We start from the raw sequence: 56710 nt of genomic DNA, 5'->3' as shown, positions 1-56710 counted from the left end.
AGCTGACCGGGCTTTTTGCGCGGCCGGCGATGGTCGGCAGGATTGCCGACGCGGCGTCCGCGACGATCAGGACCGGTGAGCCGGTGTTCCTCATCGACATCGACATCGACCGCTTCAAGCAGATCAACGACGCCATCGGCTACAGCCATGGCGACGAACTGATCCGCGGCTTCACCAAGCGGTTGAAGGCCTGCATGCCCGAAGGCGCGGTGATGGGGCGCATCGGCGCCGGCGAGTTCGCTATCCTTGTCTGGGAACACCAACTCCAAAGCTCGATGGAAAGCACCGTCGAAACCATGATCGAGGAGATGCTGAAGCCGTACCAGCTCGATTCTCACCTGCAGTCGGTCGGCCTGTCGGTCGGCATCGTGGCGATGCCAAAGGATGGCGTCGATCCGGTCCTCATCCTGCGCCGCTCCAACCTGGCGCTGCAGAATGCCCGCGCCGGCGGCGTGGGCAACTGGTCGGTCTTCCATTCCGACATGGGCCAGGTCGCCGACTACCGCCACTGGATCGAATCCGAACTGCACATCGCCTTCGACCGTGGCGATTTCGACCTTCATTACCAGCCGCAGCTCGACCTGCCGACCGGCCGTGTCGTCGGCTACGAGGCGCTGATCCGCTGGAAGCACCCGGAACGCGGCATGATCCCGCCGATGGAATTCATTCCGATCGCCGAAGAGACCGGCATGATCCACCCGATCGGCAATTGGGTGCTGAACAAGGCCTGCAGCGATGCCCGTCATTTGCCCGAGGACTGCTTCGTTGCCGTCAACATCTCGCCGGTCCAGTTCATGACCAAGGATTTCGTCGGCATCGTGCGCGACACGATGGCCAGCACCGGCATCAAGCCGTCGCGCCTGGAGCTCGAACTGACCGAGACGGCGATGATGCAGGACCGTGACCGCGCCGCCATCATCCTGCAGCAGCTTGCCGACATGGGCATTTCGGTGGCCGTCGACGATTTCGGCACCGGCTATTCCAATCTGAGCTACCTGATCGACTTCGCCTTCGGCAAGCTGAAGATCGACCGCTCCTTCGTCAGCCGCATCGACACCGATTCCAATTCGGGCGCCGTCGTCTCTACCATCGTTGGCCTGTCGCGGGCGCTCGGCGTCGGCATCATCGCCGAAGGCGTCGAGACCGAGAACCAGGCGACGCTTTTGCGAGCGGCCGGCTGCGAGATGGTGCAAGGCTATCTGTTCGGCAGGCCGGCGCCGCTCAAGATCAAGCCTGGCGACATCAGACCGACCATTCCCGTCCACGAGCCGGCGCGCATCGTCAGCATGCATTGAGGTGACCGGCACCGTCCTATCGGCGCGCGGAGAAAACCTTGAACATGCCGTCGCGGGCGAGCTCGGCATGGCTGGAGAAGACGGCCTTCAGAACCGGCTCATAGGGCAGCTGGCGGTTCGCCACCATGAACAGCCGCCCGCCCGGCTTCAGCGCCTTGCCCGCCGCCTGGATCATGCCGGCGCCGATTTCCGGCTCGGCCGCCCGGCTGCGATGGAAGGGCGGGTTCATGACGATGGCATCATAGCGCCGCTCGACCGGCTCGCTCAGCAGATCGGTCCAGAAGAAGCCGGGCTCGAAGCCTGTCTGGCCGATATTGCCCTTGGCCGCCTCAAGCGCGTCGAAATCCGCTTCGTAAAGGTCGAGCCCCGTTATGCCGGATGAACGTGCCGCGACCTCGGCGGCGACATAACCCCAGCCGGCGCAGAAATCAGCAATGTTGCCGCGCAGGTCTTTGGGCAGGTTGTCGACCAGAAGTTTCGAGCCGACGTCGATCCGGTCGAAGGAGAACATGCCAGGCGCGGTGCGGAAGCGGTCCTCTACGACCAAGGCGGGATTGGCGACGCGCAGTTTTTCCGCAGGCGCCAGATCGGCCGGACGGCGAAGCCAGAAGGCGATGCCGTGATATTTCGGCAGATGCCCTTCGATGGGGACAAGCTCGTCGATGCGCTTGCGCAGGCTGGCGATGCCTTCGTCCTTGCCGCCGGCGACAATGATCAGACCGCCCGGCGTGACGCGTTCGATCGCCTCGGCAATACGCATCTCGTTTAGCCCACGATGGCGGCCGGCAAGCACGAGCGCTGCATCGAATGCATCGCCTTCCGCGCGCGGCGTTACCTTGTGACCGGCACGCTCCAGCGCTCGGAGATGCGGCCGGAAACCCTGTGCAAGATGGAGCTCTGCCTCGAAGCCTTCCGGCAAGCGGAAGCCGGGCTCCGCACCCAGGAACAACACACGCTCGCCCTTTTGCGGCAGAGGGAGCCCCTCGGCCTCGAAGGGATGGAACAGTGTCTTCAGCGGCTCAGCGGCCATTCTTCGATTCTCATGTCGTAGACGGGTATTAAACGAAAACGGGCGCGACATAAGCCGCGCCCGTTCAACTCTATTGTCAGACCACTCAGGCGGCGTTTTCTTCGCCTTCGGCCTTCTTGTCGCGGGCGATTTCCTTGCCGGTGGCCTGGTCGACGACCTTCATCGACAGGCGGACCTTGCCGCGCTCGTCGAATCCCATCAGCTTGACCCAGACCTTGTCGCCTTCCTTGACGACGTCCGAGGTCTTGGCGACCCGGTCGTTGGCAAGCTGCGAGATGTGGACGAGGCCGTCACGCGGACCGAAGAAGTTGACGAAAGCGCCGAAGTCGGCGGTCTTGACGACCGTGCCTTCGTAGATTTCGCCGACTTCCGGCTCGGCGACGATGGTATGGATCCACTTCTTGGCCGCCTCGATCTCCTTGGCGTTCGACGAAGCGATCTTGACCGTGCCGTCGTCCTCGATGTTGATCTTTGCGCCGGTCTTCTCGACGATCTCACGGATAACCTTGCCGCCGGAGCCGATCACGTCGCGGATCTTGTCGGTCGGGATGTGCATGACCTCGATGCGCGGTGCGAACTCACCGAGTTCGGGGCGGGCGCCGGTCAGAGCATGCGCCATCTCGCTGAGGATATGCTGGCGGCCGTCCTTGGCCTGGTCCAGCGCGATCTTCATGATCTCCTCGGTGATGCCCTCGATCTTGATGTCCATCTGCAGCGAGGTGATGCCGCCTTCGGTACCGGCAACCTTGAAGTCCATGTCGCCGAGGTGATCTTCGTCACCCAGGATGTCGGACAGAACCGCGAAGCGCTCGCCTTCCTTGATCAGGCCCATCGCGATACCAGCAACCGGCTTGGCCAGCGGAACGCCGGCATCCATCAGCGCCAGCGATGTGCCGCAGACGGTGGCCATCGACGACGAACCGTTGGACTCGGTGATCTCCGAGACGACGCGCAGCGTGTAGGGGAACTGGTCCGCGCTCGGCAGCATCGGACGGATAGCGCGCCAGGCGAGCTTGCCGTGGCCGATTTCGCGGCGGCCCGGCGAACCCATGCGGCCGGTCTCGCCGACGGAGTAGGGAGGGAAGTTGTAGTGAAGGAGGAACTTCTCCTTGTACATGCCGGTCAGCGAATCGACATACTGCTCGTCCTCGCCGGTACCCAGCGTGGCAACGACCAGCGCCTGGGTCTCGCCGCGGGTGAACAGCGCCGAACCGTGCGTGCGCGGCAGGACGCCGACTTCCGAGACGATCTTGCGGACAGTCTTGAGGTCACGGCCATCGATGCGCGAACCGGTGTCGAGGATGTTCCAGCGCACGACCTTGGCCTGGAGTTCCTTGAACACCGAACCGATCTGCTCGGAGGTGTACTTGGCGTCTTCGCCTTCGGCCGGGGCGAACGCTGCCTTGACCTTCGCCTTGACGGCGTCGACGGCGGCGTAACGCTTCTGCTTGTCGACGTTCTTGTAGGCATTGCTGAGCTCGTCGCCGACGATCTTCAGCATTTCGGCTTCAAGCGCGGAGTAGTCCGGCGCCGTGAAATCGCGCGGCTCCTTGGCGGCAACTTCGGCCAGCTTGATGATGGCGTCGATGACCGGCTGGAAGCCCCTGTGGCCGAACATGACGGCGCCGAGCATCAGCTCTTCGCCGAGTTCCTTGGCTTCGGACTCGACCATCAGCACGGCGTCGGTGGTGCCGGCGACGATCAGGTCCAGCCTGGATTCCTGCATCTCATCGACATGCGGGTTGAGCACGTATTCGCCGTTGATGTAGCCGACGCGGGCGCCGCCGATCGGGCCCATGAAGGGAACGCCCGACAGCGTCAAAGCGGCCGAGGTGGCGACGATCGACAGGATATCGGGATCGTTCTCGAGGTCATGCTGGACGACGGTGACGACGATCTGGGTGTCGTTCTTGTAGCCGTCGGCGAAGAGTGGGCGGATCGGGCGGTCGATCAGGCGGGAAACCAGCGTTTCCTTTTCGCTCGGACGTCCCTCGCGCTTGAAGTAGCCGCCCGGGATCTTGCCGGCGGCGTAGGTCTTTTCCTGGTAGTTGACGGTCAGCGGGAAGAAATCGAGGCCTGGCTTCGGCTCCTTCATCGAAACGACGGTGGCGAGAACCTTGGTTTCGCCGTAGGTCGCAAGCACCGCGCCGTCAGCCTGACGTGCGATCTTGCCGGTTTCCAGGATGAGCGGACGGCCGCCCCATTCGATTTCCACTTTGTGGTAGTTGAACATATCTTGTCCTTAATAAGCGGAAAGGGCCGCGCCGTTTCACGGTGCGCGGATGCCCTTTCCCTGGCTTCCTTTCTCGGGCAGCCACGGGCAAGACAACGGGAAGCTCGGTAAATTTCGGCGCTGGTTAGCGCACGAGCGTCCTGCAATCCTGCCCCATGACCGTCCATGGGCGGTTTCGAGTGGCCTCTGCACGCTCGAAACCGGGTCTGGCCAATCGATGCGACTGGCAGAATGCGCGACCGGCGGGCTCTCCTTCGAAAGCCCGCCGGTCAATTCGTCAACGGCGCAGACCGAGCTTCTCGATCAACGTCTGATAGCGCGCGTCATCCTTGCGCTTGAGATAATCAAGCAGGCTGCGGCGCTGGGAGACGAGAGCGAGCAGACCACGGCGGGAATGGTTATCCTTCTTGTGGTCCTTGAAGTGGTCGGTCAGGTTCTTGATGCGCTCGGAAAGGATGGCCACCTGGACTTCCGGAGACCCGGTATCGCCCTTGGCGGTTGCGAATTCACCCATCAATTCCTGTTTGCGCTCGGCAGTAATCGACATCGTGTTTTCCTTATCTGTTTGAGGAAACGGGTCGCCCTCAGCCGGGATGTCGTCCAGCAGGGGCCGGTGCAAGCAAAGCGACATGGCGCGATGCTGCGGCGCATATAGGGCAATTCCCCGGAAAACACCAGCCCATTCATAAAGCCGGCTTGTCGCAGCCTTTGCTCGGGAATCCAGGATTCCCCTGACACCGGAAGCTTACAGCCACTTCTTGCTTTTGAAGAAGACGATCAGCCCGACAGCAACGGCCAGCATGAACAGCAGCGAAGCCGGGTAGCCATAGTAGGCTTTCAGTTCCGGCATGTTCCACGGCGAGCTCTCGGGATCGAAATTCATCCCCCAGATACCGACCAGGAAGGTTAGCGGCATGAAGATCACCGAGACGATGGTGAGATAAGAGATGACGTCGTTGGTGCGCGCCTGGCTCAGCGACAAATGCATTTCGATCAAGCCGGTCAGCATATCACGCTGGTTCTCGACCAGCTCGATCAGCCGCAATGCGTGGTCGAGCGTGTCGTTGAAGAAGATTTTCGTCTCCGGCTTCACATAGGGCACGTCGTTGCGGATCAGCGTCGCCAGCGCGTCGCGCATCGGCCACAGCACGCCCTTGAGCACATTGGCGTCGCGCCGCAATTCGTGCAGCTGGCGCATCTGATGCTTGTGAGGCGTGTTGAGCATCTCGTCCTCGATGCCATCGACCTCCTCGCTCGCGGCCTCAATCGGCGGGAAATAGCTGTCGACGATGGAGTCGATGAGCGCATAGGCCAGATAGTCGGCGCCGCGCATCCGCAAGCGGTTGGGCAACGCTGCCGCGATGCGCTTGCGTACGGGGTCGAACGGATCGCCTTCGCGCTCCTGGAAGGTGACGACGAATTTCTTGCCGAAGAACACCGCGATCTGCTCATAGCGATGCACCTTGACGTCGTCGATCATGCGCATGACGACGAAGGCGTGGTCCTCGAAGAAGTCGACCTTCGGCCGCTGGCCGGTGTTGACGACATCCTCCAGAGCCAGCGGATGCAGGTTGAATATCCGGCCGATCTCCTCGATCAGCTGGATGTTGGCGAGACCGGTGCAGTCCAGCCAGACGACCGGCCAGTTGTCGCAATGGGTGTTGAGATCGTCGATGCTGGCATCGTTGATGGTCATGAATTTTTCAGGCGAAATCAGCGTCAGCCGCAGCTCGGACCGTCGCGCCGCCGGATCGGCGATCAGCGTGCCAGGCGAGGCGCCAACCGGCGGCCGGCGCGTTGTCACCGGCGCCCGCTTCTTCACCGCCTCAGCCTTTGCCATGTGCCCCTCGGATGTGACGTCGACGTAAGACTAGACGAGAGTGGTCAGCCGGCAAAGACCCGCTTCGGCTTGAACATGCCTTGCTCGATGGCGCCGATGGCGACAAGCTTGCCGCGCGCGGTGGCGCAGGCTTCCTCGGCTTCCACGGGCGCGTCGCGGCCGCGGATGATGACGGGATTGCCAAGGCGGATTTTCGTCGCCGCTTCGTCGCTGATGGCAATCTGCGGCAGGCAGTCGAGCGCGGCGGCCGTGTCGACGAGCAGCGCATCGATTGCGCCAAAGTCGATCGGCGCGTCGGCAACATCGGCGTCGCCCTCTTTGTCAGCTTCGCGCTGTTCGCCGAAACGGGCGGCTTCCAGTTCGGCGACGGTGACGAAATCCTCCTGGGTGAACGGCTCGACCTCGACCCTGCGCAATTCGGCGATGTGGCCGAAGCAGCCGAGGTCGCGGCCCATGTCGCGGGCCAGCGAGCGCACATAGGTGCCTTTGCCGCATTCGACCTCGAACAAAGTGTGGTCGGCAGCGTGCTCGACGATGTCCAGACGGCCGATCTCGATCTCGCGCGCGGGGATGTCGACTGTCTCGCCCCCACGGGCGAGATCGTAGGCGCGTTCGCCTGATATCTTGATGGCCGAGAATTGCGGCGGTGTCTGCATGATGACGCCGGTGTAGTTCGGCAGCAGCGCCCTGACATCTTCTTCCGCCGGACGGCGGTCGGAACTTTGCGTCACCGGGCCTTCGAGATCGTCGGTCGAACGCTCCTCGCCCCAAGCGACGGTGAGCCGGTAGATTTTGGCGCCGTCCTGCACATAAGGCACGGTCTTGGTTGCCTCGCCCAGCGCGATCGGCAGCATGCCAGAGGCCAGCGGGTCGAGTGTGCCGGCATGGCCGGCCTTTTCGGCCTGGAAAAGCCATTTGATCTTGGAGACGGCTTCGGTCGAACCCATGCCAACCGGCTTGTCCAGCACCACCCAGCCGGAGATCGGCCGGCCCTTCTTCTTGCCGCGGCGCCCCACTATTTCTCGTCCTTGTCGTTGTCTTCGCCATCGGCACCCAAGTCTCGCGCGACTTCGGGCGATTTCAGCAAATCGTTGATCCTGGCGAAATTGTCGAAGGACGTATCGAGCTTGAAGCGGAACTCCGGCATGAACTTCATCTGGCGGAGCGCGCCGGAGACGCGGCCACGGACGAACTTCGCATGCTTGTTGAGCGCGTCGATGACCGCACCCGTGTCCTTGGCGCCAAGCGGCGAAACGAAGGCCGTTGCGACCCTCAGATCAGTGGACATGCGCACTTCCGAGACCGAAACCACGGTGTTCTCGATCAGCGGGTCGATAATCTCGCCGCGCTGCAAGGTTTCCGACAGCGCATGGCGCACCTGTTCGGCGACGCGAAGCATGCGCTGGGATGGGCTGGAGGCGGTTGGACGGGGCATTTTTCTCAATCCGGAAAGCGTGAGGCGCGGGATGGGACCGTGCCGCCATGTCTCATATTTGTTCTATGCATGTCGTTTATCCCGCACTTTTGGGCGACAGGCATTAAAGTTAGGGCGGCGGTCTTTCGACCACCGCCCGGTCGTATCGACAGTATACGAACTCAGAGCGTCCGGGTCACCATCTCGACGCGGAAGCACTCGATGATGTCGCCGACGCGCATGTCCTCGTAGTTCTGCAAAGCCATGCCGCACTCCTGGCCGCCCGGAACTTCCGCGACTTCATCCTTGAAGCGCTTGAGGGTCTTCAGCGTACCTTCGTGGATGACGACGTTGTCGCGGATCAGGCGCACGCCCGCTCCACGTTCGACCTTGCCTTCGGTGACACGGCAGCCGGCGATCTTGCCGACCTTGGTGATGTCAAAGATCTCGAGGATCTCGGCATTACCGATGAAGGTCTCGCGGCGTTCCGGCGACAGCAGGCCGGAAAGTGCTGCCTTCACATCGTCGACGAGGTTGTAGATGATCGAGTAGTAGCGGATTTCGATGCCCGCGGCCGCCGCGGCCGCACGTGCCTGCACGTTGGCACGGACGTTGAAGCCGATGATCGCGGCCCCCGAGGTCTCCGCCAGCGACACGTCGCTTTCGGTGATGGCGCCGGCGCCGGCATGAACGATGCGCGCACGCACCTCGTCGGTGCCAAGCTTGTCGAGAGCGGCGTTGATCGCCTCGATCGAACCCTGCACGTCGCCCTTGATGACCAGCGGGAATTCCTTCAACCCGCTCGTCTGCAACTGCGACATCATCTGTTCGAGCGAGCCGCGCTGGCCAGCATGGCGAGCCACTGCCTTCTCGCGCGCCAGACGCTGGCGATATTCGGTGATCTCGCGGGCGCGGGCCTCGTTGTTGACGACAGCGAAGCGGTCGCCGGCTTGCGGCGTGCCTTGCAGGCCGAGCACCTCGACCGGCATTGCCGGCGGCGCCTCCTTGATCTGCTCGCCACGGTCATTGACCAGCGCGCGCACCCGGCCCCACTCATTGCCGGCGACGAGGATGTCGCCCGGCATCAAAGTGCCGGTCTGCACCAGTACAGTGGCGACGGGGCCACGGCCCTTGTCGAGCTGGGCTTCGATGACCACGCCCTCGGCGGTACGGTCCGGATTGGCCTTGAGGTCGAGGATTTCGGCCTGCAGCAGGATCGCTTCCAACAGCTTGTCGAGGTTGGTGCCCTTGGTCGCCGACACTTCGACGTCCAGCACTTCACCGCCCATCGATTCGACGAACACCTCATGGCGCAGCAGTTCCGACCGCACCTTCTGCGGATCGGCATCATGCTTGTCGATCTTGTTGATCGCCACGATGATCGGAACGCCGGCCGCCTTGGCATGGCTGATCGATTCGATGGTCTGCGGCATGACGCTGTCGTCGGCCGCCACCACCAGGATGGCGATGTCGGTCGCCTGAGCGCCGCGCGCGCGCATCGCCGTGAAGGCGGCGTGACCGGGCGTGTCGATGAAGGTGATCTTCTGACCGTTCTTCTCGACCTGGTAGGCGCCGATATGCTGGGTGATGCCGCCGGCTTCGCCGGAGACGACATTGGCATTGCGGATGGCGTCGAGCAGCGAGGTCTTGCCGTGGTCGACATGGCCCATGATGGTCACGACAGGCGGCCGCGACACCAGGTCCTCGGCATTGTCGGCAATGTTGAACAGGCCTTCCTCGATGTCGGACTCGGCGACGCGGCGGACCGTGTGGCCGAATTCGGTGGCGACCAGCTCGGCCGTGTCGGCGTCGATGATGTCGCCCGGCTTCAGGATCTGGCCCTGCTTCATGAAGTACTTGACCACATCGACAGCGCGCTCGGACATGCGCTGCGCCAGTTCCTGGATGGTGATGGTTTCAGGCAGGATCACTTCGCGCATAACCTTCTCGCGCGGCTCATTATGCATCGCGCGCTTGAATTTTTCCTGGCGGCGACGCATCGACGACAGCGAGCGGGCGCGCGCGTCCTCGTCGGAAAGAGCCGTGTTGAGGGTCAGCTTGCCGCGACGACGGTCTTCCTCGGCCTTGGTCGGCTTGGCCGGGCGCGCCACTTCGGGCGTAACCGGACGGCGTACCGGGGCACCGGCGGCGGTGCGCTTCGGCTTGACCTCTTCCTCGTCGTCCGACGCCACAAGCTCGGCAGCCTGCGGTGCGCGGCGGCGCGCTTCTTCCTCGGCGCGGCGGCGGGACTCGGCCTCGGTCTGCAGGCGGGCTTCTTCCTCGGCCTGACGGCGCGCGGATTCCTCGCGCTCGCGCTTGCGGCGTTCCTCATCCTCGTTGCGGCGCTTGGCCTCTTCGATGGCGCGTTGGCGGTCCTCGACGTCGCGAACCTTGGAGCCTTCGAGCGCCCTGCGGCGCGCTTCCATTTCATTGCGCGACAGTTCGTTCAGCACCATGCCGCCGCGTTCGGCCGGGGGCGGCGGAGGCGGCGCCTTGGGCGCTTCCTGCACGACGGGGGCTGCCACTACCGCGGGCTTGGGCGTAAATACGGGTGCAGCCACCGGCTCCGGCTTGTCGCCGGGCATGGAGAATTTGCGCTTCTTGATCTCGACCTGGACCTGCTTGGTGCGGCCATGCGAGAAATTCTGTCGCACGACGCTCTGCTCGGTACCGGGGCGCTTCAGCGTCAAGGTCTTCTTCGGTGTAACACTCAACGTCTTGTCGTCGCCCGATTTCGTATCGCTCATTCCATATCCTCTGCAGCATCATCTTCGTCAGCAACGGCCGCAAGCATTGCCAGATCGTCGGGGGTTCCGCCCCGATATCGGTCGAGCGCAACCATGCGCCTCTCAACCGCCTTGCCCGCGTCTCCCGCGAGAACGGCAGCATGTATCACATTTGTACCCCCCAATGCCAAGCTCAACTCGGCCTCGGAGAAAAGTTTGTAGGCAAGGACTGCAGGCCCGCCGAGGTGGACAGTTGCCCGCCGCGCCTGACTGATCTTGCGCACGCCATCGTCGGATGCCTCGGTCGCGTGGAGCACGAAAAGCGCCAACCCCGAGCGCACCGCGCTCTCGACCTTGGTTGCGCCGAGTGCGATCGAGCCAGCCTTGCGGGCAAGGCCAAGCATACCCAAAGCGGATCGTGCAAGCAGTCCGTCGACCATGCCGCCGAGATCGGGCGGCACGACGACCTGCGCCTTGAAGGCGCGGGCAAACAGGTTCTTCGCCGCCGCCTTGTCGATATGTAGGCGGTCGGCGCTCACCCAACAACCACGGCCGGGCAGATTTCTCTTCAGGTCAGGAACGACGGCCGAATCCGGGCCGACGACGAAACGGATCAGCTCATCCGGCTCGGCTTGCTTGCGCGTGACGATGCAGGTGCGATCGTTCATCTCGTCCTGGGGCGGGTTGTGTGCGATGCGGTTTCACCTCACGCACCAACGGCTTCGTCAGCCGGGACCTGTTCGGCTGCAAGCTCGTCTTCGGTGATCCAGCCGGCCTTGAGGCGGGCTGCCAGAACCATCTGCTCGGCGTCGGCGCGCGACACGCCGTGATTGGCGAGCACACCCGGGAATACCTTGGTCTCGCCGTCCTTGCGTTCCTTCCAGCCGGTCAGGTCGTCGGCGGCATAGCCGGCGAAATCCTCGATCGTCTTCACGCCATCCTCGCCGAGCGTCACCATCATGGCGGTGGTGACGCCAGGGATTTCGCGCAGTTCGTCGGTGACGCCCAGCGCCTTGCGCTTGTCGTCATGCTCGGCTTCGATCTTCTCCAGATATTCGCGGGCGCGGGTCTGGATCTCCGAAGCGGTGTCTTCGTCGAAACCGTCGATCGAGGCGATCTCGCCCGAATCGACATAGGCAACTTCCTCGACGCTGGTGAAGCCTTCGGAGGCCAACACCTGGCCGACCATCTCGTCGACATCAAGGGCTTCCATGAACAGCGACGAGCGTTCGACGAATTCCTTCTGGCGGCGCTCAGACTCCTCGGCCTCGGTCAGGATGTCGATGTCCCAGCCGGTGAGCTGGGAGGCAAGACGCACGTTCTGGCCGCGACGGCCGATGGCCAGCGACAGCTGGTCGTCGGGAACCACCACTTCGATGCGCTCGGCATCCTCGTCGAGCACCACCTTGGCGACTTCCGCCGGCTGCAGCGCGTTGACGATGAAGGAGGCGGCCGAAGGCGACCACGGAATGATGTCGATCTTTTCGCCCTGCAATTCGCCGACCACGGCCTGGACGCGGCTGCCGCGCATACCGACGCAGGCGCCGACCGGATCGATCGACGAGTCACGCGAAATGACGGCGATCTTGGCGCGCGAGCCTGGGTCGCGGGCGACCGACTTGATCTCGATGATGCCGTCATAGATTTCCGGCACTTCCATGGTGAAGAGCTTGGCCATGAACTGCGGATGGGTGCGCGACAGGAATATCTGCGGGCCGCGCTGTTCGCGGCGCACGTCGTAGACATAGGCGCGGACGCGGTCGCCGTACTTGTAGTTTTCACGCGGGATCAGCTCGTCGCGGCGGATAATCGCCTCGCCACGGCCGAGATCGACGATGACGTTGCCATATTCGACGCGCTTGACGGTGCCGTTGACGATCTCGCCGATGCGGTCCTTGTATTCGTCATACTGGCGGTCGCGCTCGGCCTCGCGCACTTTCTGCACGATGACCTGCTTGGCTGACTGGGCGGCGATGCGGCCGAAATCCATTGGCGGCAGCTGTTCGGCGATGAAGTCGCCAAGCTGGGCGTCCGGATTGCGCTCGCGGGCCGAGGAAATGGCGATCTGGGTGGCGTAGTCGTCGACCTTCTCGACCACTTCCATCAGCCGCTGCAGCTTCATCTCGCCGGTGTTGGCGTTGATGTCGGCGCGGATGTTGGTTTCCTGGCCGTAGCGCGAGCGCGCGGCCTTCTGGATCGCATCAGCCATGGCGGCAATGACGATCGACTTGTCGATCGACTTTTCACGCGCCACCGCGTCGGCGATCTGCAGCAGTTCAAGTCTGTTGGCGCTTACAACCATCTTATTTCTCCCGAGCTTGTTGCCGAGCTTTTAGGCCCGGCCGCTCATCATAGTTCCTGTTCGATTTCGTCTTCCGCGCCGCCTTCAGCACCTTCGGGTGCATCATCAGCTTCGCCGCGGCGTTTCTTGGCTTCCTTGCGTTCCCGGTTGTCCTTCGAAAGGGCATCGCGAATAAGGTCGTCGGTGAGGATCAGCCGCACATCGGCGATCGCGTCATAAGGAATGCGAACCGTCGGCTCTTCGCCGTAGGAGGCCTTGTCGCGCTCGAGCAGCATGTCGTCTTCGCCGGCTTCGGCGATCTTGCCCTTGAAGCGCTTGCGGTCGGCGACCGGCACCGAGGTTTCCATCTTCACCAGATGGCCGGTCCAGGTGACGAAATCCGACTTGCGTACCAGCGGCCGGTCGATGCCCGGCGACGACACTTCGAGATGATAGGCCTTCTCGATCGGGTCATCGACGTCGAGCGCCGGCGACACAGCGCGGCTGACCTCTTCGCAATCCTCGACGGTCATGGTGCCGTCCTCGCGTTCGGCCATGATCTGCAGCGTCAGGCCGTTCTGGCCCGACAGATGCACCCGCACGAGGCGGAAGCCAATGCCTCGCAACACCGGCTGAACGATCAGCGCGATGCGCGCATCGATACCGCTTTCGCGGATGATGCGGTCGTCGGCTTCGCTTGCCGTTGCAGTCATGCGGTTCCTGTCGTTCTCTGGATCAGGATGATCGTCGTCCCGAACCATCTCTTTGCTGATGGCTGACCGGCAGGTAATAAAAAAGAGCGGGACCGGGTGGACCCACTCTTCGTCATACCGACCAAGAATTTGAGGCTGATATAGACGATCCCGGCCGGTGTTTCAAGTCTGTTGACGGGCCGGGCAGAGTGCAGCCGGGGACGGCTGGCAGGATTGCGCGCGGCGCATGCCGGCTATGCGGTAACGGCCCTGTGATCCCGGATTTCACATCCCTATCTATGTTGCACTGCACAAATCAAAGATGAGCGCGCGGTGGCGCGCGAAAGGTCAAGACAATGAGCAACCGTACCGTGTTTTCCGCCATAGGCGACGCCTTTGCCCTTTTCGGCAGCGCCGTTGCCGCCTCGCGGGCCGTCGAAGCCGGCCGCAAGCCGCGCGCCAACGATCTGCGCCGGCTCGGCATGGACCCGACCGCTTTCGGCAAGATCGGCCGTTTCTGAAGCCAGACCGGCTGTCGATGCGGGACACTTTCCCAACTATTTTCTGATGAAGGTGAGATAGGCCGGCCGTCGGCCCTCGCGAATGGCTTTTGCCTCGTAGCGTGTGCCCGGCCAGCCTTCATAGGGCCGATGCCAGTCGGCCCCATCTTGCACCTGCCAGAGGAGCCCGCCATGCGCCCGACAGTGCAACAAGGTCCAGTTCACATAGGTGTCGATGTCGGATGCGAAGCGGAATTTTCCGCCCGGCTTCAGCACGCGCGCGAACCGATCGAGGTTGAGCGGGCTGACAAAACGCCGCTTCCAGTGCTTTTTCTTCGGCCAGGGATCGGGGTAGAGCAGATCGATGCCGTCGAGCGACGCCTGCGGCAACCAATCGAGCAGGCGCGTGGCGTCGTCGTCATAAACGCGAAGATTGGCAAGCGGCTTTTCCCGCACCGCCATCATCAGCTTGGCCATGCCGTTGACGAACGGCTCGACACCGATGAAGCCGGTCGCCGGTGCCTCCGTGGCACGGTGCAGCAGATGCTCTCCGCCGCCGAAGCCGATTTCCAGCCGAACCGTTGAAACATCCGCTGAGAATAGCGCGCGCAATTCTGCCGGTGCCTGGACGGAGAGGTCGAGGCCATAGGCCCCAAGACCGCTTTCCAGCGCCGCCGCCTGTTGCGGGCGAATGGTCTTGCCGTGCCGGCGGCCGAAGAACCCTTCGGTCGCCCGGCTCCGCCTGTCCTGTGGATCCATGGCCTGGTCGCGCGCCGCGCTTAGATTGAGATGAGATTTGGGATTGAGATGAGATTTGGCTGAAATCTCATCTCAATCTAATCCTTTGTTGGAGCATGGTCTTTTCCAAAAAACCGGTACCCACTTTTTGGAATCATGCCTAAGCAGCGATCGCGTCCTTGAGCGCCTTGGCCAGATCGGTCTTTTCCCAGGAGAAGGACCCGTCTCGGCCGGCCTTGCGGCCGAAATGGCCGTAGGACGAGGTCTTTGCGTAGATCGGCTTGTTGAGGTCGAGATGCCTGCGGATGCCGGATGGCGACAAATCCATCACCGTGCGCAGCGCTTCCTCGAGCTTGGCCTCGTCGACCTTGCCGGTGCCGTGCAGGTCGACATAGACCGACAGCGGCTGGGCAACGCCGATGGCGTAGGACAGCTGGATGGTGCAGCGGTCGGCGAGCTTGGCCGCCACCACATTTTTGGCGAGATAGCGCGCCGCGTAGGCGGCGGAGCGGTCGACCTTGGTGGTGTCCTTGCCGGAGAAGGCGCCGCCGCCGTGCGGGGCAGCACCACCGTAGGTGTCGACGATGATCTTGCGGCCGGTCAGGCCGGCGTCGCCGTCCGGCCCACCGATGACGAACTTGCCGGTCGGGTTGATGTACCACATGCAATCTTCGGCGATCTTGAGGTCGCCGAGCGCCTCACGGATGTAAGGCTCAACGACCTTGCGGACCTTCTTGGAATCCCAGGTCGCGTCGAGATGCTGCGTCGATAGCACGATCTGAGTCGCTTCGGCGGCCTTGCCATCGACATAGCGAACGGTGACCTGGCTCTTGGCGTCAGGCCCGAGCTTGCCGGCTTCGCCGTTGTTTTCGTGGCGGGCAGCGGCGAGCAGTTCGAGAATCTTGTGGCTGTAATAGATCGGCGCCGGCATCAGGTCCGGGGTCTCGCGGCATGCATAGCCGAACATGATGCCCTGGTCGCCGGCACCCTCTTCGCCCTGGCGGTCCGCGGCGTTGTCGACTCCCTGGCCGATGTCGGGCGACTGGCCGTGCAGCAGAACCTCGATCTTTGCCGTCTTCCAGTGGAAGCCGGCCTGCTCGTAGCCGATTTCGCGGATCGCCTTGCGGGCGACCGACTTGAACTTGGCCGGGTTGACGACCGAATGCCCGGCGGCGTCCTTGAGGATGTTGCCGGCTTTGTCCCGCTTCAGCAGAGTATCGGGAACCCTTACTTCGCCGGCGATGACGACGCGGTTGGTGGTTGCGAGCGTCTCGCAGGCGACGCGGACTTTCCATGGGTCCATGCCGGTCTTCTTGGCCTCGCGATAGACCAGATCTACGATCTCGTCCGAGATGCGGTCACAGACTTTATCGGGATGACCCTCGGCCACGGATTCCGAGGTGAAGAAGTAGTTCTGCCGCGTCACGGGTGTCCCCTCTTGAAAAAACGATCGGCAGGGCTGCCGATTTTGGCGCGCCACGTGTTAACGGTGCCGGGCGCCGCTCGTCAAGCGGTGCCGCGGTTCTGGCATGAGTGCTGCAGCAATATATCTTGTACCACCGGCGGCTTGGCGCCGCCGGCAGTCGAGCCTCTGGGCTACTCGGGCCCGGGGATTACTGGGGCCAATGGGTCAATCGACCCACCGAATCACTCGGCATCTTCGGCAGAAAGGGACTTCACAAGGTCGATAATCCGGCGGCGCACCTTCACATCCGCGATCTTGACGAACGCGCGGTTGAGCTGAAGCCCTTCCGGACTGCCGCAGAATTCGACGGCGAAAGCCATCGAAGTGTCCTCGGCAAATCCTCTATTACCCACCGGCTCCTGCCCTGGCGCATCCTCGAAAAAGAAGGCGACAGGCACGCTGAGTATCGAGGCTATTGCCTGCAGACGGCTGGCGCCGACGCGGTTCGTTCCTTTTTCATATTTTTGGATCTGCTGAAACGTAATACCGAGATTTTCACCAAGCTTTTCCTGGCTCATTCCAAGCATATTGCGCCGAAGGCGGACGCGACTTCCGACATGGATGTCGATCGGATTCGGTTTCTTCTTGTTTTCTTCTGTCATTTTTTCCTCGCCGAATTTTTCCGGCCTTTTCTATTTTTCTCGCCCAAACGAAGCCGGAGCCAACTGCCCCAACAGAAACACCAACCGACTTCGAGAAAATTAGGCGGTAACAGTATGAGTTTCTAATGTGTCGACTGTCAATTCACCCGTAGCCGTTGCCTTACGTTCAAGCTGAGGGCGATTGCGGCAAACACCAACATGATCAGCATTCCGTTAATGCGCCGCCCCGCGGCGGAGATGAAGGCTTGGCCGGAGATCGGCACCCGCACGTCGATGGCGCCACGTGCATCGACCGCCAATGCGTCGACGATGCGTCCCCGCGTATCGACAACGGCGGAAATGCCGTTGTTGGCGGCGCGCAACAGCGGCAATCCGTTTTCCACCGCGCGAATCTGAGCCTGCCTGAAATGCTGGTACGGCCCGGGCGTGTCGCCGAACCATGCGTCGTTGGTGACGTTCACAATAAGCTGGGATGACGTTGCGTCAACAGCCACAAGATCAGGAAAGATCACCTCGTAGCAAATAAACGGCAAGGTGCTGATGCCGCCGGGCAAAGCGATCGGATGGCGCTCGTTGCCGGCGGCGAAATTCATCGGCCCGGCGACGAGCTGTCCGATGCCGAAGCGGCTGAGCAGACCGGAAAACGGCAGATACTCGCCGAACGGCACCAGATGGACCTTGTCGACGGCATCAGCGATTTCGCCCTTGTCATCGATCGCCACCACCGAATTGTAGTAGCGGCTGTCGGCATCCGCCCCCGATCCGCGCTCCTCGCGCACGACGCCGGCAATCAGCATCTGACCAGGCTGCAGCATGTCGCCGAGCGCGGTCAGCGCGTCCGGACGCTCGGTGAACAGGAACGGTACCGAGGTCTCCGGCCACAGGATAAGTTGCGGTTTGTCATGACCGGGGTCGGGCGCTGCGGCCGACAGGCCCATCATCGTGGCGAAGATGCGGTCGCGCACCGAGGCGTCCCATTTTTCGCTGAGGTCGACATCCGGTTGCACGATACGGACATCGAGAGTGCGGGTTGTCGGCTTGTCGGGGGTCGCGAGCCTGACATAGCCGAAGCCGGCATGGGCGGCGACGAGAATGGCAAGCAGGACCACACCGAGACGGACATGCCGGCGTGCTGCAAGCAAGGCCGGCATGGCGAAGACAAAGACCGCCAGCGCGTTCATGCCGACCATGCCGGTCACCGACACGCTTTGCATCAACAGCGGCACGGGCATCGCCGCATAACCGACGGCATTCCAGGGAAAGCCGGTGAACAGGAAGCCGCGCAGCCATTCCGTCAGGCCAAAAGCAAAGGCAAGGGCGGCAATGCGGCCAATGTCGTTGGTCCATAACAGCCGCGCAACGACGGTGGCGAAGCCGTAGAAAAATGCCAGCGCCAAAGGAATGCCGACGACCGCGAAGGGTAAGGCCCAGGCGAAACTGTCGGCCTCGACCAGAAGCGCCTCACCGATCCACCACAGACCGGCGAGGAAATAGCCGAAGCCGAACCACCAGCCGATGGCAAAAGCCGGCCGCAGGCGCCTGAGCCAGCCGTCGGAAGCCTCGCCGGTGGCGCCGTCGAGCAGCCAGACCAGCAGTGGAAACGAGACGAAACAGACGGCGAAGAAATCGTAAGGCGCCTGGGCGAGCACCGCCAGCGCCCCGGCAAGAAACGCCACCAGCGCGCGCCGCCAGCCCCAAAGCAGAATTATCCGGCCGGCAAGGCGCTCCATACAGACTTCCCAGGTCGCGCGAATCAAGAGCCAAGATTTATCAGATTTATTGAAACGCGAACCGGCCGATCGCTGCGCTATCGGTGCCATCCCTCGATGGTTAGCCCGCTCAGGTGCTCGGCCTCCTCGCGCGGCACGGTGCGCAAGGTCTGGGTGAAGGTCCAGACATGGCTTCGGGGTCGCGCGCCCGATACTGCCGTTCGCCGTAGAAATGGTCGGCAGGCTCCTCGACGATTTGGGCTCCAGCCGCCATTGCCCGCTCACAATGCACGTCCAGGCCGTCTTTCAGACGCACACAGACCGACTGAGTGTTCTTGCCGCCGACGCTTACCGGACTGGCAATATGATCGGCCCATTCGGAATCGACGATGATGTAGCCGTCGCCAAAACGCATTTCGGCATGGACCAGCTGTCCGTCGGCGTCGCTGACCACCATGCTCGGCTCGAAGCCGAAGGCCGTTTCGAGCCATTTCAATGCGGCTCGCGGGTCCTTGTAGAACACACCCGAGCCAAAGGTTGAGTGCTTGAAGGGATCGTCGATCGTCATCGGCCGGGCGACGTTCTGTCCTAGGCCTGCTCGGTGCGGGGGGCGGTCACGCGGCGGCGACGCTCGCCCTTCTGGTTCTGGACGATGCGCACCCGCTTGACGCGGCGCGGATCGGCGTCGAGCACGTGGAATTCGAAGCCGGGGATGGCTTGCACAACCTCACCACGCGCGGGCACGCGGCCCAGCGTGTTGAAAATCATGCCGCCGATCGTGTCGACATATTCACCATGCTCACCGGCGGTAAAGTCCTCGCCGATCATCTTGGCGACCTCGTCGATCTCGGCCTTGCCGTCGACTACGAACACGCCCTCGCCGGTCTGGGTGATCAGCGGCTCGTCCTCGTCATGCTCGTCCTCGATATCGCCGACGACCATCTCGACGATGTCTTCCAGCGAGGCGAGACCATCGGTGCCGCCATATTCGTCGATGACCAGCGCCATCTGGGTGCGCGTCGTCTGCATATGGCCCATCAGGTCGGAGGCAAGCATCGAGGGCGGCACGAAAAGCACCGGGCGGATCAGATTGAGGTCGCCGATGGTGCGGCCGAGATCGACCTGGGCGAGGTCGAGAAGCGTCGTTGCCGGCGTCTTCCTGGATGTTCTGCCCTTCTTGACCCGGGCGACCTTGGTGATGTGGGCCAGCACGTCGCGGATGTGAACCATGCCGCGCGGATCGTCGAGCGTCTCGGAATAGACCGGCATGCGGGAGTGGCCGGACTGCTCGAACAGACCGAGCAGATCGCCCAACGTCGTGGTGATCTCGACGGCCTCAATATCGGCGCGCGGCACCATGACGTCCTCGACGCGCACCTCGCGCAGGCGCAATATGTTGTTGAGCATGGCGCGTTCGCCAGGCGAGAAAGACCCCGCATCGCTGGTCGTTTCGGCAAGCGCGCCGGCGATTTCCTCGCGCAGGCTGGTGCCGTTCCGTTGTCTGAAAAGGCCCAAGACGCGGTCGAACAGGGACGGACCGGCAGGCGATGGCTCGCTGGCAATGCTACCAGAAGCGAGGCTGCCGGAACTGGGACTCGGACTCGATCCCTCTTCCGTCGTATCGGAAGGCTTTGTCGCACTGCCAGCCTCGGGGCGGGCGGCAGTTTCTGGTTTGTCGTTCATCGTCGTCCGGTCAATTGGTCTTTTGTCATTACGTGTAGGGATCGGGAATGGCAAGCCTTGCGAGCGCTGAGCGCTCGATGGCTTCCATCTCCTCGGCCTCTGCATCGGTCTCGTGATCGTAGCCCAGTAAATGCAGCAGGCCGTGGATGACGAGATGGGTGATATGGTTCTCGAAGGGCTTGTCTTCCAGGGCTGCTTCGCGCGCCACCGTCTCGGCGGCGAGCACGATGTCACCCAGCATCGGCGGCAGCTTGCCACCCTTGGGGAAGGGAAAAACCGGGAAAGACAAGACGTTGGTCGCCTTGTCCTTGCCGCGCCAGCCGGCATTGAGGGTACGGATATGGGCATCGTCGGAAAAGACGATGCTGAGTTCGGAAGGACCGGCAGCAGCGGTTTCGGCAAAGGCAGCCGACACGGCGCGATCGACCAGACGCGTCAGCGCCGCCTCATCGGGCCAGTCGCCGGCCTCGACCGACATATCGATCTCGACGGGAACCGAACTATCCCCGCCGCCAGGTCTTATGTCTTCAGGCATGAGCCCGCATCGTCACATCAGCTCTCGGCGCCGAGGCCGCGTGCCAGCTTGGCGTCGCGGTCATAGGCCCTGACGATTTCGGCCACCAGCGGGTGGCGCACAACGTCGACATCGTTGAAGCGCACGGTCACCGCGCCGGCCACGCCGTCAAGGACACGCAAGGCTTCGACGAGGCCCGACTTGGTGCTTGGAGGCAGATCGATCTGCGTCGGATCGCCGGTGACGATCATGCGCGAATTCTCGCCGAGGCGGGTCAAAAACATCTTCATCTGCATCGGCGTGGTGTTCTGCGCCTCGTCGAGGATGACGGCGGCATGCGCCAGCGTGCGGCCGCGCATGAAGGCCAGCGGCGCGATTTCGATGACCTCGGCAGCGATAGCACGTTCGACCTTGTCGGCCGGCATCATGTCGTAGAGCGCGTCATAGAGGGGCCGCAGGTACGGATCGACCTTTTCCTTCATATCGCCGGGCAGAAAACCCAGCCGCTCGCCGGCCTCGACCGCCGGCCGTGACAGGATGATGCGCTCGACCATGCCGCGTTCGAGCAGCATCGCCGCATGCGCCACCGCCAGATAGGTCTTGCCGGTGCCGGCCGGGCCAATGCCGAAGACAAGTTCCGAACGCTCCAGTGCCCGCATATAGGCGTCCTGGTTGAGCGAACGGGCATAGATCGGCTTCTTGCGGGTGGAGATCTGGGCGGCCGAAACCTTGCCCTTGCGTTCAAGCGTCGGCAGCGTCAGCTGGTCGTCGGCGGCAATCGCCATGCGCACGGCGCCATCGACGTCGGACTGGCCAATGTCGGTGCCCTTCTGGAGAATGCCGTAGAGATTGTCGAGTGCGCGGCGCGCCTGTTCGGCCGCCGAGGCCGAGCCCTTGATGGTCAACTGGTTGCCGCGCGAGCGGATGTCGACGCCGAGCTTCTGCTCAAGCCGGGCCAAATTCTCGTCGAACTGACCGTACAGGGCGCTGGCAAGCTTGTTGTTGTCGAAAGTCAGAACGATGTGCGCCATGTCAGAGGCCCCGGATGTCTGGTTCTGGGGCAGAGTCTTCACTTCAGCAGCGCTCAACCGTCTCTCCTCATCTGCCGAGGCCATCAAGCCAACTCGGCGAACAGGCTATTGTAGCCCGTCTTCGTGATTCGCACCCGGATAATGTCACCGATTTCGCCGGCCTTTTCATCAACAATAACCGGCTGCAGCCAGGGCGAGCGGCCGACCTTCTGGCCGGCCTGACGGCCGGGCTTCTCGATCAGCGTGTCGATGGTGCTGCCGACCAGGCCCAGGCCGAAATCCTGCTGCTGCTTGAGCAACAATGCCTGCAGCTGTTGCAAACGTTCATCCTTGACCGCTTCCGGCACGTGATCCGGCATATCGGCGCCCGGCGTGCCGGGACGCGGCGAATATTTGAACGAGAAGGCCGAGGCGTAGTTCACCTGGCGCACCAGACCCATCGTGGCCTCGAAATCCGCCTCGGTTTCACCGGGGAAGCCGACGATGAAGTCACCGGACAGCGCGATGTCGCCGCGTGCAGCGCGGATGCGCTCGAGCAGCGCCAGATAGTCCTTGGCCGTGTGCCTGCGGTTCATCGCCTTGAGAATGCGGTCTGACCCGGATTGCACCGGCAGGTGCAGATAAGGCATCAAAGCCGGGAGATCGCGATGGGCAGCGATCAATTCGTCGTCCATGTCGCGCGGATGGCTGGTGGTGTAGCGCAGCCGCGCCAGGCCAGGAATTTCGGCCAGCCGGAACAGCAGGCGACCAAGCCCCCATTCCATGCCATCCTCACCCTTGCCGTGCCATGCATTGACGTTCTGCCCCAGCAGCGTCACCTCGCGCACACCGGCATCGGCCAGCCGCTCGGCTTCGGCGACGATCTGCGCCACCGGCCGCGACACTTCCGAGCCCCTGGTATAGGGCACGACGCAGAAGGTGCAGAATTTGTCGCAGCCTTCCTGTACCGTGAGGAAGGCGGTGACGCCGCGCTTGATCATTTCGGCACGCTTCGGCTTCGGCAGATGCTCGAACTTGTCCTCGATGGCGTATTCGGTCTCGACGATCTTCTCGCCGCCACGCACCCGGGCCAGCACATCGGGCAGCCGGTGATAGGTCTGCGGGCCGATGACCAGATCGACAGCAGGCGAACGGCGGATGATTTCCGCGCCTTCGGCCTGCGCGACGCAACCGGCGACGCCGATCAGCATTTCGCGCCCAACTGCTGCGCGTTCAGCCTTCATGTCGCGGATGCGGCCGAGCTCAGAATAGACCTTTTCCGCCGCCTTCTCCCTGATATGGCAGGTGTTGAGCAGCACCAGGTCGGCGTCGGCGATGACATCGGTCGCGGTGTAGCCGTCGGCGGCCAGCGTATCGGTCATGCGCTGTGAGTCATAGACATTCATCTGGCAGCCATAGGTCTTGACGAAGACCTTTTTGGCCGGGGCGGACGCCGCAGCAGCGCTTTGCGAGGCGCTGTCGGTTTCGTTCCGCTCTATCGTGTTCAAATCCATCCGGCGGCTTCTAACGCCTTTCCGTGACAAAAAACAGACGATTCTCGGGCATCGGCCTGTAGGCGCTCGGCCTGCGCTAGCGGCTCGGTCGGGGATCGGCGAGCGCGGCCTGCATCATGGCGCGCACCTTGCTTTCCATCATCCTCGACGTTTCCTTGCGGTTCGAGCCCTTGGAAAAGGCGATGGGCTCGCCGAAATGCACCTCGACGTCAATGGCGCCTTCGGCCATCAGCACCTTCAGATGCGGCATCAGGTCCTGATCGCCGATCCAGGCAGCGAGCGGCCGGTGGCGACGGCCGAGAGGCACGCCGTGCACCCGCGTGTAGGCAATCGCCAGCGGCTGGATGAAGACCTGCTCGGCCGCGCCTTCCGAAATCGCCATCGAGGCGGCGCCGAACAAGGTGCTCTTGAACGGCAGGATGGTGTTGCCGTCGCCGGTAGAGCCCTCGGCAAACAGCACCATGGCGTCGCCCTTGGCCATGCGGCTGGCGATCTCGCTGGCCTGGTCGCCAGCTGTCCGCTTGCGCTCGCGTTCGATGAAGACCGTACGCTGCAGTTTCGACAGCCAGCCGATCAGCGGCCATCCCTCCATGTCCGCCCGGGCGATGAATGTCACATCGGCAAAGGAGCCCAGCACCATGATGTCGGTCCAGGAGATATGGTTCGAGGCGACCAGCAGCGGGCGCTGGCTGGACAGTGCGCCTTTGACATGGATGCGCAGGCCGAGCGTCCGGACGATGAGGCTGTGCCAGACCTTCAGAATGACCGTCTCGCGCCAGATTCCGGTCTTCATCGACAGCAGCTGCAAAGGCACAAGGACCAGCGAACCGACGACAACGAGGCTCAGCGCCAGGAAAATCCTGATTTTTCCGATCATGCAGCTTGGCCCTGCCCCAAAACTTTGGCTAGCTAAGATCGCGGCGCATGACAAGCGCGCCGGTAGGACCATGTTCGGTCGAGCGGTAATAATTGGCGCGGTGGCCGACCTGGCGGAAGCCCAGCCGCCGGTAGAGGGCAATCGCGGCGACATTGGTCTCGTCGACCTCAAGGAACAGCGCCTCGGCGCGCTGCGCATGCAGTTCGCGCAGCACGGCGTCCATCAATTGCCAGCCGAGCCCCTGGCGGCGATGCGAGCGCGCCACCGCCACGGTCAGAATCTCGCCCTCGCCGGCTGCAAGCCTGGCCAGCACGAAGCCGACCGGCGGCTTGGCGCCCTGGCCGATTTCGCGCGCGGCATAGCCGAACACGGTTTCCTGTTCGAGCAACGCGGCGAACTCGCCATCGGTCCAGGACCGGACGAAATCCTCGCGATGCAGCACCGACGCTGCCGGGCTGTCGGCGATGGTCAGCGGCTCGAGCGCATAGTCCCTGCGGCGCGGCTGGAGGAAAGGGATGCGCATCACTTTTCCTGCCTCAACAGGATGAACCCGGCCTGCGCCTTGGCATCGGCGCCGCGCAGATAGAGTGGCTTCGGCTTGTCGCCCTCGCCTTTTGCAGCGGCGAGCCGGGCGTAGACGGCAATGTCGGCGGTGGCAGCCGTCGGGCCGATATCGAAATCGCGACCGGCCGCGGCTGCGATCTGCACGGCGGCTGTGCCGGCAAGCACCGGACGATTGTCCGCCGCCATTCCCGCGGCTTGCGCAAGTGTGGTCACCGCCGGACCATAGCGCAAAATCGCTTCCGCATCGTAAAGCGCGGCATGGATTTCCTCGCGGCCGGCATCGAGAGCGGCCAGGACCGGGCGGCCGGGAAATGCCGCCCTCGCCTCGGCCGCCAGCGCCTCCAGTGTCGTTACCCCGATCGCCGGGATCTTCAGCGCCAGCGCCAGGCCGCGCGCCGCCGAGACGCCCACCCGCAGGCCGGTGAAGGAACCCGGACCGATGGAAACCGCAACGGCGCCAAGGCCGGCATAATCGGTGCCGTCCGCTTTCAGCGCTTCGTCAATGACAGCCATCAGGTGTTCGGCATGGCCTTTGCCGAGATCGAGTACCGAGCGGCCAAGTTCTCTGCCGCCCGATGCGTCATAGACGCAAGCGGCGCAGAGATTGGCGGCACAGTCGATGGCGAGCAGTTTCATGGGCGACCGGTTCGAAAAACAGTCTCCCTCTGCCCGCCACGGGGCGCCGCCGCAAGAGCCAGCGCGTAAATTGTTAAGTGGCTTCGCTTCGGTGCAGGCCGGACGGCTTACGCCGCCGGCGCGATGCGCAGCATGTGGTTGTCCCAGACATAGTCGGGCTCGGAGCGCGTCGCGCCGCTGCCTTCGATGATTTCGCCGGCACCCGTGGTTGCCATGAAGCCCGGGCCGTCGGGCGCCAGGCCGCAGACCTCGACCAGCGCCTTGGTGGCGACGATCTTGCCGCTGGCGGCGTCGATGACGGCCAGCGAATTGCCTTCCGGCGAAGACACCGCGACCGTGCCGGCAATCGGGTTGGCGGCGACCGAGCCGATGTAATTCCGGAAGCCGGATAGCACGTCCTGCGGCATGTCGAGCAGCTGCAGCCCCTTGCCGCGCGTGGCGCGGCCGACCAGCGGTGGCCGCTCGGTGCCCGGCCCGCGGTACTGGCAGCCGAACCAGATGGTGCCTGTGGGGTCGGCATCCATGTGGCGAATCGACAGCTGGTGCAGAGCCGGCGGCAGTTCGTGCTTTTCGATGAGATCGCCGGTTGTGCGATCGACCAGCACATAGGACGGCTTCATGGTGGCGATGTTGAGCTCGGCGCGGCCATAGTCGGGATGGGTCTCGATGCCGCCATTGGCGATGGCGATCGTCCGGCCGTCTCCGAGCAGCAAGAGCTCATGCGGCCCCATGCCATAGGTCGGAAACTCGCCGATGCGGCTGAACTTGGCCCGTGCGTCGTAGATCCCGACGACGCCGGCGGCATTGTCGAAATTGTTTTCGGTGGCGTAAAGCAGCGCGCCGTCGGTGGAAAACACACCGTGGCCGAAGAAATGCCGACCGGTGATGCTGGCGATGGTCAGCGGCGGCTCGCGGCCGGCATGGTCGAAGACCACGGCGAAGGTGCCGGGTTGCCGGGCGAAGACCACGGAGCGCTTCGAGACCGGATCGAAGGTGACGTCGTGGCCACGGTCGGGCAGGTCGATCGCATGCAATACTTTTCCGGCTTCCGACAACACAGCGGCGCCAAAGCTGCCGTCGCGCTTGACGAAGGCGGTGGCAAAGACGGCATCGGCGGCAAGCGTGTCCGCCCAGGCCCACGGCGCCATTGACGCGACGAAGCCGGCGCCGGCAGCTCTGAGAAAATCGCGGCGGTCCATCAGCGGCGTGCGTGTCGCAACCATTGGTCAGTCCCCGTCCAGTGACGAAAAGCCGGCGGTCAGGCCGAACTCGGCGGTTAGCCGGGTGCCGATCAAGCCCGACAGGCTGGAGGTGATCAGCGCGAAATGTTCGAGTTTTCCGCGCTCCGCGGGATCGGCAAGCGTCTTGTCGATCCGACCCTGGATGGATTTGGCAGTGGCAACGCCATTGATGAGCTGGATATGGATGGATTCCGCCATCCATCTGCTATCCTCGGGCAGCGCGTCGCCGAGCTCCGAGGCCTGGAACAGCGCATCAATGCCGGAGAGGTTGCCGGCTAATGAAAGGCCGGTGTTTTGCGAGCGCCAGTAGATCGCTTGCCTCGGCTTGTCACCCTGCGGTTTGGCGCCGAGAAAACCTTTGAGGCGCACGTCGCGGACCATTTCCAGCTCGTTGATGAAGACGCCGACCAGTTCGGTCACCGCTTCGGTGCCGTCGCGGTAAAGCGCATTGTCGGGTCCAGGATTAGCCCACAAGGCTGCAAAACCGTCCGGTTTTTTCCAGGCCGCGTCGACATCGGCCGCCATGGTCTCGATGTTCTTGGCGACTGCCGCGCCATAGGCGCAGCGATAGGGCTCGTCCTTGCCGACGAGCGTCTCGGCGCCGTCGCCGTAAAGCACGAACTCAAGCGCCCCTAATCCCTGCATCGCGACACTCTTGCCCGCCAGCTGCGCCGGATCGGTGGCGGTCGGATCCTTGCCGGCCAGCGCCGCCTGCACCTGCTTCAGGCCGATGCTCTTTCGGTCCGGCCAGTAGAGCATGCGCTCCAGCCGGTTGTTCTCCTTGATTGGCCCGAAGCCGATGATTTCAGCCGACGACCAGGCTGCGACCGTGGCCGAGAATCCGGCATGCGCGGCATCGAGGTTGCCCTGCGACGGCGCCTGGCAGAGCGCGTCCATGGCCTTCGCCAAGGTGCCGGCATGGCCATGCAGGCTGGCATAGGCGGGGCGGACAAATCCGTCGATCGCTCTTTGAATGACATCGGAGGCTTTCACCGAGGCCGATGCCGGGGACGCACCGAACAGAGCCAATGGGAGGAGTAGAACAGGCAAAACCCGCTTGAGCATCAGAATGACTCCAGGAATTTGATGAGAGCATCGCGGTCGGCCGTATTGGCGGCGGCAAAGCGATCGCGCGCCTTCTGCCCCTCGCCGCCATGCCACAGGATCGCTTCGGTAAGCGTGCGCGCACGCCCGTCATGCAGGAAGAAAGCGTTGCCGTTGACGGTCTTTGTCAGGCCGATGCCCCATAGCGGCGGGGTGCGCCATTCACTGCCCGTGGCATCGCCCACCGCCTGGCCGTCGGCAAGGCCAGGCCCCATGTCGTGCAGCAGAAAGTCGGAATAGGGCCAGATCAGTTGGAACGCCTGCGCCTTGTTCCCGCGCATGGTGACGAATTTCGGCGTATGACAGGCAATGCAGCCCATCTCGTAGAACAGCTTCTTGCCGGCGAGCACGGCGGGTGCGCCGACATCGCGCCGCGCCGGCACCGCAAGGTTCTGCGAATAGAAGGTGACGAGGTCCATCACCGGTGGTGGCGCCTCGACCGGGCCGAGCCGCTTCTGCACGCCATTGGGCATGGCCAAACAGGCCTCTTCGGCTGCGGTGCAATCGCCCCAGTGACTGGGCTCTTCCGGCGTCGAAATGCCGATGTCGCCGGCAAAGGCGTCCGCCGCCTGCTGGCGGATCGACGCGGTCTGGGCCTTCCAACCGAAGCGGCCAAGCGTCAGTTGCCCACTGCTGAGGTCACGCACCATGTTGGGCTTGCCGGAAATGCCGTCGCGGTCGCCGGGATCGGCATGGGCAAGGAGGTCGGCCGGCGCGATCTGCTCGATCAGGCCAAGGCCGATCATTGGCGGCGTCAGGCGCGGCGACAGCGTGGTGCGCGGGTCAAGCGGGCCGTAGCCAAGCCCGTCGACCGAATAGCTCGGCTTGCGCAGCGAAACGATGCTACCGTCGCCGAGCGTGACCTTTTCCTCGCGATAATCGACATACATGCGGCCTTCGCCCTTGAGGCCGGGCACCGCCAGTTCCTGCAACTGCGCGCCGTAGACCGGATCGGGGAAGTTCAGCACCTTGTGCGCGGCGATCTCGGTCTTTTCCTCGGCCGTGCTCGCATCGCGCGCTAGCCGCAGGAACATCGACGTGGTGCGGCTGTCGGCGGCCGGCGGGCGGCCGCGGCCATCCTTCAAATGGCAATTCTGGCAGGCGCGCTCGTTGAACAGGGGTCCGAGACCGTCCGAGGCCTGGGTCGAGGATGGCGACGACACCCAGTTCTTGCGGAAAAGCGCATTGCCGAGCTTGAAATTGCCCTGTTCCTCGAAGGTAATGTTTTCAGAGGGTTGCGAGAAGGCGTCGCGGTCGACCTGCTTGCGCGACGTGCCGGCGCCGCCTTGCATCGTTTCGAAGGATTCGGGCTTGGAGAAATCCTGGGTTGGCCTGGTAACTGCAAGGACGCGGGCCTGGTCCTTCGGCGTCAGGTCGGTGCGGCTCGTGGCGAGGCCGACCGGTTCCGACGATCCGGCCAGGGCCGGGGCCAAAATTGCCGCCAGGGTTACAACCGAAAGCCCGCGAAAGGCCTGATATCGCGGGTTTTTGAGGAGCAGCGGGCCGGCGGCCCGCCGCAAGCGGCGCAGAATATCTATGGGGCGCCGCATTCCTGCATGGTCCTATTCCGCCTCGTCCGCCGATGCGGCGTTGAGCTGGCCGTATTTTTCCTCGCCGATCGAGGCAAGGAGGTCGAGCTGCGTCTCGAGGAAGTCGATGTGACCTTCCTCATCCGCCAGCAATTCCTCGAACAGCTTCATCGTCACGTAGTCGCCGGCTTCGTTGCAGATCTCGCGCGAACGCTTGTAGGCGGTGCGTGCGTCATATTCGCCGGCGAGATCGGATTCGAGCACTTCCTTGACGTTCTGGCCGATGCGCAACGGCGCCACGGACTGCAAATTGGGATGCCCTTCGAGGAAGATGATACGGGCCACCAGCCGGTCGGCATGGTGCATCTCCTCGATCGATTCGGCGCGTTCCTTCTTTGCCAGCTTGGCATATCCCCAATCTTCGAGCAGGCGGAAATGCACCCAGTATTGATTGACGGCGCCAAGCTCCAGGAACAGAGCCTCGTTAAGCCGCTCGATGATCTGCGGTTCGCCTTTCATGGATTCTGCTCCCATATTGGACGCGCAGGCCTCTGACGCGATCCAGGTGTGAAACGATGTCCACGCCGCTCGCCTCCGAACGGGTGTGGTAATTTTCGGTGACCCGAATGATCGTTTCGACCACATTTGGGAAGCAGCCGCAACAGCGACCGCGCTTTTGCATCGTGTGATAGACCTTCGCCGGCACGATCAGTTGCCAGGGGTCCTGATCCAGCAGATCGACGATCGTCTGCTCAATCTCCTTTTCGGTGATGATGTTGCAATGGCAGATCAGCATGGATTGGCTCTGGCTGACGGCGCCCCTCCGCGCCGTTTGGCTGGTAGTTGGTTGGGGTGCTACTTGAACACCTTGTCCGGTGCGTCGAGGCTGTCGGACCCCTCGAAGGCTATGTTGTTCAGCTTCAGCGCGCCGACGGCGCGTTCGATCGACTTGGTCTGGTCGACCAGCGCGTCGATTGCCGCCTGCACGGTAGCATTGCCTTCGGTGTTGCCCTCGGCGATCTGCTGGTCGTAGGCCTCGCCGGCCACTTCCCGCGCCTTGATCGCCTCCATCTTGGCGACCGAGACATCGAGCTTGTCGGACAGTTCCTTGTCGATCGCCGGATCGGCCGCCTTGACCATATCGTGCACCGACGGGCCTGAAACGACGGTGCCGTCGATGCGCGTGTAGCTGGCGAGATAGGCGGCGCGGATGCCGATGGCGTCATAGAGATGCGAGTTGTAGGTATTATCCGAGAAGCAGTCGTGCTCCTCTTCGGGATCGTGCAGCAGCAGGCCGAGTTTCATGCGCTCCCCGGCCAGTTCGCCGTAGGACAGCGAGCCCATGCCGGTGAAGATCACCGAGATAGCGGTGTTCGGCTGGCCATCGACGAGGTTCTTGCGGGCGGCGCCGTCTTCCTTCCAGTTGCCGACCATCTCCTGCAGGTCGGAGACCAGAAGATCGCTGGCCGACTTCAGATACTCGGCCCGGCGATCGCAATTGCCGCCGGTGCAGTTCTTGAGGTCGTAGTCGGTGTACGGACGCTCGCCGGCGCCCGGGCCGGTGCCGTGCAAATCCTGGCCCCAGAGCAGGAATTCGATGGCGTGATAACCGGTGGCGACATTGGCCTCGATGCCGCCGGCCTCCTGCAGCGTGCCGGCGAGGAACTCCGGCGAAAGCTTCGAGGCGTCGACCTTCTTGCCGTCGATCTCGATGTCCTTGTTAGCGATGACATTGGCGGTGTAGAGCGCGTTGGCGTCGGACTCGGTGCCGTAGCTCTTGGCGACGTAGTCGATCAGGCCTTCGTCGAGCGGCCAGGAGTTCACCTTGCCTTCCCAGTCGTCGACGATCTTGTTGCCGAAGCGGTAGACCTCGGTCTGCTGGTAGGGCACGCGCGACGCCTTCCAGGCATCGCGGGCGGCATTCAGCGTGTCCGCCGACGGGTTGGCAAGCAGCGCGTCGACAGCCTTGTCGAGCGCCTGCGCCGTGGTCAGCGAATCCTCGTACTTGGCCAGCGCGATGTCGGAATAGGTCTTGATGACCGCCTTGGCATCGATCTCCGCCGCCTTGGCCGGCAGGATGAAAACCGCCGCCGTCAACATAGCCGTGGCACCGATCGCAGCCAGTCTGCCGCCATATCGCGCTGTCATCATCAGTCTCCGGTTCAAAGGGGATTCGGTAAAAGGCGCGCGTGCCAAACGGTGCCGGGACATAGGCATGCCGTAGGACACCACAGATGCCGCGCCGCTCTGCGGCTCACGGGAGAAAGACACCAAATGCCTCCAATCGAACGGGTTCAAGGCCCAAACATCAAAGGGATGCGCTGACGCGCGAGCCTCCATAAAACGATGGCGAGGCCGGAAGTCAACTGGTGAACCCTGGAAAATTCAATTGAAACAACAGTTTAGAATTATTCTAAACTAGCACTATCAACTTTAATCGTAGCCAGCAGCCAAGGTGAGAGACGCGGCGATTGACAAGCGACCGTTCCGGGTGCGACCCGGACCGGGGCTCTTGCGACGGCGGCAGACAATCGCCATCTGGCGGAACGGCTCACAATCAAAGCATGATGTCGTCCGAAAACCGCTTCACACTTTTCGGCATCATGCTCCAGATTTGAAACAGGAGTTCGGGTTGCGATGAAGAACGGGGTCGTCATTGTCGGTGCAGGTCATGCGGGCGTGCAAGCGGCCGCCAGCCTGCGCGAGGAAGGCTATGACGGGCCTGTCATACTGATCGGCGACGAAACCGATCTGCCCTATCACAAGCCGCCGCTGTCGAAGACCTTCATCAAGGACGCCGATGCCAAGCCGCAACCCTTGCGCGGCGAGGCCTTTTACACCGGCAGCGCCATCGACTTCAGGCCGAGCATCCGAATAGACAGCCTCGATACAGCAGGCTGCAAGCTGGAGGTAGCGGGCGGCGGCGTGCTGCCGTTCGACCGGCTCATCCTGGCCACCGGTTCGCGGCCGCGGCTTCTGCCGCTGCCGGGCGCCGACCTCTCGGGCGTGCTGTCGCTGCGCTCGATCGCCGATGCGCGGCTGATCCGCGCGCTCAGCGCCCAAAGCGAAGACGTGGTCATCCTCGGCGGCGGCTTCATCGGGCTGGAGATCGCGGCAACGCTGAGGGCCGCCGGCCGCAACGTCACCCTGGTCGAGGCTGTCGACCGGCTGCTTGGCCGCGCCGTGGCGCCGGTGGTGGCGAGCCATGTCCGCCAACGACTGGAGGCGATCGGCGTGCGTATCCTCACCGGCACCACGATTGCCAGGCTGGAAGGGGAAAACGGCCATGTCTGCGCCGCCATCACCTCCACCGGCGAAAGGCTGCCCGCGCGCATGGTCATCGTCGGCATCGGCGCCGTGCCGAATGTCGAACTTGCGCAGGCTGCCGGACTGACTGTCGCCAATGGCATCCGCGTCGACCAACAGATGCGCACCTCAGTGCCTGATATTCTGGCCATCGGCGACGCCGCTTCCTACCGCCACTGGTCGACCGGCGGCGACGTGCGGCTGGAATCGGTGCAGAACGCCACCGACCAGGCGCGGCTTGCCGCACGCACGATCACCGGCCATACGGACGCCTATGCGGCGGTGCCGTGGTTCTGGTCTGACATCGGCGACATGAAACTGCAGATGGTCGGGCTGACCTCGGGCGGCGACAGCCATGTCGTGCTGGGCGACCTCGCTGAGAACAAGTTCTCGATCTACCACTATGCTGGAAGCCGGCTGCTCGGCATCGAATCCGTCAACAGGCCGGGCGACCATATGCTGGGCCGCAAGATGCTCGGGGCCGGGTTTTCGCCGATGGCGCAGACGATTGCTGAGGGACCTGACGGGCTGAAGGCTGCACTGGCAGCGTTCCAGCAGGATGAGCCGGCACGGGCTGCGGGCTAGACGCACTTACCCTCCCCCTTGTGGGGAGGGTCGCTGCGAAGCAGCGGGGTTGGGGTCGGCGCGAGGCCCCCACCCGGACCTGCGGTCCGACCTCCCCACAAGGGCCCACAAGAGGGGTTTGCGCTAGGCAGCGCAGACTTCGCGGATCGAGCTTTCCAGAATGTCGAGCGCCTCGTTCATGACATTGTCCTGGATGGTGATCGGAGCCAGGAAACGGATGACGTTGCCGTAGACGCCGCAGGTCAGCAGGATCAGCCCCTTGTCGAGCGCCTTCAGCCGGATCGCATTGGCGATCTCGGCCGACGGCAGGCCCTTCTTGACGTCGTTGAATTCGACCGCGTTCATGAAGCCGAGACCCCTGATGTCGACAATCTCGGGCACATCGTCGCGGATCGACTGCAGCCGCTGTTTCAGCCGGGCACCCAGCGTATTGGCGCGGTCGCACAGCTTTTCGTCCTCGATTACGTCGAGCACGGCGTGTGCCGCGGCAACGCCGATCGGGCTGCCGCCATAGGTGCCGCCGAGCCCGCCAGGACCGGGCGCATCCATGATCTCGGCGCGGCCGGTGACCGCCGCCAGCGGGAAGCCGCCGGCCAGGCTTTTCGCCATGGTGGTAATGTCGGCCGCGACCTCATGATGATCCATGGCGAACATCTTGCCGGTGCGGGCAAAGCCGGTCTGCACCTCATCGGCGATCAGCAGCATGCCGTGCTGGTCGCAGAGCTTGCGCAGCGCCGTCAGGAATTCGCGCGGCGCGTCGTAGAAGCCGCCCTCGCCTTGGACCGGCTCGATGATGATGGCGGCAACGCGAGCCGGATCGACATCGGCCTTGAACAGTTTGTCGAGTGCGGCCAGCGAATCGGTTGTAGACACGCCGTGCAGCGGCACCGGAAACGGCGCGTGGTAGACGTCGCCCGGCATGGCGCCGAAGCCGACCTTGTAGGGCACGACCTTGCCGGTCAGCGCCATGCCCATGAAGGTGCGGCCGTGGAAGCCGCCGGCAAAGGCGATGACGGCTTGGCGGCCAGTGGCGTTGCGGGCGATCTTGATGGCGTTCTCGACGGCTTCAGCGCCCGTGGTGACGAAGATGGTCTTCTTCTCGAACTTGCCGGGCAGCATGCCGTTCAGCCGTTCGGCCAGCCTGACATAGCTCTCATAGGGCACGACCTGGTGGCAGGTATGGGTGAAGCGGTCGAGCTGTGCCTTGACCGCCTCGATCACCCTGGGATGGCGGTGGCCGGTGTTGACGACGGCGATGCCGGAGGAGAAATCGATGTATCGGCGGCCTTCTACATCCCAGATCTCCGAATTCTCGGCGCGGTCGGCATAGATCTGCGTCGTCATGCCGACGCCGCGCGAGATCGACTGGTTCTTGCGCTCGGAAATGGCTGCGTTCTTCATTTCGTCCCTCATCGGGCCGACGCCCGTTCTCGTTAGATGAATGCCAAGGCCTCTTCTGACCTTATTTCACGTTTTCCTCAAGTTGGCACCGCCGCCGGGCGATTGGGCCTGTCGTCGATGCGGGCCACTTCGACAGACCGGTCTTAACCAGCCGACCGATACACGTACGGGGCAGTCCGTGACAGCTCACCCTTCACCGGGAACGGCGAAGCGATCCCGCTCGCGGCAGTGGCGACTTCCGCTACGACCTCGAACAGCCGACGGTGTGGCGGCGCAACCGCATCCCGACGATCACCGTTCGCGCAGGCCTCGTTGGCGACGTGCTGCCGGCCACCGTCGTCAACGAATTGAAGCCGTCGGTCGACGCCTTCATCGCCAAACTGCCGACCGGCTATTCCGTTGCAACCGCCGGCTCGGTCGAGGAAAGCGCCAAAAGCCAAGGACCGATCGCAGCGGTGGTGTGGCTGATGCTGTTCGTGATGGCGACCATCCTGATGATCCAGTTGCAAAGTTTTCAGCGCCTGTTCCTGGTGGTGGCGGTGGCACCGCTCGGCTTCGTCGCCATTCTGGGCGTCCTGGCGCTGATCGGCATCCTGATCCGCAACTCGGTTATCCTGATCGTGCAGATCGAGGATCTGGTGGCCGAGGGCCAAGACCGCTGGGAAGCCGTGATCGAAGCGACCGAGCACCGCATGCGGCCGATCGCGCTGACGGCCGCGGCCGCCAGCCTGGCGCTGATCCCGATCGAGCGCGAAGTGTTCTGGGGCCCGATGGCCTACGCCATGACGGGCGGCATCATCGCCGGCACGGCGATCACGCTGCTGTTCCTGCCGGCGCTTTATGTGACGTGGTTCAGGATCAAGGAGCCTAAGCAGGGGGACGAACCATCTGTTCCGGAGAACGGCGAACTGGCGCAAGACCCCGCTTAACGCTTTGCGGATCATTCGTTATCGTTAGAGGGTTCGGGGCGCGATTTCGCTCGCTGCCATGGCGATGATTTTGAGGTCCGCCAAGCATGCCAGCCTTTTGGCAAGTCGGCCAATGCCAGGATGCTTTCATCCTGCTGCACCACCTCTTGCAGGCCAACGAGCATTATCTCGCGTTCATCCCAATCTCGAGAGTCGCTGCTATAGAATTGCCAACTGCCGCCTTCATCGTTGTAGTTCTCGTCATCGTCAGCTTCATGCACAACGTATGCGATCCAGTCGCCCCGTTTGAATATGCTCTTGTCCGATAGCACCGCGACATTGGGCGGATCTGCAAACTTCCATTCTTCCATGGAATTCCCCAAGCGATTGTTCTGCGGAAGAAACTAGTTCACGCCGTCCGAACAAACCCCTCGCTCGCCCTAAGCAAATTGCGTGTGTAATCCTTCTCCACGCGGTGCCCGATCAGCTGGCCCGCCGTCAGGTTCTCCACCGCTTCGCCATTCTGCATCACCATCAGGCGCTCGCACATATGGGTGATGATGGCGAGGTCGTGGCTGACCATCAGGAAGGTCAGCTTGCGCCGACGGCGAACCTCTTCCAGCAGGTTGAGCACTTCGGCCTGCACCGAAGCGTCGAGCGCCGAGGTTGGTTCGTCGAGCAGCAGGATCGACGGTTCGAGGATGAGCGCCCGCGCGATCGCCACGCGCTGACGCTGACCGCCGGAGAGCTGGTGCGCGTAGCGGAAACGGAAACCGTTGCCTAATCCGACCTCGTCGAGGGCGCGCTGGATGCGTTGCTCGCCATCGGCAAAGCCGTGAATGGCGAGCGGTTCCTGTAGCAGGCGGTCGACGGTCTGACGCGGGTGCAGCGAACCATAGGGGTCCTGGAAGACCATCTGCACTTCGCGATAAAAAGCCTTGTCGCGGCGCGCTCCCAGCGTCTTGCCATTGACCGTGATAGTACCGGATGCGACAGGCACCAGGCCGGCAATGGCTTTGAGCAGCGTCGACTTGCCGGAACCGCTCTCGCCGACCAGGCCGAAGGATTCGCCGGACTTCACCTCGAGGTTCGCCCCTTTCAGCGCGCGAAAACGGTCGAACACCACCTCCAGCCCTTCAATCGAAATGGCTGGCGTCATGCCGCCCACTCCGGCTTGCGGTCGAGCACCGGCAGCGGGTGGCGTTCGTAACCGATCCTGGGCATGCAGTTGAGCAGGCCGCGCGTGTAGGGATGTTGGGCGTCGCGCAGCTCCGACGCCTTGAGCTGCTCGACCACCTTGCCGGCATACATGACGATGACGCGGTCGCAGAAGGAGGCGACCAGCCGCAGGTCGTGCGAGATGAAGATCAGGCCCATGCCGCGCTCACTGACCAAGCGGTCGAGGATGCCGAGCACATCGAGCTGCACGGTGACGTCGAGCGCCGAGGTCGGCTCGTCGGCGATCATCAGTTCCGGTCCGGCGATCAGCATCATTGCGATCATGGCGCGCTGGCCCATCCCGCCGGACACCTCGTGCGGATGCAGGTCGAAGACACGCGAGGGATCGCGGATCTGCACAGCTTCCAGCATGGCCAGCGCCCGCTCGCGCGCTTCGGCCTTGGAGACCTTTTCATGCGTGCGCAGCGTCTCGACGATCTGGCGGCCGATGCTCATCACGGGGTCGAGCGAATATTTCGGATCCTGCAGGATCATGGCGATGCGTTTGCCGCGCAGCGCCCGGCGCTGGCGGGCGGGTATGTCCAAAAGATCGATGCCGTCCAAGGCGAGCTTCTTGGCCGAAACCAGAGCCTGCGGCGGCGTCAGCCCCATGATGGCGCGGCCGGTCTGCGACTTGCCGGAGCCGCTTTCGCCGACAATGCCCAGCCGCTCTCGGCCGAGCGAGAAGGTGACGCCACGCACCGCCTGGATGAGGCCGGTCCGAGTCGGGAAGGTGACGCGCAGGTCGTCGACATCGAGAAGTGCACCGCTCATTGGTCACCACTCATTGGTCGCCACTCCGGGGATCGAGCGCATCGCGCAGGCCGTCGCCAAGCAGGTTGAAGCCGAGGCTGACGATGAGGATGGCGAAGCCCGGCGCGCCGGCCACCCACCATTGGTCGAGTACGAAGCGGCGGCCGGACGCGATCATCGTGCCCCATTCCGGCAGCGGCGGCTGGGCGCCGAGGCCGAGGAAGCCGAGGCCGGCGGCGGTGAGGATGATGCCGGCCATGTCGAGCGTCACCCGGATGATCAGCGAAGAGATGCAGAGCGGCATGATGTGGCGCAGCACGATGCGGAACGGCGAGGCGCCCATCAATTGCACCGCCTTGATGTAATCGGAATTGCGCACGGTCATCGTTTCGGCGCGGGCAATTCGGGCGTAAGGCGGCCACGAGGTGATGGCGATGGCCAGCACCGCGTTTTCGATACCGGGTCCAAGGGCCGCGACAAAGGCCAGCGCCAGGATCAGCTTGGGGAAGGCAAGGAAGATGTCGGTGATGCGCATCAGAATGGCATCGGTCCAGCCGCCGGCATAGCCGGCGACGGTGCCGACCAAAAGGCCGATGGGGGCTGCGATGACGGCGACGAGAATGACGACATAGAGCGTCCAGCGTGAGCCGAAAAGAATGCGCGAATAGATATCGCGGCCGAGATCGTCGGTGCCGAACCAATGCGCCGCACTCGGCGCCAAAAGCCGGGCATTCTTGAGATCGCCGATGGTCGGCGAATAGGGCGCCAGCACATCGGCAAAGGCGGCGACCAGTAGCAGCGCGATGATGATGAGCAGGCCGAGAAACGCCAGCCGGTTGGCGGAAAAGCGCCGCCAGGCGACATAGGCGCGGCCGAGCCGTGCCTGCATGCGCGAGGCCGGCCGATCGCTGAGCAGCCAATCGCGGCGCGTTTGGATTGCTTCGGCGCTCATCCTGTCTTCGTCCTCGGATCGAGCACCTTGTAGAGAACATCGGACAGGAGATTGATGCCGATGAACACCGAACCGATGACGATGGTGCCGCCGAGCACGGCGTTCATGTCGGCGTTCTGCAGCGAATTGGTGATGTAGAGGCCGATGCCGGGCCAGGAGAACACCGTCTCGGTCAGCACCGAACCTTCGAGCAGCCCGGCATAGGACAGCGCGATCACCGTGACCATCGGCACCGCGGCGTTGCGCAGCGCATGGCCCCAGATGATTCGCGTTTCAGACAGGCCCTTGGCGCGCGCGGCGACTATGTATTCCTGCGACAGCTCATTCAGCATGAAGGAGCGCGTCATTCGGCTGATATAGGCGAGCGAGAAATAGCCCAGCAGCCCTGCGGGCAGGATGATGTGGCGGTAAGCGTCGTAGAAGACATCCCACTGGCCCTGCAGCGCGGCGTCGAGCAGGTAGAAGCCGGTGATCGGTGTGAATGTGTACTCGTAGACGATGTCGAGGCGGCCGGGAAAAGCCACCCATTGGAGCTTGGCGTAGAACAGGACAAGCCCCAAAAGCCCGATCCAGAAGATAGGCACGGAATAGCCAATCAGGCCGACAATGCGAACGATCTGGTCGATGAGACTGCCGCGTTTTACCGCTGCCAGCACGCCGAGCGGCACGCCGATCAACGAGCCTATCAGAGTGCCCAAAGTCGCCAGTTCGATCGTTGCCGGAAAGGCACGGCGGATGTCGGTCATCACAGGATTGGTGGTCAGCACAGAGGTGCCGAAATCGCCGTTCAGCGCATGCTTGAGATAGATATAGAATTGCTCGATCAACGGCAGGTCGAGCCCCATCTCGCGGCGGGTGCGCTCGACGACATTGGCCGGTGCGCGGTCGCCGAGCACCGCCAGCACCGGATCAATCGGGATGACGCGGCCGATGAAAAAGGTCACCGCGAGGAGGCCGAGATAGGTGGTGACGGCGATGACCAGGAAGCGGCCGATGGCCAATAAAATAGCGACGGCGCGGGCGCTTCCCTGCCCCGCCGTCGCCTGGTTTTCAATCGCGCTCATCAGGCGCGTCCGCCGTCGCTATTCCTTGGAGACCGGGCCGACGAAGTTGGAGTCGAAGCTCGGACCGAGCGCAAAGCCTTTCAGGTTTTTGCGCAGGCCTGCCACTTCCAATTGCTGGTGGATGATGACGAAGGGACTGGTGTCGAGGATCGTCTTTTCAAGGCTCTTGTACATATCGGCGCGCTTGCCGGCATCCTTCTCCAGCAAGGCTGCTTCGGTCTGCTTTGTCAGGTCCGGGATGTCCCAGGCATTGCGCCAGGCCAGCGTCTTGGTCTTGCCTTCATCCGAATTGTCCGGGTTTGAGGCAAAGGTCTGGGCGTTGGAGTTCGGATCGAAATAGTCCTGGCCCCACTGGCCGATATAGATGTCATGATTGCGGGCGCGGTATTTGGTCAGCGTCTGCTTGCCGTCGCCCGGGATAATTTCCAGCTTGATGCCGGCCTGGCCAAGCGTCTGCTGGATCGATTCCGCCATGCCCGTTGTCGGCTGTCCCGTGCGTACATCCATGGTTACGCTGAAGCCGTCGGCCAGGCCGGCCTTGGTCAGCAGTTCCTTGGCCTTGGCGACGTCGAACTTGAACGGATTTTCGTCCAGTTCCCCCAGCACGCCCTTGGGCAGGAAGGTCTGGTGAATCTCGCCAATGCCCTTGAGGATGGTCGTGCTCAGCGCATCGTAGTCGACCAGATATTTGAACGCCTGGCGAACCTCGGGCTTGGCGAGGTTCGGATTCTTCTGGTTGAGGCTGATATAATAGACCGTGCCCTTCGGCGCGCTGGTCGTGGTGAGATCGGCATTCTTGGCGATGGCGTCGAGATCGTTCGGCTCGAGGTTGCGGGCAACGTCGATGTCGCCTGCTTCGAGCGCCAGGCGCTGTGCCGAGCTTTCCTTCATGTTGCGGTAGATGACGCGGGCGAGCTTGGCCTTCTCGCCATTGTAATTGTCGTTGCGCTCGAGCACGACGACCTCATTGGCCCGCCATTCGCGCAGCTTGTAGGCGCCGGATCCGGCATAACCGGTCTTCAGGAAGGCGTTGCCGAAATCGTTGTCCCATTTGTAGTCGGCACTCGGCGTCACCGCGGCGACATGTTCCTTGACCAGCTTTGCGTCGACGACCGAAGCGACCGTTGCCGACAGGCAGTTTAACACGAAGCTCGGCGCATAGGCCTTGTCGACGGTGAACTGGAAGGTGGTGTCGTCGACGGCCTTGGCCTTGTCGGCAACATTGTCGCCGCTGATGCCGAACTGGTTGATGATGAATGCCGGCGGCTTGTCCAGCTTGATGGCGCGCTCGAAGGAATAGGCGACATCGGCGGCGGTCAGTGGATTGCCCGAAGCGAACTTTAGGCCGGGCTTGAGCTTGAACGTATAGACCAGGCCGTCGTCGGAGACGGTCCAGCTCTCGGCAAGGTCGCCCTTGACCTTGGAGGTGTCGCTGAGGTCGAGGCGGACCAGCAGATCATAGGTGTTGCCGGTGACTTCGGCGGTCGACAGTTCGAACGCCTCGCCCGGATCCATGGAGATGATGTCGTCGATGGCAAAACCTTCGACCAGCGTGTCGGCGGGGGTCACGGCAAAGGCCGGCGCGACGCCAATGAGCAGAGCGGACATGGCAGCACCTGCGAGCCAGACGCGCGAACGTAGAGCAAACTTTTCCATCATCATGATGATTGTTCCCTGTTTTGTTGATTGTTGACCCCGAGTTCCCGGCTCAGGGCTGCAGTAATCTTTTTCGCGGCCGGAGGACGACCGTTAGAGCCCATACCGTGTTGATTTTTTTCCAGTTGGTCAACACCCTATCCGGCAGCCCTCCAACCGGCAACGGGCATTTTTGCGAGCCGGCATACTGGACCGGAATATGCTGTGCGCGTCGAAGCATGGGCGAGCCAATTGCAGCCGCCGATGGGGAAAAATCTGCTCTTTTCGGTGTTACTTGATGGCAGCAACCAGATCGGCGTCGGGGAAGCAGGTGGCGGGGCGGCCGTTCTTTTCCTGCCAGCTGCCGATCGAGCGGCGGGTCTTGAAGCCGGGCAGGCCGTCGGCGCTGCCGACATCGTAGCCCTTGGCCTCCAGCGCCCGTTGCAGCGCGGCGATGTCGGAACGATGCAGGCCGCCGACCGCACCCCAGCTGCCGACGAAATCAGCATCGCCATGGGCGATGCGGTCAGCGCCATGGCCGATGAACAGGGCGTAGAGGTCGCTGGTGTTGTATTGCTTCAGCAGGTAGAAATTTGTCGTGGCGATGAAGGCCGGACCGCTGCGTCCGGCCGGCATCAAAAGGAACCCTTCCGCCTTCAGTTCGTTGGCCGGAAAGGCTTTGCCGCCGACGCGGCTGATTCCCATCGCCGCCCAGGCTGAGATCTTCTTGCCCTGGTCGGGACCTTCGAGCGAGCAGGAAACGCTTTCCGGAACCGTCACCTCGAAACCCCAGCCACGCCCCTTCACCCAGCCATAGTGGACGAGATAGTTGGCGATCGAGGCCAGCACGTCCGGCGTCGAATTCCAGATGTCCGGGTGCCCATCACCGTCGTAGTCGACGGCGTGCTTCAGGAACGAGGTCGGCATGAATTGCGGCTGGCCGAGCGCGCCGGCCCAGGACGATTTCATGGCGCCGACCGGCGCCAACCCATGCTCGACGATCTCGAGCGCCGCCAGTACCTCGGTGCGGAAGAAGTCCTTCCTGGTCGACATGAACGCCTTGGTGCCGAGAACCTCGAAGGCGTCGTAGGGCATTTTCGCCGCGCCGAAGCCGGTCTCGCGGCCCCAGATCGCCAACAGTATCTCGCCCGGGACACCGTAGCGCTTTTCGATCGCAGCCAGCGTCCTGGCGTTGGCCGCCTCGCGCGTGCGCCCACCTGACGTGACGGCGCGCACCGTCTTTTCGGCGAAATAGGCGCCGGGCGAACCGAACTCCGCCTGATGCTGTTTTTGCGGGGTTTTGGGTTTCTCGCCGGGCAGGACGAGGTCGGGCAATTTGAGGTTCGGCTTCACGCCATCGAAAGCGGCGTCGAAGGTGGATTTGGAGATGCCTTTGGTCTGGGCTTCCGGCCAGAGATCGGTTTGCAGCCAGGCGCGGAACTGGTCGTCGATTTTGGCGGCGGAGGCGGGGGCTACAAAAAGCAGGGCAACAAGGGATGCGAGAAGCGCAACGAGCGCCAATCCGAAAGGTCCGCTTTCTGTCGCGCCCCCCTCTGTCCTGCCGGACATCTCCCCCACAAGGGGAGAGATTGGCTGTCGCTTCGGTTTTCGCCAACCACCAGCGTTGAAAGAAGAATGCCGCCCGAGAAGCTGCTGATCTCCCCCCTTGAGGGGGAGATGTCCGGGAGGACAGAGGGGGGTGTTTGGCGCAAACCTCGAAGAATGCGAAGCTTTCATGTCGCACATCCTGCCCGCCAATTGCGTCAAAACGCCGTCCGCGAGCGCAAGGCCGCCGCCAGCGTACCCTCATCCAGATAATCAAGCTCGCCGCCAACCGGCACGCCATGGGCAAGTCGTGTCACCTTGACCTCGAAGCCCGACAACTGGTCGGTGAGATAGTGCGCCGTCGTCTGGCCCTCGACCGTGGCGTTGACGGCGAGGATCACCTCCTTCACCTCGCCGCCGGCGACGCGGTCGACCAGCGAGCGGACATTGAGCTGGTCGGGGCCGATGCCGTCGAGCGGCGACAGCGTGCCGCCGAGCACATGGTAGCGCACATTCATGGCCGCCGCCCGCTCCAGCGCCCAGAGGTCGGAGACATCCTCGACGACGATCAGCGTCGAGGCATCGCGGCGCGGATCGGTGCAGATCATGCAAGGGTCGGAGGTATCGACATTGCCGCAGGTCGTGCAGATGCGCACCTTGTCGGCGGCTTCAGCCATGGCGGCGGCGAGCGGCGACAAAAGCTGCTCCTTCTTCTTGATGAGGTGCAGTGCCGCACGCCTGGCCGAACGCGGCCCTAGCCCCGGCACCTTGGCCAGGAGCTGGATCAGGCGTTCGATCTCGGGACCGGCGATTCGCTTCGACATCGCACTGATCTAGGATTTTTCCGCGCGCTTTGAAACATGCCGCATACGCACCGAGCCCGCCATGCTGCCATGGCGGGCTCGGAAAATGTTCTGGGCGTCAGTAGGCTGAGAGCGGCCGGGTTTGATCGACGATCATTGCGCCGATAGCGTCGGTGTTCTCAGGCGTCGACTGGAAGCCCATCGACGCTTCCTGCGTCGCCGATGGAACCGAGGTGATGTAGCGGGCGTTCAGCGTGCCGCCGAAACGCGAGGCATCCGGCTCGGCCATCGGCTCCTGCATCGCCACCTCCGTCTGCTTGGCGGCGACGCGGGCGCTCTTGGCGGGCGCCGCGAAAGCCGTCACATAGGTCTGCTCGGCCGGGGCACGTGTCGCCTTGGCTGCGCGAACCGCCGCGGCCTGCTTGGCAGGATCTGGACGGACAATGGTCTTCACCACCGGCTCGGCGTAGGCAACCTGCACCGGCGCTTCGGGCACAGGCGCGCGCGGCGTCCCCGAGGCAACCATGGTCGTGGATTCATCCGGCAGCGGCTGCCAGTTGCGGCCGCGCTTCTCGTAGAAGGCGTTGCCGCCGGCAACCATGGTGTAATGCATGTTCTTGTAGGGGAACCTCAGGCCGGCGGTGTGGAAGTACATCGTGTTCTTCAGCTTGGCCTTGCGCTCGCCCTTCAGCACCGCATCGGCGGCCTCCTCGACATCGGGCATCGCTTTCGAATTCATCGCCCGCGTCATCACGCCGGGCGCGAACTGGCCCGGTTCGCCAACCACTTGGCAAATGGTGCTGCCATGATTGCCGGAGCGCAGCCGGTTCATCACCACCGTGCCGACGGCGATCATGCCGTCACGGCTCGAGCGGTTGGACTCGAAGAACATCGCCCGCTCCAGGCATTCCTTCTCCTTCGGCGTGTTGCGGTAGGCGCGCGTCGAAAGGAAGCTGGGCGTGATGGCGTCGGTCAGGCTGGCGACCGACAGGCCGTGCGAAGACGTGGTCTGGCTACAACCGGCCAGGAACATAGGGGAGAAGATGATGCCGAGCAGAAGCGGCGTCTTCCATCGCGTCGCGATCAACAAAAATGCCTCATTGTCCAGATGCCAGCCCGCCCCGAGATGGGGCAAGAATGAGACTCTTAAAGGCAAAAAGATGGCTAAAGGATTAGCTTTCGTGCAGCATAGGTAAAACTTTATAAATGCCCGGATATGTCCGCGTGAGCAAAGCCGGAGAAAGTCTTAACAACAGCCTCCGCAGCCGATTTCCCTTCGTAATCAATTAACTGCTTGGAGCCGGCTCAGAACGGCAATTTCATTCCGGGCGGGATCGGCAAGCCTGCCGTCAGCGCCTTGGTCTTCTCCTGCATAATCTGCTCGACCTTATTTTTGGCGTCATTGTGAGCGGCCAGCAGCAGGTCTTCGAGAATCTCGACCTCGTCCTCCTTGAACAGCGAGGGATCGATCTTCAGCGACTTCATCTCGAACTTGCCGGTCAGCGTGACGCTGACCAGGCCGCCGCCGGCCTGCCCGCTTGCTTCTATCGTGGCGATCTCGTCCTGCATGGCCTGAAACTTGGCCTGCATTTCCTTCGCCTTGCCCATCAGGCCGAGAAGATCTTTCATGGTCGGGTCCTTTGCGGATTCGTACTGTGGTCAGGTTTCGTCGTCGTCGGACGGCGGCTCGACCGGCACTTCGGCCTTGTCCGTGTCGACTTCCGGCGCGTCGGGAATGCGCACGTCGATGATCTTGGCGCCGGGAAAGCGCGCGAGGATGGCGGCCACCGCCGGATCACTTTTCGCATCGGAGAAAGCAGTCTCGCGCCTGGTCGATTCCATCTCGGCCAACGTCTGGCCGCCCTCTTCCTTCGACAGCGACACCAGCCAGTTGCGGCCGGTCCAGGCCCGCAGCTTCGCCGTCAAGTCGTTGAGCAGCATCTTGGGCGCATCGGCGGTCAGGCCGACGTCGATACGGCCGGGTTCGATGCGCACCAGGCGAATACAGCTCTTGACCAGCACCTTGAAGGCGATGTCACGCTGCGCGTCGGCAAGAGCGACAATATCGGCCAGCGATTTCAGCGGCGGCGATTGCGGCTCCACGACCGGCTGCGGAGGCGCGACAAAGGCGACCGGGGGCGCGCCGACCAATCGCATGGTTTGCGCACCGGCTGGCCCGGACGGCATCCGGGTCTGCGCTACCGCGCTGGCGCCGCCGCCATTGCCGGCATTTACCGGCGCACCATTCGGGCGTGAAACACTACCGGACGCCGGAGCGCCGCTCTCCAGAGATTTCAGCGCCTCGTCCAGCGTCGGCAGGTCGGCGGCATGCGCCAGCCGGATCAGCACCATCTCGCCGGCGCTGACCGGTCGGCTGGATGACTGCACCTCGGGAATGCCTTTCAAGAGCATCTGCCAGGTTCGCGACAGAACCTTGACCGACAGCGTGCTGGCGAAGTCGGCGCCGCGGCGGCGCTCATCCTCGGACAGGGAAGCGTCGTCGGCAGCCGTCGGCACGAAGCGCAGCCGGGTGACGAGGTGGTTGAATTCGGCCAGATCGGTCAGCACGGCAGTCGGATCGGCGCCGGTGTCGTACTGGTTGCGGAATTCGGCAAGGGCGGCCGCCACATCGCCCTTCATGACATGTTCGAACAGGTCGACGATGCGGGCGCGGTCGGCGAGACCCAGCATGGCGCGCACCGCTTCGGCGCTGACGGCGCCGCCGCCATGGGCGATCGCCTGGTCGAGGATGGAGAGCGAATCGCGGGCCGAGCCTTCGGCGGCGCGCGCGATCATCGCCAGCGCGTCGTCGTCGACCGATATGCCTTCCTTGCCGGCAATCGAGGAGAGGTGCGCGACCAGTGCGCCAGCATCGATGCGTCTCAGGTCGAAACGCTGGCAGCGCGACAGCACGGTGATCGGCACTTTGCGGATTTCGGTGGTGGCAAAGATGAATTTGACGTGCGGCGGCGGCTCTTCCAGCGTCTTCAACAGGCCGTTGAAGGCCTGGGTGGAGAGCATGTGCACTTCGTCGATGATGTAGACTTTGTAGCGCGCCGACACCGGGGCATAGCGCACGCGCTCGATAATGTCCCTGATGTCGTCGATGCCGGTATGCGACGCGGCGTCCATCTCGATGACGTCGACATGGCGGCCTTCCATGATCGCCTGGCAGTGCTCGCCCAGGAAGGCGAGGTCGACCGAGGGATGGTCGACCGTCGGCGTCTTGTAGTTGAGCGCCCGTGCCAGGATGCGCGCCGTCGTGGTCTTACCGACGCCGCGCACGCCGGTCAGCATCCAGGCCTGGGCGATGCGGCCTGTGGAGAAAGCGTTGGTCAAAGTGCGGACCATCGGCTCCTGGCCGATCAGTTCGGAGAAATTCGACGGACGATATTTGCGCGCCAGCACGCGATAGGCGACGGCCTTTTGCTTCTCCAGGTTTTCGGGGTCCGAATTTCCGGCTTCGCTCATTCGCCCGTAAAGCTCCAAAAGGCCGCGTCTCAGCGTAGCCGATTCCTGCTAGATCGTTTCACCGTTTTCTGAAACGGCAAACCGCTCTACCCTTTGCTTTAACGCAATTCCGGACGGGAAACCGCTCACACTTTCCCTGGAATTGCTCCAATAGTCTCGCCCGCGCTGCAATGCGTCGTCAATGTCGCGAGAGGGGCCGATGAGGTGGGAGGCTGGAACAATGACCCGTTCCGGGCTCGTTAGGGCTGCTTCCTTCCGGACCTGACCCGGTTGGCGAGTGGATCGTCCACCACCAACCTCCCGCGTTCCATATCGGCAATTCAGCGATCAAATGCAAGGGTGCATTGAGAATCGGATGCCCGTGAACTCCGCCGCTCAATGAATCGCTTGCAGCCCCCGTGCAGCCGCTCTAGCGTCATGAGTTTGGGAATAATGCGAGAAGCGCAAGGGAAACGCCAATGCTACCGGGCCTCAAGGCCGGATTCACGCTCGACTCCAGGCTGGAGGCGGATAGCGAGCAGCTGATGTGGCTCGGCCTGTGCGAGCTCAGGGTGATGAACGATAGCCGCTGGCCATGGCTGGTCCTGGTGCCGCAGCGGCCGGGGGCCGAAGAAATCCACGACATGACGCCGCTCGACCAGGCGATGTTGACCTTCGAAACCAACATGGTGGCGCAGGCGCTGAAAAAAACCACGGGCTGCACCAAGATCAACACCGGCGCGCTCGGCAACATCGTTCGGCAATTGCATGTCCACGTCATCGCCCGCTCGGAAGGCGATCCGGGCTGGCCGGGGCCGGTGTGGGGGCACGGCATGCGCGAGCCCTATGAGCGTTCAGGCATCCGCCAGTTTGCGCAACAGATCAAGGCGGCGCTATAAGAGCCGCCTGTGTCCATTCCTAGACGTTCGAGCTTCCATGACCTTTCGCCTTTTTGACGCGCCCTTGCGCGAACCGAGCCAGTTCGTCGGCTTCGCCGGAAACACGATTGATCGGCAATCCGAGAACCGCGCCGACGATTCCGTCGAAAAGGCGTTGGCCGATCCCTCGGCACGTCTTTTGCCGATGCATGGCGGACGGCTGTATCTGAAATTCCACGATGGCAGCTTCGACCCTTGGTTCGATCTGGCTGAGAGCCAGAAGCTGCAGCCATCACTCGCACAAGGCGTGCTGCTTGGCTTTGCCGAGAGCGGCCCGGTACTTGCCGTGCCGGTCGGCCTCGATCCCGAACAGCTACCGGAGACCATGAAGGCGATCGATTATCGCTCGGTCTATATGCAGGGGCTGATCGACGAGGCGGCAGCGGGCGCGCTGGCGCAAGGCGCCGCCCTGCTTGCCTGGCATGCCACCCATCGCTTCTGCAGCAAATGCGGCCATGAATCGCAAATGCGGGCCGGCGGCTACAAGCGCCATTGCCCAAATTGCGGCACCGAGCACTTTCCACGCACCGATCCGGTGGCGATTATGCTGACGGCGATGCGGGAAAAATGCCTGCTCGGCCGCGGCCGGCATTTCGGGCCCGGCATGTACTCGGCGCTTGCCGGCTTCATCGAGCCGGGCGAGACGATCGAGGCGGCGGTGCGCCGCGAAACGCTGGAGGAAGCCGGCATCCGGCTCGGCCGCGTCGTCTACCATGCCAGCCAACCCTGGCCGTTCCCCTATTCGCTGATGATCGGCTGTTTCGGCGAACCGCTCAATGACGACATCCAGGCCGATCTCAACGAGTTGGAAGATTGCCGCTGGTTTTTTCGCGACGAGGTGCGTTCCATGCTGGAGAGGACGCACAAGGACAATCTGGTCACGCCGCCGAAAGGCGCGATCGCGCATCATCTGATCCGCGCCTGGGTCGACAGCGAATAAGACTTGTTATTTTACGCAATTCCGGACGGAAAACCGCTTCACACTTTTCCTGGAATTGCTTAACGGGAGCAAAAAATGATCCGTCACACCGTGGTTTTCACCCTGAAGCACCCGCAGTACTCGCTGGAGGAAAAGCGGTTCCTCTCCGATGCCAAGCGCATTCTCAGCGCAATCAAGGGCGTCACCCATTTCGAGCCGCTGCGGCAAGTCAGCCCGAAGAACGACTATCACTTCGGCTTCTCGATGGAGTTCGTCGATCAGGCCGCCTACACCAGATATAACGAGCATCCCGACCACGTTGCCTTCGTGCGCGACCGCTGGATCCCGGAAATCGAAACCTTCATGGAAATCGACTATGTGCCGCTGACCCTGCTGGTTTAGGGGAACCTTAGTCCGCGACCTTCCACTGCTCGCGCGACTCGCTGGCGGGATAGACACCCAGAATGCGCACTTCGCGCGAGAAGAAGCGCAGTTCGTCCAGCGCCAGCTTGACCAGTGGATCGTCGGGATGGCCCTCGATATCGGCGTAGAACAGCGTCGCGGTGAAGGCGCCCAACTGATAGCTCTCCAGCTTCGTCATGTTGACGCCGTTGGTGGCGAAACCGCCCATTGCCTTGTAGAGCGCAGCCGGCACGTTGCGGACACGGAACATGAAGGTCGTCATCATCTTGGTGTCGGCCGAGGGCCGTTCGGCCAATCGCTTGTCCTTGGTCAGCACGACAAAGCGGGTGACATTCGAATCCGTGTCCTCGACGTTCTTCTCGATGATGTCGAGGCCGTAGAGTTCTGCGGCTAGCGCCGGGGCGAGCGAGGCCATGGTGCGGTCCTTGAGCTCCGAGACCAGCTTCGCAGAGCCCGCCGTGTCGCCGGCGATCACCGGCTTCCAACCGTTCTTGCGGATGTATTTGCGGCACTGTCCCAGCGCATGGATATGGCTGTGCACGGTCTTGATCTCTTCGCGTTTAACGCCGGGCAGCACCATCAGCTGGAAATGGATCGGCAGGAAATATTCGCCGACGATGTGGAGTTTCGATTCCGGCAACAGATGATGGATGTCGGCGACGCGGCCGGCGATGGTGTTTTCGATCGGGATCATGGCGAGGTCGGCCTTGTTGGTCTCGACCGCGTTGAAGGCGTCCTCGAAGGTCGGGCACGGCAACGGCTCCATCGAGGGGAACATGTTGCGGCTGGCGGTGTCGGAATTGGCGCCCGGTTCGCCCTGGAAGGCTATTCTGTTGGTCTTGTCAGGCATGCCGATATCTCAGGTTTGAAAGGATCTGCGGTGTCAGGAAAGAATTTATCTTCTCAGCAAAGAATTTGTCTGGCGCGTTCGAGGTCTTCCGGCGTGTCGACGCCGAGCGGCAGCGATTGCACGATCTCGGCATCGATGCGCATACCGGCCTCCAGCGCCCGCAACTGCTCCAGCCGCTCGCGCCGCTCCAGCGGCGACGGCTTCAAAGCGACGAAGCGTTCGAGGGCTGAGCGCCGATAGGCGTAGAGGCCGACATGGTGATAGAGCGGCCCCTCGCCCCAGGGCGCGGTGGCGCGGGTGAAATAGAGCGCCTTCAGCCGCGTCGCCGACAACGGCGAACCGACGATCTTGACGACGTTGGGGTTGGCCTTTTCCTCGTCGCGGACGATCTCGACGCCGAGCGTGGCGATGTCGACCGCAGCGTCCTCGAACGGTTTCAGCGCCGCACCGATGATCTTGGGATCGATGGTCGGCAGGTCGCCCTGCACATTGACGATGGTTTCGACCTTGCGATCGGGGTCGAGCGCGGTCAGCGCCTCGAAGATACGGTCGGAGCCGGATTCGTGGTCGGTGCGCGTCATCACCGCCTCGAAACCGTGCGCGCGCACCGCTTCGGCCACGTTGCGCGTGTCGGTTGCCACCACCACCCGGCCAAGCCCAGCCTCAGCGGCGCGGCGGGCGACATGGACGATCATCGGCGCGCCGGCTATGTCGGCCAGCGGCTTGCCCGGCAGGCGCGTCGAGGCCATGCGGGCCGGGATCAGGATGAGCGTGGACATCGAGGTTGCAAGGCGTTCGAAAGAGGATGGGGAAAGTGGCAAAAGGTCTCACTGGAAGCGCCCTTATAGGTGTTGCAACGCCCAAGCAAAAGACCTAGTTTCCGCCCGATTTGACCGGCTCGACGGGGTGGGTCACGATACCGACGGACGGAGTGGACGGAGAGGTCCGCCGGAAAAGGGAGCCCTGGGGCGTATGGATTCCAACGAAGTCAACAAACTGCTCGCCGGGTTGCTTGGAACCTGTTTCGTCGTCTTCTCGGTCGGTTTGGTGTCCGACGCCCTGTTTGCCTCGCCGGCGCCGGAAAAACCCGGCTTCGCCATCGAGGCGACGGAGCCTGCCGAAGGCGGCGCCGCCGGACCCGCGGCCGAAGCCAAGCCCATCGCCGAACTTCTGGCCACCGCCAATGTCGAGCAAGGTGCGGCCGTCTTCAAGAAATGCCAGGCCTGCCATTCCGGCGAAAAAGGCGGCCCCAACAAGGTCGGCCCGGATCTCTGGGACATCGTCGACCGCCCCGTCGCCGAGCATGAGGGCTTTGCCTATTCGGCCGGCATGAAAGAGTTTTCCAAGGGCGGCGCGGAGAAGTGGACCTATGACAACCTCAACCACTTCATCACCTCGCCGAAGAAATTCGTGAAGGGCACTGCGATGGGCTTTGCCGGCCTGCCGAAGGACGAGGACCGCGCCAACGTCATCGCCTATCTGCGCACGCTGTCGGATAGTCCGAAGCCGCTGCCGACGCCAGGTGCCGCCGCTGATGCAACCGCGCCGGGCAAGCCGGCCGAGGGTGCTGCTCCGGCCAAGCCGGCTGAAGGTGCAGCTCCAGCCCCTGCGACGCCGGCACCGGCGCCCGCCAAATAACCGAATTGTCATCTCCATGATCTCAAAAAAGCCGGGTTCAGGCCGGCTTTTTGTTAGGAAAATCGCATATGCGGCGACAAAGCCGCCGCATGGCGGTTTTCACCGGCGTCAAATCATTTAGGATTGCCGGGCATGGCGAAGAGGAGAACGCATGACGGTTGGCCGAACGCTTCTGAGGTCCTTTCTGGTTGTGGGCGCCCTCGCAGGCGGCCTGCAGGCAGCCTTCCCCCAGGAATGGCACACCACCTCTTCGCTGATCGGCCCCTCCAAATATGGCGAGAATTTCCAGCGCTACGATTATGTGAATCCGGATGCACCGAAGGGCGGTACCTACAATTCGGTCGTTTCCGGCACGTTCGACAGCTTCAATCCCTACATCGTGCAGGGCTCGCCGGCGGCCGGCCTGCAGCCATTTGGCGGCGGCCTGCTCTACGACACGCTCATGGATCAAGCGACTGACGAAGGCAGCGTCAGCCACCCGCTCATCGCCGATGCCTACAAGTACCCTACCGACTATTCCTCGGCCACCTACCGGCTCGACCCACGGGCGAAATGGCATGACGGACAGCCTATCACCACTGACGACGTGATCTGGTCGTTCCAGGTGCTGAAGGCCAACAGCCCGATGTACAGCCGCTATTTCGAAAACGTCACCGACGCCGTCGCTGTCTCGGACCGTGAGGTCGAGTTCCACTTCGACCAGAAGGGCAATCGCGAACTGCCCAAGATCCTCGGCGACCTTGTCGTGCTGCCCAAGCATTGGTGGGAAGGCACCGACGCCAATGGCAAGAAGCGCGACATCACCAAGGGGACGCTGGAGCCGCCGCTGGGCTCGGCTGCATACAAGATCGCCAGCTTCAAGGCGGGGTCGGAAATCGTCTGGCAGCGCGTCCCCGACTATTGGGGCGCCAAGCTGGCTGTGAAAATCGGTCGGGAGAATTTCGACACGCAGCACTTTACCTACATTCTTGACGACAACGCCTCCTGGGAGGCGTTCAAGAAAGGTGGCCTCGACGATATCAAGCCGGAAAACAGCTCGAAGCGCTGGGCGACGTTTTATGATTTCGCGGCGATCAAGGCCGGCGATGTGATCAAGCAGGAGTTCAAGACCACCTCGCCCGAGCCGATGCAGGCTTTCATGCTCAACCAGAGACACAAGCTGTTTGCCGATCGTCTGGTCAGGGCCGCGCTCACCTATCCCTTCGATTTCGAATCGATGAACCGCACGCTGTTCTTCGGTTTCAACACCCGCACCCACAGTTATTTCCAGGGCACGGAACTGGCCTCGAGCGGCCTGCCGCAAGGCAAGGAATTGGAGATCCTGGAGAAGTACCGCGACAAGCTGCCGCCGGAGCTGTTCACCCAGGAATTCAAGTTGCCGGTCTACGATTCGCCGCAGGCGGAGCGCAAATATCTGAAGCAGGCGGTCGACCTGTTCGCCCAGGCCGGCTGGGTGATCAAGGGCGGCAAGATGGTCAACGCCAAGACCGGCGAGCCATTCAAGTTTGAAATCCTAGGCTCGAATGAAACCGACCAGGTCATTTCCAGCCCCTGGATCGCCAATCTGCGCAAGATCGGCGTCGATGCGACACTGCGCATCGTCGACCCGAGCCAGTACACCAACCGCGTCAGAAATTTCGATTACGACGTCATCACAGGACAGCTCCAACAGTCGGAATCGCCCGGCAACGAGCAGCGCGATTTCTGGAGCTCCAAGGCCGCCGACACACCGGCATCGCGCAATTATTCCGGCATCAAGAACCCGGTCGTTGACGCCCTTGTCGACCGCATCATTTTTGCCACGGATCGCGATGACCTCGTCGCCACCACCCATGCGCTCGATCGCGTGCTGCTGTGGAATTACTATGTGGTGCCGCAATACTATCGCGCCGTTGTGTGGCTGGCTTACTGGAACAAGTTCGGCATCCCGGAAAAGCAGCCCGGCTACCGTGGCGCCGATATCGATTCCTGGTGGATCGATGCGGACAAGGAAAAGGCCCTGGCCGCCAAGTACAAGGGCAGCAATTGATGGCGGGGCTCCCTCGCCGCGATTTCCTGGCCCTCAGTGGCGCCGCGGCCGTTGCTGCGCTGCTGCCGGGCAAGGCTTTCGCCGCCAGCCCAACCGGCGTGAAACTGCATGGACTGTCGGCTTTCGGCGACCTCAAATACAAGCCGGACTTCACTCATTTCGACTATGTCAATGTCGATGCGCCGCAAGGTGGCATCTTCAACTTCCTGCCGCGCAACTGGCTTGCAAACCAGACGCCGCTGACCTTCAACACGCTGAATTCGTTCGTTCCCAAAGGCGATTCGCCCCAGCGTACGGAGATGTGCTTCGATTCACTGATGGTGAGAGCGTACGACGAACCTGACGCCGTTTACGGGCTGATCGCTGACGGCGTGACGATTTCCGACGACCGCAACGACTTCACCTTCTCGCTGCGCCCGCAGGCCCGCTTCCATGACAGCACGCCATTGACGGCAGAGGATGCCGCCTTCACCTTCAAGCTGCTCAAGGACAAGGGGCACCCGTACTATTCCCTGCCGCTAACGCATCTGGATGACGCGATTGCCGTGGATGCCCACACACTGCAGCTTAGGTTTTCCGGCAAGCAGACAAGCCGCACCATCCTCAACGTGGTCGAGTTCCCGGTCCTGTCGAAGGCGTTCTACACGGCCAACCCGTTCAATTCCTCGCAGATGAACCCGCCGTTGGGGTCAGCCGCCTACAAGGTCGGTCGCTGGTCGGCAGGGGCCTGGATCGAATATGAGCGTGTGGCTGATTATTGGGGCAACGACCTGCCGGTCAATCGCGGCCAGAACAATTTTCAGCGGATCCGCGTTGAGTTCTATCAGGACCGTAGCGTTGCCTTCGAAGCGTTCAAGAAGGGAGAAATCCTCTACAGGGAGGAATTCACCTCGCGCGTCTGGGCGACCGGCTACGACTTCCCAGCCTTCACTGCCGGCAAGGTGGTGAAGCACGAATTCCCGGCCGAAACGGTGCCTTCGATGCAGGGCACCGCCGTCAACCAGCGGCGCGAGCAGTTTCGCGACTCGCGCGTGCGGCAGGCGATCGGGCTCTGCTTCGACTTCGAATGGACGCGGCGCAATTTCTTCTACGGTTCCTATGAGCGCTCGCAATCCTGCTTCGAGAAATCCGAATTTCGCGCCGAGGGCAGACCGTCGCCACAAGAATTGGCTCTTCTTGAGCCGCTGCGTGAGCAGATTCCCGCCGAGGCTTTTGGCGAAGCCGTGATCCAGGACGCGTCGAACGGCTCCGGCCGCGACCGGCAGTTGCTTGGCAAGGCGGCCAAGCTTCTGGCCGAGGCCGGCTGGAAACGGTCCGGCAATTTCGTCGTGAACGACAAGGGTGGTCGGTTGTCCGCAGAGTTTCTTGTCGACGACGAAGTCTTCGAACAGGTCTACTCGCCCTGGGTCGAAAACATGAAGGCGGTCGGCATCGATGCCTCGATCCGGCTGGTGGATGCCGCGCAATATCAGCTGCGGCAGAATTCGTTCGACTACGACCTCGTTTCGGTCGCGGCCTCGTTTCCGGCGACGCCAACCCGTGATGACCTCGAAACCATTTTCCATTCGCGAGCAGCTACCGTATCGGGCTCTCGCAATCTGCCGGGAACGTCGAGCCCGGCCATCGACGCCCTGGTTGACGCCGCAGGTGCCGCCGAGGGTCGCGAAAGCCTGACAATTGCCATGCGCGCGCTCGACCGGGTCTTGCGTGCACGGAGGGATTGGATTCCAAGTTGGTTCCTGGCGAATCATCGAAGCGCCTATTGGGACATGTTCGGTTTTCCCGAGCGGAAACCCGATTTCGACTTCCCGGTCGAAGCGCTGTGCTGGGTCGACAAGGGCAAGGCGGCAAAAATTGGCAAAGGGTAGGCTGTTGCGCGGCACTTTACCCTCCCCCTCGTGGGGAGGGTCGGTGAGCACTTCGTGCGCAGCACGAATGGCGAACCGGGGTGGCGGTGTGACGGCGTACGCCGGATCGAGACTACCCCCACCCCGCTCCGCTTCGCGAATCGACCCTCCCCACAAGGGGGAGGGTGAAAGCTGATGGGCGCCTACATACTGCGCCGTATCCTGCTGATGATACCGACCCTGTTCGGCATCATGGCGGTTGCTTTCGTCGTCACTCAATTCGCACCGGGTGGACCGGTCGAGCAGGTCATTGCCAGCCTGACCAACCAGGGCGGCAACGATCGGCTCGGCAGTGGCGGCGGCGATGCAGGAGGTGGCGGCAATTTCGATGTGGCCGGCGATGTCGGTTCGAAGTACCGCGGCGCGCAAGGGCTCGATCCTGAATTCATCAAGAAGCTGGAAAAGCAGTTCGGCTTCGACAAACCGCCTCTCGAACGCTTCGGCATGATGCTGTGGAACTACGCGCGCTTCGATTTCGGCGACAGCTATTTCCGTGACATTTCGGTACTCAACCTGATCCTGGAGAAGATGCCGGTTTCAATCTCGCTCGGGCTGTGGATCACGCTGCTCTCCTATCTGATTTCGATTCCCCTTGGCATCCGCAAAGCGGTCAAGGACGGCTCCGCCTTCGACATCTGGACCAGCGGCGTGATCATCGTCGGCTATGCCATACCGGCCTTCCTGTTCGGCATATTGCTGATGGTGCTTTTCGCCGGCGGCTCGTTCTGGGACTGGTTCCCACTGCGCGGCATCGTCTCCGACAATTGGGACCAATTGTCGTGGCCCGACAAGATCGTCGATTATTTCTGGCACATGACCTTGCCGCTGACGGCGCTGGTGCTGTCGGCCTTCGCGACGACGACGCTGCTGACCAAGAACTCCTTCCTGGAAGAGATACGCAAACAGTATGTGGTGACGGCCCGTGCCAAGGGCCTGTCGGAGCGGCGGGTGCTTTACGGACATGTGTTCCGCAACGCAATGCTGATCGTCATTGCCGGCTTTCCAGCGGCCTTCATCTCGGCCTTCTTCACCGGCTCGCTTTTGATCGAGAACATCTTTTCCCTCGACGGTCTCGGGCTGCTCGGTTTCAGGTCCGTGTTGGCGCGCGACTATCCGGTCGTGTTCGCCAACCTCTATATATTTTCGCTGCTTGGTTTGTTCGTGACGCTGTTGTCCGACCTGATCTACA

51 protein-coding genes, 1 other RNA gene and 2 pseudogenes (2 of these 54 only partly in view) are annotated in these 56710 nt (G+C 62.8%); 11 read left to right on the top strand and 43 right to left on the bottom strand.

What is annotated here, in order from left to right; genetic code table 11:
• On the top strand, positions 1-1295 hold the 3' portion of the coding sequence (locus NKI88_RS06120; RefSeq protein ID WP_352654209.1) for a putative bifunctional diguanylate cyclase/phosphodiesterase. Its footprint begins 259 nt before the window's first position; only the last 1295 of its 1554 coding nucleotides appear in the window; the start codon falls outside the window, past its left edge; its stop codon occupies positions 1293-1295.
• Positions 1296-1311: 16 nt separating this feature from the next.
• On the opposite strand, the gene NKI88_RS06115 is transcribed toward NKI88_RS06120, so the two are convergent.
• From NKI88_RS06115 to rimP, 10 genes are all read right to left on the bottom strand, one after another.
• Entirely contained in the window at positions 1312-2325 is a 1014-nt protein-coding gene (locus NKI88_RS06115; RefSeq protein WP_023818822.1) for a class I SAM-dependent methyltransferase, read from the bottom strand.
• An 85-nt stretch (positions 2326-2410) separates the two neighbouring features.
• Positions 2411-4558 (bottom strand): polyribonucleotide nucleotidyltransferase, encoded by a 2148-nt coding sequence (pnp, locus tag NKI88_RS06110; protein WP_023688738.1) that lies wholly within the window; start codon positions 4556-4558, stop codon positions 2411-2413.
• Between the two features lie 277 nt (positions 4559-4835).
• Positions 4836-5105 carry a 30S ribosomal protein S15 gene (gene rpsO, locus NKI88_RS06105; RefSeq protein ID WP_006202929.1) on the bottom strand — a complete coding sequence of 90 codons (270 nt, stop codon included), beginning with the start codon at positions 5103-5105 and terminating at the stop codon, positions 4836-4838.
• A 198-nt stretch (positions 5106-5303) separates the two neighbouring features.
• On the bottom strand, positions 5304-6398 hold the full coding sequence (corA, locus tag NKI88_RS06100) for a magnesium/cobalt transporter CorA (RefSeq protein WP_352654207.1): 1095 nt from the start codon (positions 6396-6398) through the stop codon (positions 5304-5306).
• 44 nt (positions 6399-6442) lie between these two features.
• Entirely contained in the window at positions 6443-7414 is a 972-nt protein-coding gene (gene truB / locus NKI88_RS06095; protein ID WP_352654205.1) for a tRNA pseudouridine(55) synthase TruB, read from the bottom strand.
• On the bottom strand, positions 7414-7833 hold the full coding sequence (rbfA, locus tag NKI88_RS06090) for a 30S ribosome-binding factor RbfA (RefSeq protein ID WP_023669558.1): 420 nt from the start codon (positions 7831-7833) through the stop codon (positions 7414-7416). Before rbfA ends, truB begins: the two co-directional genes overlap by 1 nt.
• A gap of 161 nt (positions 7834-7994) precedes the next feature.
• The gene (infB, locus tag NKI88_RS06085) at positions 7995-10559 is read right to left on the bottom strand and encodes a translation initiation factor IF-2 (protein WP_352654202.1); all 2565 of its coding nucleotides are present in this window, start codon (positions 10557-10559) and stop codon (positions 7995-7997) included.
• Positions 10556-11206, bottom strand: a complete 651-nt coding sequence (locus tag NKI88_RS06080; RefSeq protein ID WP_023669556.1) for an RNA-binding protein — start codon at positions 11204-11206, stop codon at positions 10556-10558. Before NKI88_RS06080 ends, infB begins: the two co-directional genes overlap by 4 nt.
• Before the next feature lie 38 nt (positions 11207-11244).
• The gene (gene nusA, locus NKI88_RS06075; RefSeq protein ID WP_023669555.1) at positions 11245-12840 is read right to left on the bottom strand and encodes a transcription termination factor NusA; all 1596 of its coding nucleotides are present in this window, start codon (positions 12838-12840) and stop codon (positions 11245-11247) included.
• A gap of 47 nt (positions 12841-12887) precedes the next feature.
• On the bottom strand, positions 12888-13532 hold the full coding sequence (gene rimP, locus NKI88_RS06070) for a ribosome maturation factor RimP (RefSeq protein ID WP_352654200.1): 645 nt from the start codon (positions 13530-13532) through the stop codon (positions 12888-12890).
• A 335-nt stretch (positions 13533-13867) separates the two neighbouring features.
• On the opposite strand from rimP, the gene NKI88_RS06065 reads away from it, so the two are divergent.
• A complete protein-coding gene (locus NKI88_RS06065) occupies positions 13868-14032 on the top strand; it encodes a hypothetical protein (protein ID WP_023669553.1) in 165 nt (54 codons plus the stop codon).
• Between the two features lie 36 nt (positions 14033-14068).
• On the opposite strand, the gene trmB is transcribed toward NKI88_RS06065, so the two are convergent.
• The 18 genes and pseudogenes from trmB to NKI88_RS05975 form a co-directional block, all read right to left on the bottom strand.
• Positions 14069-14770, bottom strand: coding sequence for a tRNA (guanine(46)-N(7))-methyltransferase TrmB (gene trmB, locus NKI88_RS06060; RefSeq protein ID WP_023699459.1), 702 nt, complete (start codon positions 14768-14770; stop codon positions 14069-14071).
• Positions 14771-14909: 139 nt separating this feature from the next.
• Positions 14910-16175 carry a methionine adenosyltransferase gene (gene metK / locus NKI88_RS06055; protein ID WP_352654198.1) on the bottom strand — a complete coding sequence of 422 codons (1266 nt, stop codon included), beginning with the start codon at positions 16173-16175 and terminating at the stop codon, positions 14910-14912.
• A gap of 221 nt (positions 16176-16396) precedes the next feature.
• Complete coding sequence (locus NKI88_RS06050; protein ID WP_023669550.1) at positions 16397-16816, bottom strand: helix-turn-helix domain-containing protein; 420 nt, start codon at positions 16814-16816, stop codon at positions 16397-16399.
• A 137-nt stretch (positions 16817-16953) separates the two neighbouring features.
• Complete coding sequence (lnt, locus tag NKI88_RS06045; protein ID WP_352654196.1) at positions 16954-18546, bottom strand: apolipoprotein N-acyltransferase; 1593 nt, start codon at positions 18544-18546, stop codon at positions 16954-16956.
• Positions 18547-18623: 77 nt separating this feature from the next.
• Positions 18624-19093, bottom strand: a pseudogene (locus NKI88_RS06040) (VOC family protein).
• Positions 19094-19113: 20 nt separating this feature from the next.
• The gene (locus NKI88_RS06035; RefSeq protein WP_023818830.1) at positions 19114-20208 is read right to left on the bottom strand and encodes a hemolysin family protein; all 1095 of its coding nucleotides are present in this window, start codon (positions 20206-20208) and stop codon (positions 19114-19116) included.
• Between the two features lie 28 nt (positions 20209-20236).
• Positions 20237-20743 carry an rRNA maturation RNase YbeY gene (gene ybeY, locus NKI88_RS06030; RefSeq protein ID WP_352654193.1) on the bottom strand — a complete coding sequence of 169 codons (507 nt, stop codon included), beginning with the start codon at positions 20741-20743 and terminating at the stop codon, positions 20237-20239.
• Between the two features lie 17 nt (positions 20744-20760).
• A complete protein-coding gene (locus tag NKI88_RS06025; RefSeq protein ID WP_502909433.1) occupies positions 20761-21753 on the bottom strand; it encodes a PhoH family protein in 993 nt (330 codons plus the stop codon).
• A gap of 83 nt (positions 21754-21836) precedes the next feature.
• The gene (gene miaB / locus NKI88_RS06020) at positions 21837-23246 is read right to left on the bottom strand and encodes a tRNA (N6-isopentenyl adenosine(37)-C2)-methylthiotransferase MiaB (RefSeq protein WP_023699455.1); all 1410 of its coding nucleotides are present in this window, start codon (positions 23244-23246) and stop codon (positions 21837-21839) included.
• A 76-nt stretch (positions 23247-23322) separates the two neighbouring features.
• Entirely contained in the window at positions 23323-24123 is an 801-nt protein-coding gene (gene olsA, locus NKI88_RS06015) for a lyso-ornithine lipid O-acyltransferase (RefSeq protein ID WP_023699454.1), read from the bottom strand.
• Between the two features lie 28 nt (positions 24124-24151).
• Positions 24152-24646 (bottom strand): GNAT family N-acetyltransferase, encoded by a 495-nt coding sequence (locus NKI88_RS06010; protein WP_023699453.1) that lies wholly within the window; start codon positions 24644-24646, stop codon positions 24152-24154.
• Positions 24646-25323: a tRNA (adenosine(37)-N6)-threonylcarbamoyltransferase complex dimerization subunit type 1 TsaB gene (gene tsaB / locus NKI88_RS06005; RefSeq protein WP_023669541.1), complete on the bottom strand. Its 678-nt coding sequence runs from the start codon at positions 25321-25323 to the stop codon at positions 24646-24648. Before tsaB ends, NKI88_RS06010 begins: the two co-directional genes overlap by 1 nt.
• A gap of 107 nt (positions 25324-25430) precedes the next feature.
• Positions 25431-26546, bottom strand: a complete 1116-nt coding sequence (locus NKI88_RS06000) for a DUF1513 domain-containing protein (RefSeq protein ID WP_352654188.1) — start codon at positions 26544-26546, stop codon at positions 25431-25433.
• A 3-nt stretch (positions 26547-26549) separates the two neighbouring features.
• Positions 26550-27629, bottom strand: a complete 1080-nt coding sequence (locus NKI88_RS05995) for an imelysin family protein (protein WP_352654186.1) — start codon at positions 27627-27629, stop codon at positions 26550-26552.
• Positions 27629-29218, bottom strand: a complete 1590-nt coding sequence (locus NKI88_RS05990) for a di-heme oxidoreductase family protein (protein ID WP_023699450.1) — start codon at positions 29216-29218, stop codon at positions 27629-27631. The genes NKI88_RS05995 and NKI88_RS05990 overlap by 1 nt, the downstream gene beginning before the upstream one ends.
• Before the next feature lie 12 nt (positions 29219-29230).
• Positions 29231-29716, bottom strand: a complete 486-nt coding sequence (gene bfr, locus NKI88_RS05985; protein WP_023669537.1) for a bacterioferritin — start codon at positions 29714-29716, stop codon at positions 29231-29233.
• The gene (locus NKI88_RS05980) at positions 29682-29993 is read right to left on the bottom strand and encodes a (2Fe-2S)-binding protein (protein WP_023669536.1); all 312 of its coding nucleotides are present in this window, start codon (positions 29991-29993) and stop codon (positions 29682-29684) included. Before NKI88_RS05980 ends, bfr begins: the two co-directional genes overlap by 35 nt.
• A gap of 59 nt (positions 29994-30052) precedes the next feature.
• On the bottom strand, positions 30053-31345 hold the full coding sequence (locus NKI88_RS05975; RefSeq protein ID WP_023669535.1) for an imelysin family protein: 1293 nt from the start codon (positions 31343-31345) through the stop codon (positions 30053-30055).
• 489 nt (positions 31346-31834) lie between these two features.
• Here NKI88_RS05975 and NKI88_RS05970 point away from each other — a divergent pair, with 489 nt between their 5' ends.
• On the top strand, positions 31835-33088 hold the full coding sequence (locus NKI88_RS05970) for an NAD(P)/FAD-dependent oxidoreductase (protein WP_352654183.1): 1254 nt from the start codon (positions 31835-31837) through the stop codon (positions 33086-33088).
• Between the two features lie 123 nt (positions 33089-33211).
• On the opposite strand, the gene NKI88_RS05965 is transcribed toward NKI88_RS05970, so the two are convergent.
• Positions 33212-34489, bottom strand: coding sequence for a 4-aminobutyrate--2-oxoglutarate transaminase (locus NKI88_RS05965; RefSeq protein ID WP_352521645.1), 1278 nt, complete (start codon positions 34487-34489; stop codon positions 33212-33214).
• 195 nt (positions 34490-34684) lie between these two features.
• Here NKI88_RS05965 and NKI88_RS05960 point away from each other — a divergent pair.
• Positions 34685-35418, top strand: a pseudogene (locus NKI88_RS05960) (efflux RND transporter permease subunit); the annotation flags it as partial.
• Between the two features lie 11 nt (positions 35419-35429).
• On the opposite strand, the gene NKI88_RS05955 reads toward NKI88_RS05960, so the two are convergent.
• The 12 genes from NKI88_RS05955 to ffs form a co-directional block, all read right to left on the bottom strand.
• The gene (locus tag NKI88_RS05955; RefSeq protein ID WP_023696743.1) at positions 35430-35768 is read right to left on the bottom strand and encodes a DUF2185 domain-containing protein; all 339 of its coding nucleotides are present in this window, start codon (positions 35766-35768) and stop codon (positions 35430-35432) included.
• Between the two features lie 38 nt (positions 35769-35806).
• Positions 35807-36556 carry an ABC transporter ATP-binding protein gene (locus NKI88_RS05950; RefSeq protein ID WP_023669527.1) on the bottom strand — a complete coding sequence of 250 codons (750 nt, stop codon included), beginning with the start codon at positions 36554-36556 and terminating at the stop codon, positions 35807-35809.
• Positions 36553-37389 carry an ABC transporter ATP-binding protein gene (locus tag NKI88_RS05945; protein ID WP_023669526.1) on the bottom strand — a complete coding sequence of 279 codons (837 nt, stop codon included), beginning with the start codon at positions 37387-37389 and terminating at the stop codon, positions 36553-36555. Before NKI88_RS05945 ends, NKI88_RS05950 begins: the two co-directional genes overlap by 4 nt.
• 10 nt (positions 37390-37399) lie before the next feature.
• Entirely contained in the window at positions 37400-38320 is a 921-nt protein-coding gene (gene nikC, locus NKI88_RS05940) for a nickel transporter permease (RefSeq protein WP_023682024.1), read from the bottom strand.
• Entirely contained in the window at positions 38317-39384 is a 1068-nt protein-coding gene (locus tag NKI88_RS05935; protein ID WP_023669524.1) for an ABC transporter permease, read from the bottom strand. Before NKI88_RS05935 ends, nikC begins: the two co-directional genes overlap by 4 nt.
• Before the next feature lie 18 nt (positions 39385-39402).
• On the bottom strand, positions 39403-41046 hold the full coding sequence (locus tag NKI88_RS05930) for an ABC transporter substrate-binding protein (protein ID WP_023730913.1): 1644 nt from the start codon (positions 41044-41046) through the stop codon (positions 39403-39405).
• 264 nt (positions 41047-41310) lie between these two features.
• Positions 41311-42588, bottom strand: coding sequence for a lytic murein transglycosylase (locus NKI88_RS05925; protein WP_023730912.1), 1278 nt, complete (start codon positions 42586-42588; stop codon positions 41311-41313).
• Between the two features lie 194 nt (positions 42589-42782).
• Entirely contained in the window at positions 42783-43388 is a 606-nt protein-coding gene (gene recR / locus NKI88_RS05920; RefSeq protein WP_023669521.1) for a recombination mediator RecR, read from the bottom strand.
• Positions 43389-43485: 97 nt separating this feature from the next.
• Positions 43486-44454 carry a cell wall hydrolase gene (locus tag NKI88_RS05915; protein WP_023688761.1) on the bottom strand — a complete coding sequence of 323 codons (969 nt, stop codon included), beginning with the start codon at positions 44452-44454 and terminating at the stop codon, positions 43486-43488.
• A 218-nt stretch (positions 44455-44672) separates the two neighbouring features.
• Positions 44673-44996 carry a YbaB/EbfC family nucleoid-associated protein gene (locus tag NKI88_RS05910; RefSeq protein ID WP_023730911.1) on the bottom strand — a complete coding sequence of 108 codons (324 nt, stop codon included), beginning with the start codon at positions 44994-44996 and terminating at the stop codon, positions 44673-44675.
• Between the two features lie 30 nt (positions 44997-45026).
• A complete protein-coding gene (locus tag NKI88_RS05905) occupies positions 45027-46838 on the bottom strand; it encodes a DNA polymerase III subunit gamma/tau (protein ID WP_352654180.1) in 1812 nt (603 codons plus the stop codon).
• A gap of 204 nt (positions 46839-47042) precedes the next feature.
• An RNA gene (gene ffs, locus NKI88_RS05900) (signal recognition particle sRNA small type) lies at positions 47043-47139 on the bottom strand.
• Positions 47140-47296: 157 nt separating this feature from the next.
• On the opposite strand from ffs, the gene NKI88_RS05895 reads away from it, so the two are divergent.
• From NKI88_RS05895 to NKI88_RS05885, 3 genes are all read left to right on the top strand, one after another.
• Positions 47297-47716: an HIT domain-containing protein gene (locus tag NKI88_RS05895; protein ID WP_352654178.1), complete on the top strand. Its 420-nt coding sequence runs from the start codon at positions 47297-47299 to the stop codon at positions 47714-47716.
• 37 nt (positions 47717-47753) lie between these two features.
• On the top strand, positions 47754-48695 hold the full coding sequence (gene nudC / locus NKI88_RS05890) for an NAD(+) diphosphatase (protein ID WP_352654176.1): 942 nt from the start codon (positions 47754-47756) through the stop codon (positions 48693-48695).
• Between the two features lie 75 nt (positions 48696-48770).
• Positions 48771-49076, top strand: coding sequence for a Dabb family protein (locus NKI88_RS05885; RefSeq protein WP_352654174.1), 306 nt, complete (start codon positions 48771-48773; stop codon positions 49074-49076).
• A gap of 7 nt (positions 49077-49083) precedes the next feature.
• Here NKI88_RS05885 and NKI88_RS05880 read toward each other — a convergent pair whose 3' ends face one another.
• Both NKI88_RS05880 and NKI88_RS05875 read right to left on the bottom strand, forming a co-directional pair.
• Positions 49084-49947, bottom strand: a complete 864-nt coding sequence (locus NKI88_RS05880) for a prephenate dehydratase (RefSeq protein WP_023682034.1) — start codon at positions 49945-49947, stop codon at positions 49084-49086.
• 53 nt (positions 49948-50000) lie between these two features.
• On the bottom strand, positions 50001-50726 hold the full coding sequence (locus NKI88_RS05875; RefSeq protein ID WP_023688766.1) for a 3-deoxy-manno-octulosonate cytidylyltransferase: 726 nt from the start codon (positions 50724-50726) through the stop codon (positions 50001-50003).
• Positions 50727-50919: 193 nt separating this feature from the next.
• Between NKI88_RS05875 and NKI88_RS05870 the strand changes: the two genes are divergently transcribed.
• The 4 genes from NKI88_RS05870 to NKI88_RS05855 form a co-directional block, all read left to right on the top strand.
• On the top strand, positions 50920-51585 hold the full coding sequence (locus tag NKI88_RS05870; RefSeq protein WP_352654172.1) for a c-type cytochrome: 666 nt from the start codon (positions 50920-50922) through the stop codon (positions 51583-51585).
• A 151-nt stretch (positions 51586-51736) separates the two neighbouring features.
• The gene (locus NKI88_RS05865; protein ID WP_023730909.1) at positions 51737-53614 is read left to right on the top strand and encodes an extracellular solute-binding protein; all 1878 of its coding nucleotides are present in this window, start codon (positions 51737-51739) and stop codon (positions 53612-53614) included.
• On the top strand, positions 53614-55482 hold the full coding sequence (locus NKI88_RS05860; RefSeq protein WP_352654170.1) for an extracellular solute-binding protein: 1869 nt from the start codon (positions 53614-53616) through the stop codon (positions 55480-55482). The genes NKI88_RS05865 and NKI88_RS05860 overlap by 1 nt, the downstream gene beginning before the upstream one ends.
• Positions 55483-55656: 174 nt before the next feature.
• On the top strand, positions 55657-56710 hold the 5' portion of the coding sequence (locus NKI88_RS05855) for a microcin C ABC transporter permease YejB (RefSeq protein WP_023688770.1). The gene runs 44 nt beyond the window's last position; the window shows 1054 of its 1098 coding nt (coding positions 1-1054); it begins with the start codon at positions 55657-55659; its stop codon lies beyond the right edge, outside the window.

It is taken from the genome of Mesorhizobium sp. M0317, assembly GCF_040321555.1.
In the GTDB taxonomy this organism is placed as follows: Bacteria; Pseudomonadota; Alphaproteobacteria; order Rhizobiales; family Rhizobiaceae; genus Mesorhizobium.
The sequence above is the reverse complement of the archived record's forward strand: the minus strand, read 5'-3'. Positions and strand labels throughout refer to the sequence as shown.

Coding starts and splice junctions, on each gene's coding strand:
- tsaB (WP_023669541.1), bottom strand. CDS start 25,323: ATGAAACTGCTCGCCATCGACTGTGCCGCCAATCTCTGCGCCGCTTGC.
- rbfA (WP_023669558.1), bottom strand. CDS start 7,833: ATGCCCCGTCCAACCGCCTCCAGCCCATCCCAGCGCATGCTTCGCGTC.
- NKI88_RS05870 (WP_352654172.1), top strand. CDS start 50,920: ATGGATTCCAACGAAGTCAACAAACTGCTCGCCGGGTTGCTTGGAACC.
- rpsO (WP_006202929.1), bottom strand. CDS start 5,105: ATGTCGATTACTGCCGAGCGCAAACAGGAATTGATGGGTGAATTCGCA.
- olsA (WP_023699454.1), bottom strand. CDS start 24,123: ATGATCGGAAAAATCAGGATTTTCCTGGCGCTGAGCCTCGTTGTCGTC.
- nikC (WP_023682024.1), bottom strand. CDS start 38,320: ATGAGCGCCGAAGCAATCCAAACGCGCCGCGATTGGCTGCTCAGCGAT.
- NKI88_RS05930 (WP_023730913.1), bottom strand. CDS start 41,046: ATGATGATGGAAAAGTTTGCTCTACGTTCGCGCGTCTGGCTCGCAGGT.
- NKI88_RS05955 (WP_023696743.1), bottom strand. CDS start 35,768: ATGGAAGAATGGAAGTTTGCAGATCCGCCCAATGTCGCGGTGCTATCG.
- NKI88_RS05965 (WP_352521645.1), bottom strand. CDS start 34,489: ATGAAGAACGCAGCCATTTCCGAGCGCAAGAACCAGTCGATCTCGCGC.
- NKI88_RS05990 (WP_023699450.1), bottom strand. CDS start 29,218: ATGCGGCGCCCCATAGATATTCTGCGCCGCTTGCGGCGGGCCGCCGGC.
- NKI88_RS05910 (WP_023730911.1), bottom strand. CDS start 44,996: ATGAAAGATCTTCTCGGCCTGATGGGCAAGGCGAAGGAAATGCAGGCC.
- NKI88_RS05895 (WP_352654178.1), top strand. CDS start 47,297: ATGCTACCGGGCCTCAAGGCCGGATTCACGCTCGACTCCAGGCTGGAG.
- NKI88_RS05995 (WP_352654186.1), bottom strand. CDS start 27,629: ATGCTCAAGCGGGTTTTGCCTGTTCTACTCCTCCCATTGGCTCTGTTC.
- bfr (WP_023669537.1), bottom strand. CDS start 29,716: ATGAAAGGCGAACCGCAGATCATCGAGCGGCTTAACGAGGCTCTGTTC.
- NKI88_RS05875 (WP_023688766.1), bottom strand. CDS start 50,726: ATGTCCACGCTCATCCTGATCCCGGCCCGCATGGCCTCGACGCGCCTG.
- nusA (WP_023669555.1), bottom strand. CDS start 12,840: ATGGTTGTAAGCGCCAACAGACTTGAACTGCTGCAGATCGCCGACGCG.
- NKI88_RS05970 (WP_352654183.1), top strand. CDS start 31,835: ATGAAGAACGGGGTCGTCATTGTCGGTGCAGGTCATGCGGGCGTGCAA.
- trmB (WP_023699459.1), bottom strand. CDS start 14,770: ATGGATCCACAGGACAGGCGGAGCCGGGCGACCGAAGGGTTCTTCGGC.
- NKI88_RS05935 (WP_023669524.1), bottom strand. CDS start 39,384: ATGAGCGCGATTGAAAACCAGGCGACGGCGGGGCAGGGAAGCGCCCGC.
- rimP (WP_352654200.1), bottom strand. CDS start 13,532: ATGACTGCAACGGCAAGCGAAGCCGACGACCGCATCATCCGCGAAAGC.
- NKI88_RS05880 (WP_023682034.1), bottom strand. CDS start 49,947: ATGCCTGACAAGACCAACAGAATAGCCTTCCAGGGCGAACCGGGCGCC.
- NKI88_RS05950 (WP_023669527.1), bottom strand. CDS start 36,556: ATGACGCCAGCCATTTCGATTGAAGGGCTGGAGGTGGTGTTCGACCGT.
- pnp (WP_023688738.1), bottom strand. CDS start 4,558: ATGTTCAACTACCACAAAGTGGAAATCGAATGGGGCGGCCGTCCGCTC.
- NKI88_RS05975 (WP_023669535.1), bottom strand. CDS start 31,345: ATGACAGCGCGATATGGCGGCAGACTGGCTGCGATCGGTGCCACGGCT.
- NKI88_RS05925 (WP_023730912.1), bottom strand. CDS start 42,588: ATGTCCGGCAGGACAGAGGGGGGCGCGACAGAAAGCGGACCTTTCGGA.
- NKI88_RS05945 (WP_023669526.1), bottom strand. CDS start 37,389: ATGAGCGGTGCACTTCTCGATGTCGACGACCTGCGCGTCACCTTCCCG.
- NKI88_RS06080 (WP_023669556.1), bottom strand. CDS start 11,206: ATGAACGATCGCACCTGCATCGTCACGCGCAAGCAAGCCGAGCCGGAT.
- NKI88_RS06025 (WP_502909433.1), bottom strand. CDS start 21,753: ATGGCGCACATCGTTCTGACTTTCGACAACAACAAGCTTGCCAGCGCC.
- miaB (WP_023699455.1), bottom strand. CDS start 23,246: ATGGATTTGAACACGATAGAGCGGAACGAAACCGACAGCGCCTCGCAA.
- NKI88_RS06050 (WP_023669550.1), bottom strand. CDS start 16,816: ATGACAGAAGAAAACAAGAAGAAACCGAATCCGATCGACATCCATGTC.
- infB (WP_352654202.1), bottom strand. CDS start 10,559: ATGAGCGATACGAAATCGGGCGACGACAAGACGTTGAGTGTTACACCG.
- NKI88_RS06035 (WP_023818830.1), bottom strand. CDS start 20,208: ATGAACGACAAACCAGAAACTGCCGCCCGCCCCGAGGCTGGCAGTGCG.
- NKI88_RS05860 (WP_352654170.1), top strand. CDS start 53,614: ATGGCGGGGCTCCCTCGCCGCGATTTCCTGGCCCTCAGTGGCGCCGCG.
- NKI88_RS05865 (WP_023730909.1), top strand. CDS start 51,737: ATGACGGTTGGCCGAACGCTTCTGAGGTCCTTTCTGGTTGTGGGCGCC.
- nudC (WP_352654176.1), top strand. CDS start 47,754: ATGACCTTTCGCCTTTTTGACGCGCCCTTGCGCGAACCGAGCCAGTTC.
- ybeY (WP_352654193.1), bottom strand. CDS start 20,743: ATGCCTGAAGACATAAGACCTGGCGGCGGGGATAGTTCGGTTCCCGTC.
- NKI88_RS05905 (WP_352654180.1), bottom strand. CDS start 46,838: ATGAGCGAAGCCGGAAATTCGGACCCCGAAAACCTGGAGAAGCAAAAG.
- NKI88_RS06000 (WP_352654188.1), bottom strand. CDS start 26,546: ATGGTTGCGACACGCACGCCGCTGATGGACCGCCGCGATTTTCTCAGA.
- NKI88_RS05980 (WP_023669536.1), bottom strand. CDS start 29,993: ATGCTGATCTGCCATTGCAACATCATCACCGAAAAGGAGATTGAGCAG.
- NKI88_RS06115 (WP_023818822.1), bottom strand. CDS start 2,325: ATGGCCGCTGAGCCGCTGAAGACACTGTTCCATCCCTTCGAGGCCGAG.
- corA (WP_352654207.1), bottom strand. CDS start 6,398: ATGGCAAAGGCTGAGGCGGTGAAGAAGCGGGCGCCGGTGACAACGCGC.
- NKI88_RS06010 (WP_023699453.1), bottom strand. CDS start 24,646: ATGCGCATCCCTTTCCTCCAGCCGCGCCGCAGGGACTATGCGCTCGAG.
- NKI88_RS05885 (WP_352654174.1), top strand. CDS start 48,771: ATGATCCGTCACACCGTGGTTTTCACCCTGAAGCACCCGCAGTACTCG.
- lnt (WP_352654196.1), bottom strand. CDS start 18,546: ATGGAGCGCCTTGCCGGCCGGATAATTCTGCTTTGGGGCTGGCGGCGC.
- NKI88_RS06065 (WP_023669553.1), top strand. CDS start 13,868: ATGAGCAACCGTACCGTGTTTTCCGCCATAGGCGACGCCTTTGCCCTT.
- recR (WP_023669521.1), bottom strand. CDS start 43,388: ATGTCGAAGCGAATCGCCGGTCCCGAGATCGAACGCCTGATCCAGCTC.